The organism is Streptomyces sp. NPDC031474 (genome assembly GCF_055581185.1).
In genome coordinates this window covers 340,694-397,812 of the sequence record NZ_JBVIJX010000005.1, presented here as the reverse complement: position 1 = coordinate 397,812, position 57,119 = coordinate 340,694, and the positions used below count along the sequence as shown (strand labels likewise).

The window sequence follows — 57,119 nt, the reverse complement described above, 5'->3', positions numbered from 1 at the left end:
TTCTGTTCGCGTGGGTGCCGTTGGGCGGGGCGCTGCTGCTGGCGTCGGTGGTGGTGGCGGACGGTCTGGGGCGGACCCGGGCGGGGTGGGTGCTGGCGGGGTCGGGGGTGGCGTTGTTGACGGCGGCGTTCGTGACGATTTGATCGTGTTCGGCGTTCCGTTTTGCTGTACGGCGATCACATGTTGCCCGTTCGTGATTGACCGAGGGTCAGTGTTGGCAGGAAGCTGAGCCGCCCCCTCCACATCTTCCGTTTCATCACTCGAAGATGGACTGCCTCATGCGTACCTCCTCCCGCGTCGGCGCCCTGGCCGCCGTCGCTGCTGTCGCGGTGTTCGCCGCGCCCGTCGCCGCCCATGCCGCCCCGCCGGGGGACAACGGCGATGTGAAGATCCACAAGTCGACGACGAACGAGTTCGACGAGCGGAACGAGCCGCATGTCTGCTCGTTCTATCTGGACGCCTTCCACTTCGACGGTCTGGCGAAGGTGGACTGGCACATCGAGGCCTGGGCGCCGGACGCCGACTCCAAGGGCGAGACGGTCAAGACCGGCTCGATCACCCTGGACGGCAAGGGCCACGGCCGTACCGAGGACCTGTCGTTGGCGGACGGGCACTTCAAGCTGTTCTGGAACTTCGAGGGCGAGAAGGGGGCCGCGAAGCCCAAGGTGTTCTGGACGGAGTGCGGGGACGAGGAGGGCGGCGGCAGCTCGTCGTCCCCGTCTGCTTCCGCGTCTGCGTCTCCGTCCGCATCTCCGTCCGCGTCTGCATCGCCGTCGGGTTCGGCGTCCTCGTCCGTGTCTGCTTCGCCGGGCTCTTCGGTGTCGGCGTCGGCGGAGCCGTCGGGTTCGGCGGCGTCGACTCCGTCGTCGGCGGCCGGCCCGCAGGGCGGCGGCAAGCTCGCCGAGACGGGCAACGGTGCGCCTGTCGGCGCGCTGGCCGGTGTCGCGGCCGCGCTGCTCGGCGCGGGCGGTTACCTGGTGGTCCGGCGGCGCCGGACCGCCTGACGTACGGGATGGACATGAGGGCGCCCCCGAGCTGGTTCGATGCTCGGGGGCGCCCTCATGGCCGTTGTGGCCGGGTCAGCCGGTGTTGCGCAGGCCTGCCGCGACTCCGTTGACGGTGAGGAGCAGGGCGCGGGCGAGGAGCGGGTCGGGTTCGGCGCCGGCGGCTGCGGCGTCGCGCTGGCGCTTGAGGAGGGTGACCTGGAGGTAGGAGATGGGGTCGAGGTAGGCGTCGCGGATGGTGAAGGTCTGCTTGAGGACGGGGGTGGCGTCGAGCAGGTCCTTCTCGCCGGTGATCTTGAGGACTTCGGCGACGGTGCGGGCGTGTTCGGCCTTGATGGCGTCGAAGACGTGGCGGAGCTCGTCGGGGACGAGGGTGTCGACGTAGTGCTGGGCGATCCGCAGGTCGGTCTTGGCGAGGGTCATCTCGACGTTGGAGATGAAGTTCTGGAAGAAGTGCCACTGTTCGTGCATTTCGTCCAGGACGGTGTCGAGGCCGGCGTCGCGCAGTGCCTTGAGGCCGGAGCCGACGCCGTACCAGCCGGGGACGATCTGGCGGGACTGGGTCCAGCCGAAGACCCAGGGGATGGCGCGCAGGCCGTCGAGTCCGGCGCCGGAGTCGGGGCGGCGGGAGGGGCGGGAGCCGAGGTGGAGGTCGGCGAGCTGGTCGACGGGGGTGGAGGCGAAGAAGTAGGGCGGGAGGTCGGGGTCCTCGACGAGGGTGCGGTAGGCGGCGTGGGCTGCGTCGGAGACGACGTCCATGGCGGCGTCCCAGCGGGCGAGGGCCTCGTCGGACTGGCGGGGGGCGGTGTGCAGGGCGGAGGCCTGGAGGGTGGCGGCGACCGTGAGTTCCAGGTTCTCCCTGGCCAGGGAGGGGATGAGGTACTTGTCGGAGATGACCTCGCCCTGTTCGGTGACCTTGATCTCGCCTTCCAGGGTGCCCCAGGGCTGGGCGAGGATGGCGTCGTGGGAGGGGCCGCCGCCGCGGCCGACGGTGCCGCCGCGGCCGTGGAAGAGCCTGAGGCGTACTCCGTAGCGGTGGGCCACGTCGCGCAGGCGTCGCTGGGCTCGGTGGATCTCCCACTGCGAGGTGGTGATGCCGCCGAACTTCGAGGAGTCGGAGTAGCCGAGCATGACCTCCTGGACGTCTCCGCGCAGCGCCACGAGGCGGCGGTAGGAGGGGTCGGAGAGCATGTCTTCGAGGATGGTGTCGGCGGCCTTGAGTTCGTCGGTGGTCTCCAGGAGCGGCACGATGCCGATCTTGGCCCAGCCGGCGTGGAGGTCGATGAGTCCGGCCTCGCGGGCGAGTACGGCTGCGGCGAAGACGTCGTCCGCGCCCTGGCACATCGAAATGATGTACGACTCGATGACCTCGGGTCCGAAGACGGCGAGGGCTCGCTTGATGGTGCCGAACACGCCGAGGGTCTTCTCGCCGGCCGCGTCGACGGGCGCGGGGGTGGGGGCGAGGGGCCTGCGTGACCTGAGTTCCTTGGCGAGGAGCTTGGTGCGGTACTCGCGGGGCATGTCGGTGTAGCGCCAGGATTCCTCGCCGAGGCGGTCGAAGAGCTGGCCGAGGGCGTGGTGGTGGGCGTCGGCGTGTTCGCGGACGTCCATGGTGGCGAGCTGGAGGCCGAAGGCGGCGAGGGTGCGGATGGTGCGGTTCATGCGGCCGTCGGCGAACAGGGCTCCCTTGTGCTCGCGCAGGGAGGTCTGGATGAGGGTGAGGTCGCTCAGGAGTTCGCTGGTGCCGAGGTAGTCGTGGCCGGGGTTGTGGGGGGTGCCCTTGGCGAGGCGCTGCTTGGTGTTCTCCAGCTTCTGGCGGATGCAGGTGGCCTTGAGGCGGTAGGGCTCCTCGGCGTTGAGGCGCTTGTAGCGGGGGCTGATCTCGGGGAGTCGCTCCAGGTCGCCCTTGAGGGATTCGAGGAGTTCCTCGGTGGCTCCGGTGTAGCGGATGGAGTTGGAGAGGAAGCCGCGGAGTTCGTCGATCGTCTCCAGGGCGTCGTTGATGCCGTGTTCGTGCTGGAGGATGAGGACGTCCCAGGTCACAGCGGGGGTGACGTTGGGGTTGCCGTCGCGGTCGCCGCCGATCCAGGTGCCGAAGGTGAGGGGGCGGGTGTCGTCGGGGACCTTGACGCCGACGCGTTCCAGTTCCGCGGTCAGGTCCTCCAGGACGTCACCGACGGCGTTCGCGTGGAGTTCGTCGAGGTAGTAGATGGCGTTGCGGGCCTCGTCGGCGGGCTCGGGGCGGACGACGCGGAGTTCGTCCGTCTGCCAGACGAGGTCGATGTTCTCGGCGAGCCGGGTGTCGTGGCGGCGGCGGTCGGCCTCGATGACGGGGGTCTCCAGGAGCGCGGCGATGCGCCGGAGCTTGTTGAGTACCGAGCGGCGTGCGGCTTCGGTGGGGTGTGCCGTGAACACGGGGCGGACGTTGAGGTGGCGGACCGTCTGGTGGACGTGTTCGGGGTCGGCGTCCTTGAGGCGGTCGGCGGTGCGGGCGAGGAGTCCGCCCTCGGCGGCGCGGCGTTCGCGCAGTTCGCGGCCTCGGTGGACCTGTTCGGTGACGTTGGCGAGGTGGAAGTAGGTGGAGAAGGCGCGGACCAGCTTGGCCGCGGTCTCCAGTTCGATTCCACGCAGCAGTTCGGCGGCGGCTTCGCCGTCCTCTCGGGTGAGGCGGCGGACCTTTTCGACCAGATCGAGGAGCTCGGGGCCCTCTTGCCGGACGAGGGTCTCGCCGAGGAGGTCACCCAGTCGGCGGATGTCGGCGCGCAACTCGGTGCTGGTTGGTGTGGTGGCCGTGTCGGCCTGGCCAAGGTCGTCGGCACTGCTCACAGGTGCGGCTCCTTGCAGTGTTGAAGCTCGTCCGGGAGGGAACTAAACAGAGCGGACGGCGCTGTCCGACCGTCTCCAAGGATAGTTCCCGCAAGGACGCGCAGGTTGGCGGGCTCTTGCCGCCGGGCAGTGCACTGCCATACTTACGATGCCGTAGGTTACGGAACCGTAGGAAACGGCCTTGGTTCCGTCGGTGCGGCATCTCCCTCAATCCCAGACCCCCCAGGGGACGCGCATGACCACAGGCTCCAACGTGATCGAAGACCCTTCCCAGGCCCCCGACGGCAGCTCTACCCCCTCGGCCACGCTGGGTGGCGAGCAGAAGCGTTCGATCGAGCAGATCACGCTGCTGATCTTCATCATCGTCCCGTTCCTGGCGGTGCTGGCGGCGGTGCCGCTGGCGTGGGGCTGGGGGGTGAGCTGGCTGGACATCGGCCTGCTGGTCTTCATGTACTTCCTGGGGTGCCACGGCATCACGATCGGTTTCCACCGGTACTTCACGCATGGTTCGTTCAAGGCGAAGCGGCCGCTGCGGATCGCGCTGGCGGTCATGGGGTCGATGGCGGTGGAGGGGCCGCTGGTGCGCTGGGTGGCGGATCACCGCAAGCACCACAAGTTCTCCGACGCGGAGGGTGACCCGCATTCGCCGTGGCGGTTCGGGGAGACGGTGCCGGCCCTGATGAAGGGCCTGTGGTGGGCCCACATCGCATGGATGTTCGACGAGGAGCAGACGCCGCAGGAGAAGTACGCGCCGGATCTGATCAAGGACCCGGCGATCCGTGCGGTCTCGCGGCAGTTCGTGTTCTGGACGATGCTGTCGCTGGCGCTGCCGCCGCTGGTGGGCGGACTGGTGACGATGTCCTGGTGGGGCGCGTTCACGGCGTTCTTCTGGGGTTCGCTGGTGCGGGTGGCGCTGCTGCACCACGTCACCTGGTCGATCAACTCGATCTGTCACGCGGTCGGCAAGCGGCCGTTCAAGTCGCGGGACCGGTCGGGCAATGTGTGGTGGCTGGCGGTGCTGTCGTGCGGCGAGTCCTGGCACAACCTGCACCACGCCGATCCGACGTCGGCGCGGCACGGCGTGATGCGCGGGCAGGTGGACTCCTCCGCCCGCTTCATCCGGTGGTTCGAGATGCTCGGGTGGGCATACGACGTGCGCTGGCCGTCACGCTCGCGTATCGATTCACGTCGTAACACCGATGAGGACGGCTCTCGGCGGGGGAAGGCGACCGTCGAGGCGGCATGATTGACGGTGTGGCGACCGACTCCAGCAGTACCTCCAGTCCCAGCAGTGACACGAAGCCGCGGCGCGCGCGACGCACCCGGATGACGGGGGCGGAGCGTCGGCAGCAGTTGCTGGAGATCGGTCGCACCCTGTTCGCGGCGAAGGGCTTCGAAGGCACGTCGGTGGAGGAGATCGCGGCGAAGGCCGGGGTGTCCAAGCCGGTGGTGTACGAGCACTTCGGCGGCAAGGAGGGGCTGTACGCGGTCGTGGTGGACCGGGAGATGCGCCGTCTGCTGGACATGGTGACGTCGTCGTTGACGGCGGGCCATCCGCGCGAGCTCCTCGAACAGGCGGCGTTCGCACTCCTGGACTACATCGAGGAGTACACGGACGGTTTCCGCATCCTGGTCCGTGACTCGCCCATCCCCCAGTCCACCGGCTCTTTCGCGTCGCTGATCTCGGACATCGCCACCCAGGTGGAGGACATCCTGGGCCGCGAGTTCAAGAACCGCGGCTTCGACCCGAAGCTGGCTCCCCTCTACGCCCAGGCCCTGGTCGGCATGGTCGCCCTGACCGGGCAGTGGTGGCTGGACGTGCGCCGCCCGAAGAAGGCGGAGGTGGCGGCCCACCTGGTCAACCTGTCCTGGCACGGCCTGGACGGCCTGGAGGCCAAGCCGCACCTGATAGGACGCCGCAAGGCGTAACACGCACCGCCCGCACAGCCGAGAGACGCAAACACCTGAGAGACACAGGCCTGAGAGACGCAGGCCTGAGAGACGCACAACACCGCGAGACCGTCGCCCTGCCGACGACGGTCTCGCAGCGTCCTTACTGTTGTTCAGCGCTGTCAGTGCTGCTCTCAGCGGGGCTGTCAGTGCTTGAAGACGTCCTTGCCCTTCTCCTTCGCCTGGCGGGCGTCGCCCTTCGACTGGCCGGCGCGGCCCTTGGCCTCCGCCCTCATGTCGCCCGTCGCGCGGCCGACGACCTCCTTGGCCTTGCCCTTGATCTGTTCCTTCTTGGCCTTGGCCTTCTGGTCCTTCGCCACCGTGGATCACTTCCAGCCGCATCCGAGTTCAATCGCGTTCGATGCCACTCCGAGTGACCGTCAGCGCACGACTCAAACAGTTCGATCTTCGTCGGGCTCCAGGAACTCCAGCCGGTTGCCCACCGGGTCCCACGCGTAGAAGCGCCGGTGTCCCGGCAGGCCGGTGTCCCAGGCCAGGCGCGTGGCGTGGGCCTCCAGCCGGGTCGCGTACGCCTCGATGTCCGTGACCCGCAGCCCGGGGTGGGCCTTTCGGGACGGGCGGAAGTCGTCCTCGATGCCGAGGTGCAGCTGTACCGCGCCCGCCCGGAACCAGCAGCCGCCGCGCGCCGCGAGGGCGGGCGGCTTGGGGATCTCCGTCATACCGAGGGCGTCGACGTAGAAGGGGCGCAGGAGGTCTTCGGTGCCGGGTGGGGCGGCGAGCTGGACGTGGTCGACGGCAGCGAGCACCTCACGCCCCCTTCGTGGCCACCGCGAACAGGCGGCGGAACGGCAGGACCGTGCCGTACTCGGCGCTGGGGTAGGCCGTGCGGAGCAGGTCGCGGTATTCGGTGACGAAGGCGTCCTGGGCCTCGGGGTCGTCGGCGAGGGCGTCGAGGGCGGGGCGCAGGCCGGTGCCCTTCACCCAGTCGAGGACGGGGTCGTCGCCGGTGAGGACGTGGAAGTACGTGGTCGTCCAGACGTCGGTCTCGCAGCCGAGGCGGGCGAGGCGGTCGAGGTAGACGCCGGGTGCGTGGACGGAGTCCTCGTGGCGCAGCACGTCGCCGAGGCGGTTCTTCCAACGGGGGGTGTCGCCGAGTTCGCGCATGAGGGCGTGCAGGGGTGCGTCGATGTTGTGGGGGACCTGGAAGGCGAACGTGCCGCCGGGGGCGAGGCCGTCCAGCCAGCCGGCGAAGGCGTCGAGGTGACCGGGCACCCAGTGCAGGGCGGCGTTGGACACGAGCAGGTCGTACGTCTCCTGCGGCGTCCAGACAGCGAGGTCGGCGTACGCGAAGTCGAGGCCCGCGCCGGCGTGCGCTGCCGCGTCGGCGAGCATCTGGGGCGAGTTGTCGTAGCCGGTGATGCGGGCGGTGGGCCAGCGGCCGGCGAGGACGGCGGTGACATTGCCGGGGCCGCAGCCGAGGTCCCCGATGCGGGGCGGGTCGCCGGGCAGGTCGGGGACGCGAGCGAGGAGGTCGGCGAAGGGGCGGGCGCGGTGGCCGGCGTGACGCAGGTACTGGGCGGGGTCCCAGGAGGGGTTGGTCGTCGTCATGCCTCATACCTTCCCTCCCAATCTCTCTTGATGTCAAGAGACTTGATCTCAAGGGACTTACCATCAAGAGACTCGACATCAAGAGACTTCATGTCGACACAACCACTACACTGATCGACATGGAGGACGAGGTCGATCGGCTGGTCGCAGCGTGGCGCCGGGAGCGCCCGGACCTCGACGTGGAGCCGCTGGAAGTACTCAGCCGGGTGAGCAGACTGGCCCGGCATCTGGATCGTGCCCGGCGGCTGGCGTTCGCCGAGCACCAGCTGGAGCCCTGGGAGTTCGACGTCCTGACGGCGCTGAGGCGCGCGGGTGCGCCGTATCAGCTCTCGCCGGGGCAGTTGCTCACGCAGACCCTCGTCACGTCGGGCACGATGACGAACCGCATCGACCGGCTCACGAAGAAGGGCCTGGTGGAGCGGCTGCCCGACCCGAGCGACCGGCGCGGTGTGCTGGTCCGCCTCACGGACGACGGCAAGGAGCGCGCCGATCAGGCGCTCGCCGGACTGCTCGACCAGGAGCGGGCGATCCTGGCCGAGCTCTCGCATGCACAGCGCGGCGAACTGGCCGCCCTGCTACGCCAGTTGACCGCCCCGTTCGACAACATCCCCGGCTAGGTCCACGGGTCCGACGCCCGCCCGGCGGGCAAGGGCGACCGCGGCGAGGGTGGAGTGGACGCCGAGTTTGCCGAGGACGTTCTGCATATGGGTGCGGACGGTGTGCGGGGACAGGAACAGGCGGTCGGCGACGGCCTTGCGGCCCAGTCCGGCGACCATGCAGCGCAGCACTTCGCGCTCCCTCGGCGTGAGGGACTCGACCAGGCGTTCGCTCTCGGTGCGGTGCTTGCGGGCGGCCGTCAACTCGCGCAGGACGCCGGTGAGCAGGGCGGGCGGGAGGTGGGTCTCCTCGCGCAGCACGCCCCGGATGACCGTCAGCAGCCGCGACAGCGAGCAGTCCTTGGCCACCCAGCCGGACGCCCCGGCCTGCAGCGCGAGGGCCGCGCGGCGCGCGTCGTCCTTCTCGGCGAGGACGACGATCCGGATGAGCGGCTGGGCGGCGCGCACGCCCGCGACCAGCGAGATCCCGTCGACGAGCCCGTCCTCGCCCACCTCCTGCACGGGCACCGCGGGCCGTATGCCGGGCAGCGCGCCGCCCAGATCGGCGTCGACGAGCAGCACGTCGTACCGGCGCCCTTCGGCGGCCGCGCGCTCCAGGCTGCGCAGCGCCGCCGGGCCGCTGCCGGCCGCGGACACGTCCACGTCGGGCTCGGCCGCCAGCGCCGCGGCGAGCGACTCGGCGAAGATACGGTGGTCGTCGACGACCAGGACTCGGATGCGAACCACGAAACCCCCTTCCCCAAGCTCCTTGACAGAGCAGGGGATACCCCAAGGTCCGGAGACGGAGAACGGAGACCTGCGCGGGTACGACGCCCGAAGGGGGCGTCAGAACCGCACGGCCGCCGCCGTGCAGAGACTGCTACCCCCACCGCGGGCGTCGTACCCGACTGTCTCGCCCCCTGATCGGCACCGGCCCCCACCGGTGCTGTTCACAGGGTAGGGCCGTGGGCTGACAGGGGAAGGAAAATTGCAGAACTGATTGGCCGGGGCGTTTATGGTGAGCCGCATGTTTCGTCTTGAGACAGAAGTCGACAGGACCCGACGCGATCTTCTTCGTTCGCGGCTCCTGGAGACCAACACCGAGGCCTCCCCCACACTGCGCGCCCTGCGCGGCACGCCCGCCGAGCGCGAGTCGCCGCTCCATGTGTGGGCCACCGGCCCCGGGGGTGATCTCGCCGGCGGTCTGGTCGGCCACACCTGGACGACGTGGCTGCACGTCACCTATCTGTGGGTCGACGCCCCGCACCGGGGCACGGGCCTGGGCAGCCGCCTCCTCGCGCAGGCGGAACGCGTCGCCGCCGAGGAACGCGGCTGCGACCGCGTACGCCTGGAGACCTGGGACTTCCAGGCGCCGGAGTTCTACAAACGGCAGGGCTACGACGTGGTGTGCGTGATCGAGGACTACCCGCCGGGCATCACGGAGTACACGCTGACGAAGCGACTGGGATGAGCGACTCGGGTGTGGGCACCCCGGGAGGGGCGCCCACACCCGTCAGCTCACGCGTCGTGTCAGCTCACGCGTCGTGCCCCCGCCGCGGGCACCGCCTCGAACACCCTCGGCGCCTTGAAGTCCGCGGCGGCGAAGGCCTCTTCGACGGCCTTGGTGAGGGTCTCGACGTCGGTCGCCTCGGCCAGGACGATCGCCGAGCCGCCGAAGCCGCCGCCCGTCATGCGCGCGCCGAGGGCGCCGTTCGCGAGGGCGGTGTCGACGACGAGGTCCAGCTCGGGGCAGGACACCTGGAAGTCGTCCCGCAGGGAGGCGTGGCCGGCCGTCAGGACCGGGCCGACGGCGCGGGTGTCGGCGCCCGACTCCAGGAGGGCGACGACCTGTTCCACCCGCTGGTCCTCGGTCACCACGTGCCGGACCAGGCGGCGGACCTCCTCCTCGTCGCCGAGCCGGGCCAGGGCCGCGTCCAGGTCGGCGTAGGGGATGTCCCGCAGGGCGTCGACGCCGAGCAGCGCGGTGCCCTTCTCGCAGCCCGCCCGGCGCTTGCCGTACTCGCCGCCGCTGTGGGCGTGCGTGACCTGGGTGTCGACCACGAGCAGCCGCAGTCCTTCGGCGGCCAGGTCGAGGGGGATCTGCTTCTGGGAGAGGTCGCGGGTGTCGAGGAACAGCGCGTGGCCGGCCTCGCAGCACGCGGACGCCGTCTGGTCCATGATGCCGGTGGGGGCGCCGACGTAGACGTTCTCGGCGCGCTGGCACAGGCGGGCCAGCTGCCAGCGCTGCAGCCCGAGCTCGTACAGGTCGTTGAGCGCGAGGGCGACGACGACCTCCAGGGCCGCCGAGGACGACAGGCCCGCGCCCGACGGGACCGTCGAGGACAGGTGGATGTCGGCGCCGGTGACCGGGTGGCCGGCTTCGCGCAGCGCCCAGACGACGCCGGCCGGGTACGCCGTCCAGGCGTCGTCGGACTCGGGCGTCAGCTCGTCCAGGCGGAGTTCGGCGACGCCGGTGTCGAGGTCGGCCGAGTGCAGGCGCAGCAGGCCGTCCTCGCGCCGTGAGACCGCCGCGACGGCGATGTGCGGCAGCGCGAAGGGCATCACGAAGCCGTCGTTGTAGTCGGTGTGCTCACCGATGAGGTTGACGCGGCCGGGCGCCGCCCAGACGCCCTCGGGCTCGGCCCCGTACAGCCGGACGAACCCCTCGCGCACTTCCTGTGCCCCCACTACTGCTCCCTTGCCGCACTGCTTGCGATGTGCTGCGCGAACTCCCACGCGTCCGCGACGATACCCGCGAGATCCGCGCGGGACGGGTTCCAGCCCAGCTGCTCGCGGGCGGTGGCCGCCGAGGCGACCAGGGCGGCCGGGTCGCCGCCGCGGCGCGGGGCCATGACCTCGGGGATCGGGTGGCCGGTGACCTGGCGGACGGTCTCGATGACCTCGCGGACGGAGAAGCCGTTGCCGTTGCCGAGGTTGCAGATGAGGTGTTCGCCCGGCTTGGCGGCGGCGACGGCGAGGAGGTGGGCCTCGGCGAGGTCGGCGACGTGGATGTAGTCGCGGATGCAGGTGCCGTCGGGGGTCGGGTAGTCGTCGCCGAAGACGGAGATGGCCTCGCGGCGGCCCTGCGCGACCTGGAGGACGAGCGGGATGAGGTGCGACTCGGGGTCGTGCCGCTCGCCCTGCGCGCCGTAGGCGCCGGCCACGTTGAAGTACCGGAGGGAGACGGCGCCGAGCCCGTGGGCGGCGGCCTCGCCGGTGATCATGTGGTCGACGGCGAGCTTGGAGGCGCCGTAGGGGTTGGTCGGCTTCGTGGGCGCGGTCTCGACGATCGGGACCTGCTCCGGCTCGCCGTAGGTGGCGGCCGTGGAGGAGAAGACGAGCTTGCGCACGCCCGCCTCGCGCATGGCGCCGAGCAGGGCCATGGTGCCGCCGACGTTGTTGTCCCAGTACTTCTCGGGCTTGACGACGGACTCGCCGACCTGCGAGAACGCGGCGAAGTGGAGGACGGCGTCGAAGGAGGGGTCGAGGTGCTTGCGGGCGTCGCGGATGTCGCCCTCGATGAACGAGGCGTCCGCCGGGACGCCCTCACGGAAGCCGGTGGAGAGGTTGTCGAGGACGACGACCTCGTGGCCGGCCTCCAGCAGGTGCTGGGCGACGACACTGCCGACGTACCCCGCGCCGCCGGTGACCAGGTACTTCCCGCTCATGAACTCGCTACCTCCCGCAGTCGCTGTGCCGCGGCCTCCGGCCGGATGTCGTTGATGAAGACGTTCATCCCGGATTCGGAGCCCGCGAGGAACTTCAGCTTGCCGGAAGTGCGGCGGATGGTGAAAAGCTCCAGGTGGAGCCCGAAGTCGTCCCGGTTGACGCCCTCGAACTCCTCCAGCGCGCCGAACGGCGCCTGGTGCCAGGCGGAGATGTACGGCGTGGACGGTTCACCTTCGCCGAAGATCCGGTCGAAGCGCCTCAACAGTTCCAGATACACCTTGGGGAACTCTGTGCGCGCGTCCTCGTCGAGGGCGAGCAGGTCGGGCACCCGGCGCTTGGGGTAGAGGTGCACCTCGTACGGCCAGTGGGCGGCGTACGGCACGAAGGCGACCCAGTGTTCGCCCTCCAGGACGACCCGCTCGTCGGCGAGTTCGCGCTCCAGGACGGCGTCGAAGAGGTTCTCCCCGCCGGTGGCCTCCTTGTGCGCGGCGACCGAACGCAGCATCAGGGCGGTGCGGGGGGTGGTGAACGGGTAGGCGTAGATCTGCCCGTGCGGGTGACCCAGGGTCACACCGATCTCGGCGCCACGGTTCTCGAAGCAGAACACCTGTTCCACGGAGGGCAGATGCGACAGCTCGGACGTCCGGTCCGTCCACGCGTCGAGGACGAGCCGTGCCTGCTCCTCGGTGAGGTCGGCGAAGGACGCGTTGTGGTCGGAGGTGAAGCAGACCACCTCGCAGCGCCCGGAGTCGCCGGCCAGGGAGGGGAAACGGTTCTCGAAGACGACGACGTCGTACGACGAGTCCGGGATCTCGCTCAGCCGGTCGCCCTGCGAGGGGCAGAGCGGGCACTCGTCGGCCGGCGGGTGGTACGTGCGCCCCTGCCGGTGGGAGGCCACGGCGATGGAATCGCCGAGGAGCGGATCCCGCCGTACCTCCGAAGTGGTGACCGTGCGGTCCAGCGGCCGCTTGTCCACCGCGTCGCGCACCGAGTCGTCCCGCTGGTCGTAGTAGATCAGCTCACGACCGTCGGCCAAGCGGGTCGAGGTCTTCTTCACCGCGACTCTCCATCCGTACCTCAGGCCCGCGGGCCTGGCTCAGTACACCTAGCGAAGCTTCAAACAGAATCAAACACATAAAACCATAAACCCCCACGCCTGTCACCACCACAACCAAACAAAGAACACCAAGCGAAGTGAGCAGTGCATGCGAACCCCCACAGAAACGGTATACGCGGCAACGACACCCCAGCTGGCGGCAGAGCTGCGGCTGCCTACGAACTGGCTCGACTACACGATCCTCGGCATCTACTTCGTCGTGGTCCTGGGCATCGGCTTCGCCGCCCGCCGCTCGGTGAAGACCAGTCTCGACTTCTTCCTCTCCGGCCGCTCCCTGCCCGCCTGGATCACGGGCCTCGCGTTCATCTCGGCCAACCTGGCCGCCACCGAGATCCTGGGCATGGCCGCGAACAGCGCACAGTACGGGGCGTACACCGTCCACTGGTACTGGATCGGCGCGATCCCGGCGATGGTGTTCCTGGGCCTGGTGATGATGCCGTTCTACTACGGCAGCAAGGTCCGCTCGGTCCCGGAGATGCTGCTGCTGCGCTTCGACAAGGGGGCCCATCTGCTGAGCTCGGCCCTGTTCGCGTTCGCCGCGATCCTCATCGCCGGGGTGAACCTGTACGCGCTGGCGATCGTCGTCGAGGCGCTGCTGGGCTGGCCGCAGTGGGTGGCGATCGTGGTGGCGGGCTTCTTCGTCCTGGCGTACATCACCCTCGGCGGCCTGTCCTCGGCGATCTACAACGAGGTGCTCCAGTTCTTCGTGATCCTGGCGGCCCTCATCCCGCTGTCGGTGCTGGGCCTGAAGAGGGTGGGCGGCTGGGGCGGCCTGAGCGACAAGCTGACCGCGACCCACGGCGACAACTTCGTCAGCGCGTGGGGCGGCACGGGCATCGGCAGCGCCAACCCGCTGGGCGCGAACTGGCTGACGATCGTGCTGGGGCTGGGTTTCGTCCTGTCGTTCGGCTACTGGACGACGAACTTCGCGGAGGTCCAGCGGGCCCTGTCGGCGAGGAACCTGTCGGCGGCGCAGCGCACTCCGCTCATCGCCGCGTACCCGAAGATCTTCATCGTGTTCCTGGTGATGATCCCGGGGCTGGTGGCGGCGGTGCTGGTGCCGAAGATCGGCACGGCGGGCTCCGACCTCCAGTACAACGACGCGATCCCCTACCTGATGTCACAGCTCCTGCCGAACGGCGTGCTGGGCATCGCGGTGACGGGTCTGCTGGCGGCGTTCATGGCGGGCATGGCGGCGAACGTGTCGTCGTTCAACACGGTGTTCACCAACGACATCTGGGCGAAGTACGTGGTGGTCGGGAGGGAGGACGCGTACTACGTCCGTTTCGGCCGTCTGATCACGGCGATCGGCGTGGCGGCGTCGGTGGGCACGGCGTTCCTGGCGTCGTCCTTCTCGAACATCATGAGCTACCTGCAGACGCTGTTCAGCTTCTTCAACGTCCCGATGTTCGTCGTCTTCATCGTCGGCATGTTCTGGAAGCGGGCGTCGAAGAAATCGGGGTTCTGGGGCCTGCTGGCCGGCACGACGGCGGCGATGGTCAACTACTTCGTCCTCTACAAGCAGGACGTCATCGGCATCCCCACCGACCAGGGCGCGAACTTCGTGTCGGCGATCGCGGGGTTCGTGGCGGGCGCGGTGGTGATGGTGGCGGTGTCGCTGTTCACCGCCCCGAAGCCGGACGAGGAACTGCAGGGCCTGGTCTACGGCACCGTCTCGCCCGGCATGGCCGAGCCGCCGGCGGCGGGCGACGACGCGTGGTACCGGCGGCCCGCGCTGCTGGGCTGGGGCGCGGTGATCCTGGCTGCCGCCTGCTACATCCCGTTCTCGTTCTGAGCCCCGTCGTCCGAGCCCGTCACGACTACTGCGGGAGAATGGAAGGACCATGTCCGAGCAATTCGAACCCGACGAGCAGGCGGCGCGTGCGGAGCGCGCGGAGCGGCTGCGGCATGCCGGGTACTCCGAGGCCGACGTCCAGCGGGAGGTCACGGAACTCGAGGAGAAGTCCGCGACCGCGGCCCGCATCTTCGACCTGCGCCGCATCATCGGCGGCCTGTTCGTCGTCTACGGCGTGATCGTCACGATCGCCGGCCTCACGGACGGCGACGCGGAGATCGACAAGGCGCAGGGGATCAACATCAACCTGTGGACGGGGCTGGGGATGCTGGCGCTGGGCGTCTTCTTCCTGGCCTGGCTGAAGCTGCGCCCCGCGGCGCCGGTCACCCCGACGCTGCCGCCGGAGGCAGTGCAGGGGGAAGGGGAGCCCCCGCGGGGCGAGTGAGCGTGCGGTGACCTTTGGGGCCGGGTCGCGAGCGGGTCCGGCCCCTGTGGGTCAGCCCGTGGCCTCGTTGAGCTTCGCGGCGTAGCCCGCCATGTAGCCCTTCAGGTTGGGGTGGAAGACCGAGGCCGCGTCGGTCAGGTCGTTGATCCAGGGGTCGGAGCCGCACGCCCCGTGGCCCGTGAACGTGTCGCGCATGTCGATGAAGGAGGTCGGCTCCTTGGCCGCCGCGGCCTGGGCGCCCTCGGCCAGCGCGTCGGCGAGCCCGTTCATGGCGGTGCGCTTGGCGGGGCTGAGGTCGATCACGGGGCAGGCGCCGGTCGAGGAGACGGTCCGCGGGTAGCCGAGCACGACGATCGCGGCGCCCGGCGCCTTGGCCTTGACGTCCTTGTAGAGCCCGGCGAGTTCCGTCACCAGCTGGTTCTTCGCGTACGACGACATCCAGTCGGTGGCCGTCTTGCAGTAGCTGTCGCTCTGGGTGAGGCAGGCCTGGACCACGCTGGAGAACTGGGCGTCGTTGCCGCCCACCGTGAGGGTGACGAGGTCGGTTTCGGCGCTCAGCGCGGACAGCTGGTTGGTGCGCACGTCCGCGATGGTCGCCCCGCTGCAGGAGACGTCCTTCAGCGTGAAGTCCGAGTGCGCGGCCGCCCACTGGGCCGGGTAGCCGAGCGTGCTGCGCTTGCAGTCGCCGCTGGAGCTGTCGTAGTAGCCGGCACCGACCCCGGACGCGTACGAATCCCCGAGAGCCACGTACTCCAGCTCCCCCGCCGCCTGGGCGGGCGCGGTCATCATGCCGACCGTTCCGGCGAACGCCATCAGGCCGGTTACGACAGTAGACGTCAACTTACGCATGAGTTCCTTCTGGTCCGATCAGTGAGGCGTGTGCATGGAAGCTGAAGTTCATCAGCCACGCCGGTCGGAACGGCAGAAAAAGGTGACGATCTGCCCCCGTTCCTGCCCTCCGAGCCCCCGGGACAGGGCCTGGGCGACAGACGGTTCGCACCGGACGAACTTGCCCCGGTGGCCCCTGCGGGACAGCGGCTGCGGCTGCGGGCAGGGATGCGCGCCGGGGTTCAGGGACGGTCAGCGCTCGGTGCCGTAGCCGGTGATGTCGCCGCTGCGGGCTGCCGCCACGAAGGCGATCGTCAGCGTCGCGGCCCAGGTGAGGAGGTGGATCGAGGGTGGGTAGTCGGCGAGCGTGTAGCCGTCGCCGGTCAGGGCCGCGACGGCGAGCAGTGCTACGGGGAGGGCCGCGGTGACTCCTGCGAGGAGGCCTCGCAGCAGAGGGCGTGCCAGGAGCCGGCGGGGGGCCAGTGCCAGGGTGAGGCCGGTGGCCGTGCCCAGGGTGAGGCCCACCGCCATGCTGCCGAGGACGGCGTAGGCGGCCGTGACGAGCAGCGCCCGCGCTGTTCCCTGCTGGCCGCCCGTCAGGAAGACGAACGACGCTATGAGGCACAGGATGCCGCCGATGCCCGCGGGCCACGCGCCGATGAGGGCGCCGAGGCGTATGCCGCGGCCGACGACCGTACGGGGCGTCATGAGGGGCCCCCTGTTCTGTCCGCCGAGGCGGGAAGGGGGCCTGCGCGGTCCAGCAGGCCCGTCCGCGCCGTCAGGGCCACCGCTTCCGGGCGGCTGCCCTCGCCCTCGGTGACCCGGGCGAGGACCTCGACCGCTCCCGGGGTGAGCGTCTGCCGCAGCCACCGGCTCTTCGTCGTCGGCCTGGGCCATCGTGTTGAGCAATTCTCCATCGCGTCGACCTCCTGGCCCGGAGGCCGATGCTCGCACTGACCGGCGGCACCGCCGAGGGGAACCGGAACGGCTCCGCTTCCGGATGCCCTGCGCCGCGGGCAACTCGTGAACACCAGCCGCCCCCATTGTCTCCCCGCGCCTGCCCGATGGCCCTGGAAGCACGTCATCACCCGCGCGATGATCGCACAACACGGAATCGCCGTCAGCCAAAATTGGATATCGGTATCACGCCGAGAGCGGACACCTTTTCGTGGAAAGGCTCAGTCGCGTCATCGATCACGCCCATCCCATTCCCTGCAGGATCGCGAAATCAACGTGAAAATCAAATGGCAGATCACCGCGAGGAAGCCGCGAAGCACTGCCGGAGATGTCGCGCGATGGTGGCGACACTCGGCGGGTCGATGAGGGAGAGGTGGTCGCCCTCGACCGGGACGACTTCGAGTGACGGGCACAAGGGGGCCCAGCCGAGGTCGGCTTCCTGCCTCAGGTAGCGCGGGTCGAGCGCCGTGGTGAGCGGTTGCGCCTGCTGGGCGCGGTAGAGGACCACGTGACCGTCGTAGGGGCGGGGCGTGTAGCGCTCGCCCACCCTGGCGTCGATGTACGAGGTTCGCTGGTGCTCCATGATGCCCGGACTCATGTCGAGGCCTGCTTCGGACACCAGGCGCATGACCACGTCGATCTGCTGGTCGTCGGGGGTGGCGGCGAGTTCGTCGTAGTCCAGGTCCAGGCGGTGTCCGTACGTCTTCTCGATGTATTCGGCGAACCGGCCGAAGCGTCGCAGCAGCAGGTCGGAGGAGTCCAGGTCCGGAAGGGCGGCGGCCAGGATGGTGTCGATGAGTCCGAGGAAGTCGACGGCTTCGCCGGCGTCCGTCAGCTGTTGCGCCGTCTCGTAGGCCAGGCAGCCGCCGAAGGACCAGCCGAGGAGCCGGTAGGGGCCTTGCGGCTGGATCTCCCTGATGAGGGTGACATAGTGCGCGGCCTTCTCCTCCATCGTGCCCACACCGTCCAGCCGTTCCATTCCGTACACGGCCTGGTCAGCGGGCAGTAGTTGAGTGAGGGGCTGATAGACCGAGGTGGGCCCCCCGGCGGGGTGGAAGGTGAACAGGGGGGGCTGGGAGGAGCCCGGCAGGGGCGGGCGCAGGGCGTTGACCGGTGACTCACCGGTCGGGTTGACCGTCGGCCGGATCAGTTCCGCGATGGCGGCGACGGTCCGTTGCCCGAGCACGGTCTCGGTGGTGAGGTTCGGGCGGGCGTCCCCCAGACGGCGGCGGATCGCATCGACGAGTGCTCCGGCCGAGCGCTGGTTCCCGCCTGCCTCGACGAAGTCGGCGTGGACGTCGGCGGGGCGCTCCCGCAGGACTTCCGCCCAGGCGCCGGCCACCAGGCGCTCGGCGGCGTCACGGGGTTGGATCGTGCGCGGCAGCTCGGGCGGCACCACGCTTGACGATGCCGTGGCGTCCTGGTGTGCGTCCGCCCCTGCCGGTGAGGCCGCCCCGTCTTCCGTGTCACGTCCACGTTCGAACTCCAGTCCGAGCCCTTCGAGCACGTTCTCACCGATTTCGCGCAGCGTTGCTCCGCGCAGCAGGAGGTCCGAGGGAACTTCGACGGCGAAGTCCTGCCGGGCGGCGTTTCGGATGCGCACCGCCATCAGGGAGTCCAGGCCCAGTTCCGTGAGCGGAACCGCGTCGTTCAGATTGGCCGGGCTGAAGCCCATGATGGCCGCTGTACGTCTGACCAGGCGCGAGTACACCGTGCCCGCCGCGGCGTCACCGAGGCCTTCGATCCGAGCGGGGCCGCCCCAGTCCTCCATGGCTGTCGCGTCGGTGCGGAGACTGTCCGCGAAGAAGGGGAGGGCGGACAGGCTCGGGAAGGCCTCCAGCAGGCGTTGGGCGTCGAAGTGGACCACGCCGGTGTGCGTGCGGTTGTGGACGACGAGCGTCTGCAGGGCGTCCAGTCCTTCGGGCACCGTGAGGTAGTCCATCGCGAGGGCCCGGTGCGTGGGCGCGGCTCCGGCGCCGCTCCAGGGGCCCCAGGCGATCGAGACGGCGGGCCTGCCTTCCGCTCTCCGGCGATGCGCGATCGCGTCCAGCCAGGCGTTGGCGGCCGCGTAGGCGGCTTGCCCGGGGGAGCCGAGAAGCGCGGCCACTGAGCTGTACGACACCCACCAGTCGATGTCGTGCGAGGCGAGGGCGGCCTCGAGGTTGAGCGCGCCGGTCACTTTGGGCCGCAGAACGGTGTCGATGTCGGCGGGCTCGAGGTCGGTGATCATGCGGTCGTGCAGGACGGCGGCGCAGTGGGCGACTCCACGCAGCGTGTGTCCCTCACTGACGGCTGCCTGCACCAGGCGGGGCGCCACGTCCGGATCGGCGATGTCTCCTTGCACCACGGCGACGGACGTGCCGCGAGCGCGTAGTTCGGCGATGACTCCCTGGCTTTCGGGGGTGGCGGACCGCCTTCCGTTGAGGACCAGGCGGCCGGCTCCCTGTTCGGCGAGGCGACGGGCCGTTTCCAGGCCGAGGCCGGTGAGGCCGCCGGTGACGAGGTAGGCGCCGTCCCGGCGGGCGAAAGGCACCTCGTACTGCTGCTCCGTCAGATCCGCGCGGGCAAGGCGGGCGACCAGACGGGTACCGGCTCTCCAGACCACCTCGTCTTCGGGACTGTTGCCGAGCAGTTCCCTTGCGAGGTCGTCGACGCCCTCGGGCTGGGTGTCGATGTCCACCAGGCTCGCCCGCAGGGTGGGTTCCTCGATGGCCAGCGCGCGAACGAGACCGCGCAGGCAGGCCAGGTGCGGCTCACCGGCTTCGCCCGGTGTCGCGGCTCGGGCCTGCACGGTGACGAGCCAGAGCCGGGGCGGTTGCGGTGTGCGAGAGCCGTGGGAGGCAAGGCGTCGTGCAATCTGCGCGGCTCTGTGCAGGGCGGCGGTGGCATCGGCTTCGGTCCGTCCGGTCAGCAGCAGCACCACGGCGCCCGGATCGCCCTGGCCGGTGCTTCTCAGCCAGTCCTCGACCGGCTGCCCGTCGTCCACCGCTCGACCGGCCTGGATCGTCGTCCGCACGCTTCTCGCTTCGAGCGCTGCGCTCAGGGCCGCGGTCAGGGCGCCGTCGCCGTCCGGGAGATCGTCGGCCAGCAGCAGGGCGCTGCCGAGTGGCCCGGGGAGCGGAACGGAGGCCTTCTGCCACTGGATCTCGTAGGCGAGCGCGTGCAGGTGCTGGGGCACCTCGTCGCGTCGGGTCGGACGCAGTTCCAGGCCCTGTGCCGTGATCCGTCTCTGTGATCCGACCGCCACGACGTTCCAGCGGGAACCGGGTTCCGTGCTCTCCGCGGCTGTACCGGGCGCCGGTTCGGTGGTCGTCCCAGGGTCCGGGAAGCACTGGACGTCGTAGGTCGAGCCGTCCGGAGCAAGCCCCTGGACGTGCAGGCAGCGCAGAGCGGCCGGGATGATCTCGGCGGAAGCGAAGTCGACGTGGGAGGCGTCGTGCCCGACGCCGGTGGTGGCGGTTGCGACCGGCGCGTACAACACTGCCCCGAGGAGCTCTTCATCGGCGGAATGCGGGTTGGGTTCCTCCCCTGCAGTGAACGTCGAATGGCTGACGGCTGAGGGTGGTGGGGCGGAAACGTCGGCAGGTGGCGGAACGGGGTCGGTGTGCAGCCGGGCCGAGGCATGGCAGTGCCATGCGCCGTCTGTGGCACGGGAGTTGACGGTGACCCTCGCGTAAGGGCCGGTCGGCTCCCAGACGATGGTGGCCGGTGTGCTGCCGGACAGGGGGAGCCAGCGGTGGATGGCCAGTTCCTCGATGCGAAGGTCGTCGATGCGGTCGCGCCCGTGGATCTCCTGCGCTGCCGCGATCAAAAGTGCGGCAGCCGCGGCCAGGTCGAGGACGGGGCGGCCGTGGATGCGGCGACGGGGGGCGTGGGCGGTGTCCGTACCGACGTCTGCCTGCCACAGAACGGCTCCCGTGCGGGGGTCGTCGACGCGAAGCCCCAGCAAGGGGTGGCCCGCGACAGGTGACGTGGTGACGGAGCCTCGGCGGCCGAACCAGTGGCGTTCGTGGTGCCAGGCGGGAGTCGGAAGCGCTACCTGCGTGCCCCGGGGCCAGACGTGGTCCTGGTCCAACCGCACCCCGGCCAGGTGCAGTCGGGCCAGTGCCGTGCGCAGGTCGACCGCCTCGTCGCGGCGCCGGTGCAGTGTGGGGATGACCTCTGCCTCGGAGTCGTCCTGGGCTGCCTGCAGCGCTTCGCTCAACGGGATGACGGCGACGGCGTGCGGTGAGATCTCCAGGAACAGATCGTGTCCGGCAGCGGCGGCGGCCCGCACGGCCTGTTGCTGGCGTACCGGACTGCGGACATTGGCGCACCAGTAGGCGGCGTCCGCATGCACCTCGGCGCCGGGGTCGTCGAGCACGGTGCTGTACCAGGGGACTTCCGGCTTGCGGGGACGTAGCCCAGCCAGGGCTTCCCGCAGCTTCGGCACGGCGGTATCCACCGCTGGCGAGTGGGCCGCCGCGCCGATCTCCAGAATCCGGGCGAATCTGCCTTCGGCGGTCAGTTCGTCGACCAGGTGTTGCACGGTGTCGGGCGGCCCGGTGACGGTACATCTGCGGGGTGACGCGTACACGGCGATCTCGATCCCCGGAAATCGCGACAGGACCCGCGCGCGCTCCTGTTCGGACAGTTCCACGGCGGCCATGGCGCCGGCCCGCTCGATGCCGATGGCGGCGAGCTCCGCCGACCGGCGCAGGATGACACGCAGGCCGTCGGCCGGGTCGAGGGCTCCGGCGGTGACGGCGGCGCCGATTTCTCCCATCGAGTGGCCCATGACGGCGGCGGGGTGCACACCGTAGGACTGCAAGGTCCGGGACAGGGCGATCTGCATCCCGAACACCAAGGGCTGGACGCGGTCGACGCCGGCCCAGTACTCGGGCAGGGAGAGCATGTCCGTCAGGGACGCTCCTGCCTGGGCCTCGTACAGGGGGTCCAACTCGCGGACGGCGTCGGCGAACAGGGAGTCCTCTCGCATGAGGCGCAGTCCCATCCCCGGCCAGTGGGAGCCGTGCCCGGAGAAGACGAAGACCGGGTGGCGGGTGCCGGACGACCGCCCGGCGGAGTCGTCGGTGCGGGCGGACACGAGGCCGGTGACTTCCTCTCCGCGTGCCAGAGCCGCGAGCCGGCCGGTCGCCTCCTGATGAGTGCGTGCGACGACAGCGGCACACACCGGACCCCTGCGAAAGCGGGCGAGTGTGTGCGAGAGGTCCCTGAGTGTGGGCGCGCCGTCAGCGGCCAGCCTTCGGGCGAGGCCCTCCGCCGCGTCGCCGATCCGGTCCCCGGACCTGGCCGAGACGATGAGGACATGCGGAGTGCCCGTGTGGTCGTCGTCGGCGTCGAGGGCCTGCGGTGGGCGGATCTCTCTGCTCGGGGAGTGCGCGGGCGCCCGTTCGAGAATAACGTGCGCGTTGGTGCCTCCGAAGCCGAAGGCGGATACGCCGGCCCGAGCCGGGCCGTATCTTCCTTCCGGCCAGGCGACAGGCTCCGTCACGACGCGCAGCCGCAGTCCGGTGAAGTCGATGTGCGGGTTGGGCGTGCGGAAGTGCAGGGTGTGCGGAATCCGGTCGTGATGGAGCGCCAGTACCGTCTTGATGAAGCCGACGATGCCGGCGGCGCCTTCCAGATGGCCCAGGTTGCTCTTCACGGAACCGATGAGCAGCGGCTGGTCGGCCGTCCTGGCGCCGCCGAGAACGGCGCCCATCGAGCCGGCCTCCATGGGGTCTCCCAGCATGGTGCCGGTGCCGTGTGCCTCGACGTAGTCGATGCTGTCGGCTTCCACCTGCGCGTCGCGGAGGGCGCTGCGCAGAAGGTCCTTCTGAGCTGCGGGGTTGGGCGCCATCAGCCCCGCCGAGCGGCCGTCGGAGTTGACCGCCGAGCCCTTGACGACGGCGAGGATCCGGTCGCCGTCGCGCTGTGCGTCGGCCAGTCGCTTCAGGACGACGACCCCGCAGCCCTCGCCCCGGATGATGCCGTTGGCCGCGGCGTCGAACGGTTTGCAGCGGCCGTCCGCCGCCAGCACGCCGGCGTGTTCCAGGGAAGAGGTGACGGTGGGGGACAGAAGAACGTTGACGCCCGCTGCCAGTGCCGTGTCGCACTCGCCGTCGCGCAGGCTCCGGCATGCCTGGTGCACCGCCACCAGCGACGATGAGCAGGCCGTGTCCACGGTCAAGCTCGGACCGTGCAGGTCGAACAGGTACGACAGCCGGTTGGCGACGATGCTTCCCGCGGCTCCGGTGCTGGTCCAGGGGGTGAGTCGGGTGGGGTCCGCCGTGGTCAGATGCCCGTACTCAAGGGCGCTGAGGCCGACGAACACGCCGGTGTCGGTGCCCTCGAGAGTGTGGGCGGGCCGTCCCGCGTGGTCGAGGGCTTCGCAGGCGACTTCCAGCAGGAGGCGCTGTTGTGGGTCCATGACTTCGGCTTCGCGCGGGGTGATGCCGAAGTGGTCCGCGTCGAAGGTCTCGATGTCGTCGAGGAAGGCGCCTTGACGGGGGGTGCGTTCCAGCAGGGCGGCGGCGCCGGGGCCGGTCACGAAGTCCCGCCAGCGTTTGGCCGGGACGTGACCGGTGAGGTCGCTTCCCGCCAGCAGGTGCTGCCACAGCGCGTCCGGTCCGTCAACGCGGCCGGGAAGGCGGCAGCCGATGCCGATGACGGCGATGGGGCAGGCCCGCGGGGGCGTCTCGGCCGCGTTGCGGGCCGGGCGGGCGTCGGCCGCGGCCGGGCGGCTCTCGTGGGACTCGGCCGGGTTTCCCGCGACCGGCTCGGGCCGCTGGACGGTGGCCAGATGCCGTACCAGCCGCTCCACGGTCGGGTTCTCCCACAGCAGCGTGGCCCGCAGCGGCCTGTCCAGTGCCTGTTCCAGGTGTCCGGTGAGTGCGACGGCGGCCCGGGACGTCAGACCGTATTCGGCCAAGGGCCGGGTGTCGTCGAGTTCAGCCGGTGGGATACCGCAGGTCTCGGAGATGAGCCGACGCAGGGTGGCCCGTAGCCCGGCCTCGGTCACCGACTTCTGCCCGGACGCTACGGCCGGTTCCCTGTCTGGTTCCATCGCTCTCTCCCTGTGTGCACTCTCGTGTGGTACGGGTCGATGGCGCGCTCAGGCGTCCGGGATCGTCGGCCAGTCCCCTGCCAGATACCGTTCGCGGCATGCGCTGCGGGCGACTTTTCCGCTGGTGGTGTGCGGGACCGTGCCGGGTGGCACCAGGACGAAATCGTGGACGGCCACACCGTGGCGCGTGGCGACCGCCGCCCGTACGGCTCGCGTCGCCTCCTCCGCGACGGTGAGCGGATCGCTGACGTCCCGGCCGTGTTCGGCGACGACGACCAGGCTCTCCCCGTCTCCGCCGGCCACGGCGAACGCGGCGATGTGGTGCGGGCGAAGGGCCGGATGCGCGTCCTGGACCGTTGCCTCGATGTCGTGCGGATAATGGTTGGTCCCATCGATGATCACGAGGTCTTTCAGGCGCCCGGTGATATAGAGCTGCTTGTCGTGCCACACCCCCAGATCCCCTGTGCGCAGCCAGTACGTGCGCGAGTCGTCGCCGTGCGGCGTCGCGCGGAAGAGCGTCTCGCTCTGGTCGGGACGGTGCCAGTAGCCGCGCCCGATGTTGGGGCCGCGCAGCCAGATCTCACCGATGTGGCCGTCTTCCAGGAGCTGGCAGGTCGCGGGATCGGCGATGGCGATCTCCTGGCCGGTGGGCCGCCCGCACGCCACGAGTTCGGCCACGGCCTGGTCGTCGGTGGTGATGACGGTGCGGGCGACTCCCTGCCCGATGGCCTCGCGGTCGAAGGGGGTGACGGTCGGCTCCTCCCCCGCCGGCGAAGCGCTGACGAACACGGTTGCCTCCGCCAGCCCGTAGGAGGGGCGCATGATGGTCCGCATCATGCCGACGGAGGAGAAGGCCGCCTGGAAGCGTTCGAGGGTGCGCGGTCCGATGGGCTCGCTCCCATTGACCATCGCGGCGACCTGTCCCAGGGACAGTTCGGCGCGTTCTTCTGCCGTCACACGCTGAACGCAGTAGTCGTAGGCGAAGTTGGGGGCGGCGGTGATGGCTCCGGGGTGCAGGCTCAGCAGACGCAGCCAGCGCGCCGGCTGCTGGATGAACGCCAGTGAGTCCATGAGGACGGAGGGCATGTGGCCGACGATCGGCAGGGCGATGGCCAGCACGAGTCCCATGTCGTGGTAGAGCGGCAGCCATCCCACGGCGCAGTTGCGGCCTCGTCGGAGGTCATACGCCTCGAGCGCCTGGCGAGCGTTGGCACAGACGTTGGCATGCGTGATCTCCACACCGGTCGGGATGCGGGTGGAGCCTGATGTGTACTGCAGGTAGGCCACGTCGTCGCTCTGGGGGTGGCGCAGTTCGTGGGAGGGCTGTACGGCGGCCTCCCCCAGCTCCTGCTCCGTGATGACGCGGCAGCCGGAGGGCACGCCGTGTTTCGCGCAGAAGTCCGTCAGGGCCGTGCGCCCGCCTTCGACGGTCAGCGCGAATGCGGGGGCCGCGTCCTTGAGGATCGCTGCGAGCTTCTCCTCATGCCCTGGCAGGGACGGGGGGAAAAGGGGAACGGCAATGGCTCCGGCGCAGGCAGCCGCGAGGAATCCCACGACGTATTCAAGGCTTTGCGGGGCCACGATCGCCACTCTCTCGCCCACGGCGCCGAGGTGGCGCAGGCCGGTGGCGAGGCCGCGTACCCGGTCCTCGACCTGCCTCCAGGTCAGCGAGGTGGGAACTCCTGCAATATCGGTGCTGTGGTCGACGAACGTGAAGGCGGTTTCGTCCGGCGTGAGTGCGGCAACATGGGCAAGATAGTGGCTGAGTGTGTCTCTGACCGAAGATGGCATGACTCACCGAACCTTAAGGTAAGTGGGCGAAAGCGGCCCCTCGGCCATGACGGATTGGCTGGAGCCTTTGTCAGGCATAGCGGGCGGCGGGCGTACGTCACCGATTGCGCTGTTCCGGATGCAAGCAGCGGACAATCAGCTAAACATAGGACTGTCTGCTCTCACTTGTGACACGCCGACAGAGAACGGGGCGGTGCGACATGAGCCGACTGCGCATCCTGAGCGTCGTCGCAACCGTCATTCTCTGCACATTCCTCACGGCTCTCGACAACACCGTGGTGAATGTCGCCCTGCCTCGAATGCGTGCAGAACTCGCCCTGTCCGAAAGCGATGTGAAGTGGGTGGCTACGGGGTATCCACTGACATTGGCCAGCTTTCTGCTTCTGGGCGGGCAGCTGACCGACACGAGGGGCCGACGCTGGACCCTGCTGACGGGGCTGACGGTGTTCACCGCCTCCTCCGCGGGCTGTGCGGTGTCGGCCACAGCGGCGATGCTGGTCTGCTTCCGCTGTCTGCAGGGGGCCGGCGCCGCCCTGATCCTGCCCGCCTGCCTGGCCCTGATGTCGCACGAGCTGCCGCGCCGCGTGCGTGCCGCCGGCTTCGCTGCCACAACGGCCACGCTGGCTTCCGCGCTGGCGCTCGGGCCGGTGATCTCCGGTGTCGTGACGCAACATCTGGGGTGGGAATGGCTCTTCGTCATGAATGTTCCCCTGGGGTTCGCCGGCCTTCTCGTCGGCGCCCTGGCCGTATCCGCCTCCTCCCTGCCCGAGAGGGGTTCGCCTGCGCGGAGCCTGGCCGGCCTCCCGTCCCGGGTGATCGCCCTGGCATGCGTCTCCCTGGCAGCAATCGTCTATTGCCTGATCCAGGGGCCGAGCTACGGGTTCACCGACCCACTCGTGGTCATCTCCGGTATCGCTGCCGTGACGGGTGCGCTCACACTCTGCTGCGGGAAGAAATTCCGCGGCGGTCCGGAGCTGGGAGAACTGTTTCGACAGCGGCCTTTCAAGGGCGGGCTCATTTCCCAGCTGTTGTGGGGCCTCGGAGTGAGCGGCGTGTACTTCTATACCTCTCAGTTCCTGCAGAACGGTTTGCGGCTGAGTCCGACGGAGGCGGGACTGACGTTCACTCCGGTGGCCTCCGCTCTTGTCCTCACGGCTCCGTTCGTCACCGTCCTGGCCAGACGATGGGGGGACGGCCGGGTCTCCGCCGCCGGTCTGCTCCTGGTCGCCCTGGGCCTGCTGCTGGTGGCGCTGGGCAGTGTGCGGGGTGCTCTCGTCGGCCTGCTGCCAGGGCTGGCCTCGGTCGGTGTGGGCTCCGCGCTGGCCATCCCGCTGACGACCCGGGCGCTGGAGTCGTCGCCTCGTCACCTGTCCGGCGTCGCAGCCGGCTTGTTCAGCGCCACGCGAGAGATGTCCGGTGTGTTCGGCATCGCGCTCATGGGTGCGGTGGTGACCTTCGTGCAGCACTGGACCCTGTCCGCGGGAACCTCGCGCAACGCGGCCTTCCTGGTGGCGTATCAGGCCGGACTGTGCATCGCCGCGGCTTTGGTCGGAGCGGCGGCACCGGTCGCGGTGTGGGCTCTGCGTCACCCCCGTGAACCTGCACGAGAAGGACACGGCCTGTCGAAGCCGGCGACGGACGAGAAGGTGTAGGCGCGGCAATGACGCTGCCCGTCCCACCGCCGAACCATGAGGCCGGCTACAGGAGCCGGTTCAGGACGCGACAGGCATGCGCGACTCCGTCCTCGGCCGTCAGGGCACGGCCCAGCCGACGGGCCGCCTCGGCATGGCTGCCGTCCTCGGTGACGGCTCGCAGGCGGTCGGCGAGGGCGGAGACGGTGAGCTGCCGGAACGGCAAGGGCTTGGGGCCGACTCCAAGGCTGTGCGCCCGAGAGGCCCAGTAGGGCTGGTCGCCGAAGAACGGGCAGCCCAGGGACGGCACTCCGGAACGCAGTGCCGCGGCGGTGGTGCCCGCGCCGCCGTGGTGGATCACCGCAGCCATACGAGGGAAAAGCCAGCTGTGGGGGGTATCCCCGACGACGAGCACGTCGTCGCAGCTCGTGGCCGGATCCCCGGCCAGTACCCCACGCAGTCCCGCACGCCGCAGTGCGGTTCGTACGACGCGGTCGGTGGCCTCGGGGTCGCTGGATCTCATGCTGCCGAAGCCCACGTACACGGGCGGGGGCCCGGCGTCGAGGAAGTCGAGCAGGCGACGCGGCGGTTCCCACAGGGGCTGTTCGTGGTGCCAGAAACCGGTCAGGTGGACGTTGGGTCCCCAGTCGGCCGGCCGGGGTACGACGACAGGGCTGAACGCACACAGCACGGGGGCCCGGCGGACTCGGCGGAGAGGGCCGAGCGGGGAGAGAGCGGGAAGACCGAGTCCCTCCCTGCGCCACATGTTGACGAACCGTCGGCACACCAGCCACGATCCCAGGTCGACCGCTTCGAAGCTGAGGCGGTTTCCGGGAGATCCGAGGAAGCTCGCGGCCGGCGCGAACGGGTGAGGGAACTCTCCCGTGGGCTGGCTCGGCTGATAGTGAATGATCGCGTGCGGGACGTTGAGGTACTGGCTCAGGTGGACGCCGAGGAAGCTGAACGTAGGGGCCAGGACGAGATCGGCTCCCTCGGCGCCGGCCTGGGTCGCCGCGAACAGGCGAGAGAACAGTGGCCGCAGGATCCGGTTCATGCCGCGGATGAACGTGACCGGGTTACGTCCGCCGGACAGCAGTTCCTGTCCTTGGGACGATTCGATGATCTCGGTGGGATCCACCGGAACCGAGTGGAACTGCAGTCCTGCCGCGGTGATCAGCTCCCGGTAGCGGGGGCTGGCGAGCAGCCGGACGGTATCGCCCTGGCGCGTCAGCGCCCCGCCCAGTGCCAGGCACGGCTGAACGTCCCCACGGGACCCTGCCGCGAACATCACCACTGTTCGGCCCATTGGCCCGCCTCGCTAGTCGAGTTCCTTCATCATGGTGGGCCAGATGCTGTGCAGTTCACGCTGCCAGTAGGGCCAGGAATGCGTCCCGGGCCGGTAGAAGTGCGTCGTGACCTCGACGCCCGCGGAGCGGAGCGATCCGGCGAATTTCTTCACCGACTGTGAGGACAGCGCCATTTCACCCACCGCGCCCGCCAGGATCACACCGATCGAATGACCGGTGTCCAGGGGTCCGGGCTCTCCGCTTCCCATGGACAGGTGAACCTTCGTTCCACGGAAGGCGCGTGGCATGGCGGCCGGGTTGTGGGCCTGCCAGTTGCCGCGTTGTGCCGTCGGGTCGCCCCAGACGTCTTTGACGTCGGTGCCGTCCTGCTTGGAGCTCAAGTCGATGAAGAGCCGCACCGCGGGGTCGTTGAGGTCGACGTATGTGCTCAGGGCGGCCGTGTACCGGAACATTCCCGGGTGGCGCGCCGCATAGTTGAGCGCGCCGAAGCCCCCCATCGACAGGCCCATGACGGCCCTGGAGGAGTTGGCGCGGAAACTCTTCTCCATGAGCCGGACCAGTTCGGTGGTGTGGAAGGTCTCCCAGCGGGGCGTGCCGGCGTACCAGTCGGAGTAGTAACCGTGCTTCCCGCCGTCGGGCATCACGACAACGACGTCGGAGTTCTTCGCCAGTGCCTCGACGTCCGTCTCGCGCGTCCAGGAGGTGTAGTCGTCGGCGCCGCCGTGCAGCATGTAGAGCACGGGGAACCTGCGTTTCTTGTCGCTGCCCCAGCTCCTGGGGAGGATGACGCGGACCGGCACAGACCTTCCCATGGCCGGTGACTGGACGGTCAGGTCCAGGGTCCGGGCGTCGAGTCTCCTGACGGCTGCGATCCGGGCCTCGGTGGCGGCCGACCGGGATGCGTGGTCGGCGCCGTGTGCGGCCGCAGCTGTCCCGGCGCCGTACAGCGGTGTGAGCAGCAGGAGGCAGGCCAGAAGTGAGCAGCCGACGAGTCGTGTCCGGCCGGCGGGCAACGTGCGGGCGGATGGCATGGGCTGTGGGACTCCTTGGGGGGGAAAACCCGGAAAGGGACGCGGCACTGCTGCAGCCACGAGGACTCGGCCCGATTCCACGCACTGTCGGCCCAGGCGTGCCGTCAAGCAGGCAGTCGGCCAGGACAGGCGTTTCGTCCGACCGCGCGAGAGGGCGGCGACGGAACTCTCCACCCCGGCGGACATTTACCTACAAGGCGGACATTCATCGGGTAGACCATGCCGAAATGCGCCCGTCGAGCACCAGCCGACACACCGGTTTCCGGGGGAAATGATCAGCTCGGTGACGTCACGCCGGGCGCCGGGGCATGCCGGGGGATCAGGATTGCGACCCCACGTCCGTGTGCCGAGGAGAATGCGGAAGGGGCCCCGCACGGTCCAGCAGGCCCGTGCGTGCCGCGAGTGCCGCCGCCTCCAGGCGGGAGCCCACGCCCAGCTTCATCAGGACGCGTTGGACGTGGGTGCGGGCCGTGGACGGGGCGATGCCCATGCCGGCGGCGATCAGGCGGGTGTCCTCGCCGTCCGCCACCCGGACCAGGACCTCCACCTCCCTCGGGGTGAGCATCTGAAGGAGGCGCTGACCCTCGTCGTCCGGCTGGGCCGCCGGGTTGAGAAGCTCACTGAACGCGCCTTGCAGCAGTTGGGGAGCCACCGCCGCCTCGCCCGACCTCGCCTTCATGATGGCGCGTTCCACGCCCTCTATGCGTTCGTCGTGGCGCACATAGCCGGAGGCGCCCGCCGCGAAGGCCGCCGCGATGCCGCGCGGGCTCGGCACCGGCCCGAGGACCAGGACCGCGACCTGCGGACGCTCCCGCTTGATGCGGACGACGGGGTCGAAGATGCCCGGCTCGGCCGGGGTCGCGGTGCCCAGCAGGCACACCTCCGGGGCGCGGGTGATCACCAGCTCGGCCGCGCCCGCGGCCGGCGCCGCCGCGGCGAGCACCCGGTGCCCCCGCAGCTTGAGTGCCGAGGCCAACGCCTCGGCGAGCAGTCGGTGGTCGTCGACCACCATCAGCCGCACTCCCATCGAGCAACCCCCCAGTCCCTGTATGGATGCCCACACGGACCCACACGGACCAACCCGGAACAAAGCCGGACCAAACCCGGACCAACAAAGGGGTGCCCCCCGGCACCCCGTCCTTCATGCCCCCGGAAGCTACACGCTTGTTCGACGTTGCGCTCCCCCTACCGGTGAGAAGTGCCCCGGATCGCCGAAATTCCTCGCATTCGAGGGTCATGCACGGTACGTGAACGGCCCCGCCCCTGAGCAGGGACGGGGCCGTCACGGCGATTAAGACGATCAGCTGCCCGCGCCGCCGAACGCGACCGCCAGATACTGCGGGTCGCCGCCCGAGGTCGCGCCGTCGTCGGCGTACACCTCCGACATGAACAGACGCCCCTGGGAGAACAGGACTTCGGAGTACTCCGGGGACATGCTGGTCTCCAGGTCGTGCACCGAGTCCGTGGCCGGGTTCACCATCAGCTTGGTCTCCTTGAAGGAGCCGCCGTCGATGCTGACGACCTCGCCGCCCTTGTCGTACGGCGGCCGCTTGTACGCGATCAGGTTGGTGCCGTCCATGCGCAGCGGGTAGATCGTGTAGCCGTCGCCGGCGTCGGCGCGCTGGCCGGTCTGCTTGCCGGTGGCCAGGTCGAAGGCGATGACCTCGTTGGTGCGGCTGTAGTCGCCGCCGCCGTCGTGCTCCTCGGTCGGGATGTAGACCTTGCCGTTGCCGACGGCCAGTCCGATGCAGGCCTCGATCCTGGTGATGCCTTCGCAGTCGGCCGCGTAGTCGTCGCCCGGCACGGAGATGCGGGTGCGCAGTTTGCCGGTCTTGTTGTCGATGGAGAAGAGGTCCGAGATGCCGCTGCCGTCACCGGCGCTGTCGCCGACGTCGGCGGCCACCACCAGGGGGTCGGTCGACACGACGGACGCGTATTCGATGCCCGCGGCGAGCTTGTACTCGGAGAGCACCTTCCCGGAGGCCGGGTCGATGGTCTGGATGCCCAGCTGAGGGTTGTCGTAGTCGCCGCACTTGCGCACCGCCACCAGCTTCGGGCCGCCGCCGTAGCCGGAGTCGTAGCAGGTGTCGGCCGGCTTCGGCGACCACAGCACCTTGCCGGAGCCGATGTCGAAGGCGGCGCCGCCCTGGGTGCTGCCCAGGGCGACCGTGTTCGCGCTGACCGTGACGTTGTCGAAGTCGATCGCGTAGTCACCGGAGGAGACCGTCTTCTTCCACAGCTGCTTGCCCGCGGCGAGGTCGATCGCGGCGACCTGGTCACAGCGGGCCGTCTCGGCGCTGCTCGCCTGGAAGACGATCGCCGTGCGGTAGTCGGCGGTGGCGAACTTGCTGGCCTCGCACACCGGGCCGGGCAGCTTCACCGTCCACAGCTTCGTGCCCTTGTCGAGGTCGTAGCCGCCGATCTCGCTGGCGCCGGTCTTCACATACGCCTTGTCGGTCACCCAGGATCCCCGGACGCCGACATGGGCGTCCTTCTTGACCGCGGGCATCGGGACCTTGAAGAGGACGTCGGAGGCGGGGTTCGCGGGCACCTTCTCGCTGCCGCCGGAGGACGTTCCGCCCGTGCCGCCGGTGCCTCCCGTGCCGCCCTTGTCGCCGCCGCCGGTCGGACCGGCGGTGCTCTTCTCCTTGTCCTTGCCGCTGTCACCGGACTGCGAGTACCAGACCCCGCCGCCGATGATCAGCGCGACCGCTGCGACGGCGGCGACGATGATCGCCATCTGCGCGTTGAACTTCCTGCCGGCCCCGCCGCCACCCGGCTGGGGCTGCATGGGCATGGTGGGCGGCGCGGGGTAGCCGTAGCCCGGCTGGGGGGACGGGTATCCCGGTTGACCCGGTTGGCCGGGCTGCCCCGGGTAGCCGTACCCGGGCTGCTGACCGTACGGGGCGCTCGGCTGACCGTAGGGGCCCGGCTGCTGGGGCGGCTGACCGTACGCGCCGGGACCGGCGGGAGCGCCGGGCACGGGGGCGCCCGGCTGGGCCGGGTAGCCGTAGCCGGGAGCGGCGGCCGGGGGCTGCGGGGGCGCGACCGGCTGGCCCGACGGCTGACCCGTCGGCTGGCCCGGGGTCTGCGGGTAGCCGTAGCCCGGCTGGGGCTGCGGGGGCCCGGCCGGGGCCGGGGCTGCCGGCGGCGGGGGCGTCTGCGGCGCCTGACCCGGGGCCTGGGGCGCCTGGGGGTAGCCGTAGCCCGGCTCCGGGGCCTTAGCCAGGTTCGGGGCGGGGGGGTGCGGCGGGGCGTCCTGCGGGACCGCGTCCTGCGGCGGCGGGGGCGGGCCGAAACCGCCCTGCTGAGGCTGCTGCGGCTGCTGAGGGGGCTGGTTCGGGGGCGGGGGCGGCGGCTGGGTCATGGTGTGGGTACCTCGGAAGGGCGACGGACGACGGACGGAGGGCGACAGAGCGTCGAGAAGGTGGCAGGCCGCCTTACTTGCCGTAGGCGAGCATCAGCTTCTCCTTGTCGTCGTCGTTGCCCGTCAGCCGGGTCGAGGAGAGGTAGAAGCGTCCGTCGACCCAGTCGACGTCGCGCGAGTAGAAGCCGTCCTCGATCTTGGCCGTGCTCTGGGGCAGCTGCATCAGCGTCTTCGGCGTGTGGGCGGAGCCGGCCGTCGGAATGCCCACCACCCGGCCGGCCGTGTCGTACGACGGCTCGACGTACGCGACGAGGTTGCCGCCCTCGACCTTCACCGGCACCATCGCCTCGTCGGTCGGGGACTTCACGCGCCACTTCTCCTTGCCGGTGGAGAGGTCGATCGCCACGATCGCGTTGGGGCCGCTCTTCGCCTCGGTCGGCAGGTACAGCGTGTTGGCGTCGGCGGCCGTGCCCCCACAGCCGGTCAGGTCGCGCTGCAGGAACCCTGAACCGCACTCGGGGGCGAAGTCCTCGTCGAAGCCGACCTGCGAGCGGTAGGTGCCGTCCGGCTTGAACGTCGCGATGTTCCAGGTGTTCTTGTCCTCGTTGGTGCTGTAGACGACCAACGGGTCCACGGAGTACGTCTTCGAGACCGTCCAGCCCTTGTCGAACTTCTGGGTCCACTTGACCTTGCCGGTCGCCGGGTCCAGTTCCTGGATCTCGTCGTGCTCGTTCGCCTCGGTCGCGTTGCAGGACGCCACCGCGAACAGCTTGGTCCCGCCCGCGAACGCCGACGGGAAGCACGCGTCGCCGTACTTCTGCTTGTCGTACAGCTTCTTGCCGGTGCGCACGTCGTACGCCGTCCCGGACTGCGAGCGGCCCACCATCAGGGTGTTGCCCGTGAGCGACAACTCGATGTCGATCGCGCTGTCGAACAGCGCGCCGTCCGCGACGACCCCGGTCCAGCCCTTGGCGCCGGTCCTGAGGTCGATCTGCTGGAGCTGGTTGCACTTGGCGCGTTCGCTGGTGCCGCTCATGTAGGCGACGACGACCTTGTCGTCCGCCGTCTTCTGCGGGGTGACCGCGCAGATCTTCTGCGGGAAGGCGATGGTGGCCCAGGTCGGCCTGCCGTCGCCGACGTTGTACGCGACGACCTCCTTGTACGCCGCTTTCACGGCCGCCTTGGAGGTGATCCACATGCCGGGGGCGTCGGCGCCGGAGGCGGGAGCGTCGGGCGCCTCCTTGTACCAGAGCACCTTCGCCTCACCGGCCTTGCGGTCGGCGTTGAAGTCCTCGCCGTCCTTACCGCCGTCGCCGCTGCCGTCACCGGGGTTGACCGGGCCCCCGCTGGACGTCGCCGTGGCCTTGTCGTCGTCGCTCGGCCCGGCGACCGGCTTCTTGTCGCCCTTGTCGTCGCCGCTCGTGACCGCGAACACCAGCCCGCCGATCACCAGCAGCGCCGCCACCGCGGCCCCGACGGCCAGCGCGGGCCGCCCCTTGAAGGGGTTACGGCCGCCCGGGGGCGGGGTGCCGGGGGCGCCCGGAGCGCCCGGGAACTGGGGCGGCTGGGCCGGGTAGCCGTAGCCGGGCTGCTGCCCGTAGGGGCCGCTCGGCTGGCCGTACGGACCCTGCTGCTGGCCGTAGGCGCCGGGCTGCTGGCCGTACGGGCCGGGCTGCTGGCCGTACGGGCCGGGCTGCTGCCCGTAGGGGCCGGGCTGGCCGTAAGGCCCTGCCTGGCCTGCCTGGCCCGGCTGTTGCGGGTAGCCGTAGCCGGGCTGCGCCGGCTGCTGGGCGGGCGGGCCCGGGGGCGTCTGGGGCGCTTGGGGTGGCTGGGGCGGCATCTGGGGTGCGCCGAAGCCGCCTTGCTGCGACTGCTGCGCCTGCTGGTGCGGTTGTGGCGGCTGTTGGTGCGGCTGGTCCTGTGGTGCTCCGAAACCACCCTGCTGCGGCGGCTGATTGGGCGGCTGAGCCATCAGCGTGTTCCCCCTATGTCACTGATTTTTAGCCACGCCCCCAGGTCAGTGACCACCCGGAGCCGTCTTCAGAAAGTTCTCAGACGGCTCTTTCTATCACCCGTGTCCGACAGCTCCCGGGGCCGATCCACCCCTGTTCCCAAGGGAGGACCGGCCTGTGATGCCGTCGTTATGCGCCTTCACGCACCCTTCACGCGTCCTCGGCGAGTTCCAGCCACCGCAGCTCCAGTTCCTCGCGCTCGCCGGCCAACTCGCGCAGCTCCGCGTCGAGTTTGGCGACCTTCTCGAAGTCGGTGGCGTTGTCGGCGATCTGGGTGTGCAGCCGGGCCTCGTTCTCGGTGACCTTGTCCAACTGCCGCTCGATCTTCTGGAGTTCCTTCTTGGCGGCGCGCTGCTCGGCGGCGCTCTTCTCCGTCGCGGGCTTCTGCGCGACCGCCGGGGCGGAGGCGGCGGCCGCGGCCTCCTCCATGCGCAGCCTGCGCTCGATGTACTCGTCGATGCCGCGCGGAAGCATCCGCAGGGTGGTGTCGCCGAGGAGCGCGAACACGCGGTCCGTCGTGCGCTCGACGAAGAAGCGGTCGTGGGAGATGACGATCATCGAGCCGGGCCAGCCGTCGAGGAGGTCCTCCAGCTGCGTGAGGGTCTCGATGTCGAGGTCGTTGGTGGGCTCGTCGAGGAAGAGGACGTTGGGCTCGTCCATGAGGAGGCGCAGGATCTGCAGGCGGCGGCGCTCACCGCCGGACAGGTCGCCGACCGGCGTCCACTGCTTGTCCTTGTTGAAGCCGAACGTCTCGCACAGCTGGCCGGCGGTCATCTCGCGGCCCTTGCCGAGGTCGACGCGCTCGCGCACCTGCTGGACGGCCTCCAGGACACGCAGGCCGGGATCGAGTTCGGCGACCTCCTGGGAGAGGTAGGCGAGCTTGACCGTCCTGCCGACGACGACCTTGCCGGCCACGGGCTGCTTCTCGCCCTCGCTGCGCGCGGCGTCGGCCAGGGCACGCAGCAGGGACGTCTTGCCGGCGCCGTTCACGCCGACCAGGCCGATGCGGTCGCCGGGGCCGAGGTGCCAGGTGATGTGCTTGAGCAGCACCTTCGGACCGGCCTGGACGGTGACGTCCTCGAGGTCGAAGACCGTCCTGCCGAGCCGGGACGACGCGAACTTCATCAGCTCGCTGCTGTCGCGGGGCGGCGGCACGTCCTTGATCAGCTCGTTGGCGGCCTCGACGCGGAAGCGCGGCTTGGACGTCCGCGCGGGGGCGCCGCGGCGCAGCCAGGCCAGCTCCTTGCGGACCAGGTTCTGCCGCTTGGTCTCCTCCGTCGCGGCGATGCGCTCACGCTCCGCGCGCGCGAAGACGTAGTCGGAGTAGCCGCCCTCGTACTCGTGGACGGCGCCGCGCTGGACGTCCCACATGCGGGTGCAGACCTGGTCGAGGAACCAGCGGTCGTGGGTGACGCAGACGAGCGCGGAGCGACGCTCGCGCAGGTGCCGGGCGAGCCAGGAGATGCCCTCGACGTCGAGGTGGTTCGTCGGCTCGTCGAGCACGATGAGGTCCTGCTCCTCGATGAGGAGCTTCGCGAGTGCGATACGGCGGCGCTCGCCACCGGAGAGCGGGCCGATGACGGTGTCCAGGCCCTGCGGGAAGCCAGGCAGGTCGAGCCCGCCGAAGAGGCCGGTCAGGACGTCGCGGATCTTGGCGTTGCCCGCCCACTCGTGGTCGGCGAGGTCGCGGATGACCTCGTGCCGGACGGTCGCGGCGGGGTCCAGGGAGTCGTGCTGCGTGAGCACGCCCATGCGCAGCCCGCCGGAGTGCGTGACCCGCCCGGTGTCGGCCTCCTCCAGCCTGGCGAGCATCCGGATCAGCGTGGTCTTGCCGTCGCCGTTACGGCCGACGACACCGATCCGGTCCCCTTCGGACACGCCGAGCGAGATGCCGTCAAGGAGCGCACGGGTCCCGTACACCTTGCTGACGTTCTCGACATTGACCAGATTGACGGCCATTTCTCTCCTGCCCGGGGGGATCGATCGACCCTCCAGGGTAGTCCGGACGGGCGCATCGCCTGCCAGGCGTTCACTGACAGGGACCGGTCACGGCGTTTCGGCCCGTCCGGCAGAGGTGCACACCGGAGGCGCACGGGCCCGGGGTGGGGTGTGCGGGGGCGGCCTGCGGTGTCCCGGAGGGCGCGTGATCGCCATGCGCGCTGTTCATGCACGGCGCGTGCGCGAGCCGCTCGCGCCGCCTGGGTCCCGGCGGGCCGCCGGGCAGCTCACACCGGACGGCGGCCGGGTGCACGTACGGGCGGGCGACTCCTCGCGCACGCCCGGCTCTCACGCCGGACGGCCCCTGGACGAGCCCTGGACGTCGTCGCCTTTCTCGTACGCCCACATCGCCCGCACCAGGTGTGAATCCGGCCATCCGTCGGGATCGAGGGGAAGCAGCCGCCGCCTGGCCTCCACACAGCGCGGATCACCGCGCTTCGCGAGCCCGTAGGCGGCGTGCACCCGGGTCTCCCGCAGTTCGTCGTCGAGGAGTGCGGCCAGGACGTCGATGATGCCGGGCGCCTCCGCGCCGCAGGAGGCCAGCCAGTACGCCGCCCGTTCGCGGACCCCGGCGTCGGGATCGCGGGTGAGCGTGTACAGGGCGTCGAGCTTCTCCGCCGGGACGCGCTCGGCTGCGCTTCTCAAAGTCTCGGGCACCTCCAGGCGCACCCGCGGATCGGGATGCCCGACATACGACAGGCCGACGGCGTCGATCTCGTCGGCCCGGGCGCCGTCCGCGCCGTCCCCGCCGCCCTCGCTCAGCCCGGACAGCACCACCGCGAGCACCTCCGGGTCCTGTTCCTGCACGGCCCAGGGGAGGAACACCTCGGTCGCCGGCTTGTCGACGACGGTTCCCGGCCGCGCGAAGAGACCGCCGAATCCGATGACGAGGCACCGCAGCACGTCCGCGGCGAAGAGACGGCGGAGCCGGTCGGGGTGGTCGCGCAGCGCCTCGGCCGCGGTCCAGGTCTCGTCGTCCTGACGGGTGGCCAGGTGGACGACGACGTCGGTCCAGACGGCGTGGTCCCGGTCCGGGCGGGTGAGCGCCCGCGCGAGGAGTTCGTCGAACGGCGTCCGGATGCGGAAGCGTTCCTCCAGGGCGGTGAGCACGCCGAGGTGGCCGTCCCACACGGTCTGGCCGGCGAGCGTGTACCGCTCGTGGTGGCAGCTCCAGTCGTCGACCCGCACGGTTCGCCGCTCGACCGGGCCGGCCGCTCCCGTCCGGCGGCGCAGCTCGGCCTCGATGTCCGCGTCGGCCCAGTGCCGGGCGCGGGCCAGGAGATCGGCGCGGGCCTCGGCGTCGAGGTGTACGGGCTCGGGAAGCAGCCTGGTGGTCATCCAGGAGCAGCCGCTGTCCACGGCCCGGGTCAGCGGGGTGTCGCCGCCGGGGAGGCCGGGGTCGCCGCCGGGCACGCCGTCCAGTGGGCGCAGGGGGTCGGCGCCGGCGTTGAGCAGCTCCTCGGCGAGGGGCTCGTCGTATGCGGCGACGGCGAGGCAGAGCGGTGGGACTCCGTCGGTCGGGTCGGCGCCGTCGGCATCCGCCCCGCCGCCCGACAACTCCCGTCCGCCCCGGTGACCGCCCCCCGGGGCTCCGCCCCCAGACCCCCGACCCATGCCAACCCGCCACCCGTCTCGCTTGGGAAAAGACGAACCCGGCGACACCCGCCGCCGGAGGCCGGAGCATAGACGGCCCCGCCACTCGGCGCAGCGGAATAACCGCCAGCTATCGCCGGCCCTCGACAAGCGTCGCGCCCGCCGCCGGTCCCGACGCCACTCGGACGCTCTTGCAGGTGCCCGAGGTTCGTAGTTTCTCTGCGATTTCTGCTGCCGAGGCGGGGTCGCGGGCCAGGTGGGCCGTGGTGGGGCCCGAGCCTGACACCAGGGTGGCGAGGGCGCCTGCAGTGCGGCCCGCGGCGAGGGTGTCGGCCAACTCGGGGAAGAGGGACAGCGCGGCGGGCTGGAGGTCGTTGGAGAGGGTGGCCGCGAGCGCGTCGGGGTCGCCCTTCGCGAGGGCGGCCAGGAGGTCGCGTGAAGCGAGCGGTTCCGGAACGTTCCGGCCCTCCGCCAGGCGGTCGAACTCGCGGAACACCGCCGGGGTCGACAGCCCCCGCTCGGCCATCGCGAACACCCAGTGGAACGTGCCGCCGACCTCCAGGGCCGTCAGCTTCTCGCCCCGTCCGGTGCCGAGTGCCGCCCCGCCGACCAGGCTGAAGGGCACGTCGCTGCCCAACTCGGCGCAGATGTCGAGGAGTTCGTCACGGGAGGCGCCCGTGCCCCACAGTGCGTCGCAGGCCAGCAGCGCGCCCGCGCCGTCCGCACTGCCGCCCGCCATGCCCCCGGCGACGGGGATGGCCTTGGCGATGTGGAGGTGCACGTCGGCATCACGGCCGTACCGCTCGGCGAGGGCGATCGCCGCCTTCGCCGCGAGGTTGGTGCGGTCCAGGGGGACCCGGTCCGCGTCCGGGCCCTCGCAGGTGACGCGCAGTTCGTCGGCCGGGGTCACCGTGACCTCGTCGTACAGGCCGACCGCCAGGAAGACGTTCGCCAGGTCATGGAAGCCGTCCGCCCGGGCCGCGCCCACCGCGAGCTGCACGTTGACCTTGGCCGGCACCCGCACGGTGACACTCACTTCTGCCCCGACTCCTTGTTCTCGCCCTTGTTCTCGCCCTTGCTGTCGTCCTTGTTCTCGTCCTTGTTCTCGTCCTTGTTCTCGGCGATCCTCGCGAACTCCTCGACCGTGATGGCCTCTCCGCGCGCCTGGGGCGAGACGCCGGCCGCGACGAGGGCCGCCTCCGCCTGCGCCGCGGAGCCCGCCCATCCGGCGAGCGCGGCCCGCAGGGTCTTGCGGCGCTGGGCGAACGCCGCGTCGACGACGGCGAAGACCTCGCGGCGCGACGCCGTCGTCCTGACCGGCTCGCCGCGGCGGACGAGTGAGACCAGTCCGCTGTCGACGTTCGGCGCGGGCCAGAACACGTTGCGACCGATGGCGCCGGCCCGCTTGACCTCGGCATACCAGTTGGCCTTGACGGAGGGAACGCCGTACACCTTCGAACCTGGGCCGGCGGCGAGCCGGTCGGCGACCTCCGACTGGACCATGACGAGCGTGCGCTCGATGCTCGGGAACATCTCCAGCATGTGCAGCAGCACGGGCACGGCCACGTTGTACGGCAGGTTGGCGACCAGCGCGGTCGGGGCGGGGCCGGGCAGCTCGGTCACCTGCATCGCGTCGGAGTGCACGAGCGCGAAGCGGTCCGCGCGCTCCGGCATGCGTGCCGCGATCGTCGCGGGGAGGGCGCCGGCCAGGACGTCGTCGATCTCGACGGCCGTGACCCGGTCAGCGGCCTCCAGCAAAGCGAGGGTGAGGGAGCCTAGGCCCGGGCCGACCTCGACGACGACGTCGTCGGGCCGGACCCCCGCGGTGCGGACGATGCGGCGGACCGTGTTCGCGTCGATCACGAAGTTCTGGCCGCGCTGTTTGGTGGGACGCACGCCGAGGACCGCCGCCAGCTCACGGATGTCGGCGGGGCCCAGAAGGGCGTCGGGGGTGGGGCTGGTACTCACGGGACAAGGGTACGGGGACGCACCGACACCCCTCGCCGCCGCATCTCACCCCCGAGTCACCCCGAGTCACCGCCGCGCCAACCCCCGAGTCACCGCCACCCCGCCGCCGCGCCGCCGCCGAGTCGCCCTCGCGTCGCCCCCGCGTTCTCTTGCCCAGCGGGGGCGCACCTCAGCCGTGCAGCCGTCTCCCGCAGTGCGGCCAGGGGCTCGCCCCACGGCGCACGTACAGCTTCTTCGCGCGGAAGGTCTGTTCCGTCGCCGGGGCGTCCTGGGGCCGTCCGCTGCCGCCGAGGCTGTGCCAGGTGTGGGTGTCGAACTGGTACAGCCCGCCGTAGTTGCCCGAGGGGTCGACGGCGCCCGGCCGGCCGCCCGACTCGCAGGCCGCGAGGCTCTGCCAGTCCAGGCCGTCGGCGCCCCGCACGGACGGCGGCAGCGGCTTCGTCCCGACCTTCACCACCTGCTCGCGCGGCTCGCGCACGATCTCGCTGCGCATCCGCCTGGGCTTCTGTTTCACGCCGTTGACGATGCGCAGGGAGTACGTGTCGCGCCGCAGTCCGGGCTGTCCGATCTGCTCCACGACCTCCGTGCCCGTGAACACCGAGGGGTCGTCGGTGCGGCGCACGGCGAACGGGATCGCCTCCTCGCGCACCTCCTTGGCGCCGGTGATCCGCAGCACGGTGATCGTCTGCCCGTCGCGCGGGAAGCTGCCGGGCGCGACGGACGTGGTGTCCTGGCCGCGCAGAACGATCCCGGCGGCCTCGACCGCCTCGCGCACGGTCGCCGCGTTGGTGCGGACGGTGCGGGCCCGGCCGTCGGCCATGACGGTGACGGCGCGCTCGGTGCGCACGTCCAGCGCGAGTCCCGCGCGCCCGATGCGCTGGGCGCGCGAGACGGACATGTACGCGCCCTCCGCACGCACCCCGAGCTGCTGGAGCGCCTCCTCGACCGTCTGTGCCGTCGTCCACAGGTCGTGGCGCTGTCCGTCCAGGGTGAGGCGGACGGGGCGGCCGTAGCGGACTGCGATCTCGTCGCCGTCGGTGAGCTCGGCGCCGGGGGCGGGCGCCACCCGGTCGTGCGCCCCTACCTGCACGCCCTCCTCCGCGAGGAGTTCGCCCACGTCGTCGGCGAAGGTGTGCAGGGTGCGCGGCTTGCCGTCGACGGTCAGCTCGACCGCCTTGTCCTCGGCGACGAAGGCGGTGGTGCCGCCGGCCAGGAAGGCGACGACGAGGGCCTGCGGGAGCAGGCGGCGCATCGTGGATTCCGGGCGCTCGCCGGGGCGCGTCCTGCGCCGGCGCCCGGCCCGCCCCGCGCTCTGCCGGGGAAACGGCGGCTCGGCCGCGAGCTGGACCGGCTCCGGCAGCACGAGGGTCTCGGTAGGCGTGGGCGGCGCCTCGTACGCCTCGTACGTCTCGTGCTCCCCGTAGGCCTCGTGGGTCTCGTACGCCTCGTATGCGGGCCGGTAGGTGTCGTCGTACGTTCCGGGGGCCGCGTACACGCCGTACGCGATCGTCTCCGCGTTGTGCAGGTCGACGTACGATCCGCCACCGCCGTAGGGGTCGTACTCGAGGTGCTGCGAGTTGCTCACGCCGACACTCCAGGGGGGTGGGGTCCGGATCGGGCCCCCAGAACCTAGCGGAGCGACCGTCACTCTCCAAAGCGACCCGGCTACTGAGAGTTGTGTTCGACGTCTCCGGAGGCGCTCAGTAATCGAACGCGCGTGCCGTGTTGGCGGCGAGGGCGGCGGCCAGGGCGTCCTCGTCGATGTCCCGTACGGCGGCCATGGCGCGCACCGTGACGGGGATGAGGTACGGCGCGTTGGGCCGGCCCCGGTAGGGCGCCGGGGTCAGGAAGGGGGCGTCGGTCTCCACCAGGAGCAGGTCCAGCGGGGCCACGGCGACGGCGTCCCGCAGCTGCTGGGCGTTCTTGAAGGTGACGTTGCCGGCGAAGGACATGAAGTACCCGGCGCGGGCGCAGATCGCGGCCATCTCGGCGTCGCCGGAGTAGCAGTGGAAGACGGTGCGCTCGGGGGCGCCCTCCTCCTTCAGGACCCGCAGGACGTCGGCGTGGGCGTCGCGGTCGTGGATGACCAGGGCCTTGCCGTGCCGCTTGGCGATCTCGATGTGGGCGCGGAAGGAGTTCTCCTGCGCTTCCTTGCCCTCGGGGCCGGTGCGGAAGTAGTCGAGTCCCGTCTCTCCGACGCCCTTGACGTGCGCGAGCGCGGCCAGGCGGTCGATCTCGGCGAGCGCCTCGTCGAGCGCCCCGGAGCCGCCCGGCTCGCGCGCACCCTGCCGGGACCAGCCGTCGGGGTCGCCGTGCACGATGCGCGGCGCCTCGTTCGGGTGCAGGGCGACGGCGGCGTGGACGCTGTCGTACGCCGCCGCCGTCTCGGCCGCCCACCGGGAGCCTCGTACGTCGCAGCCGACCTGGACGACGGTCGTCACGCCGACCGACGCGGCTTTCGCGAGGGCCTCCTCCACCGTGCCCGACTGCATGTCGAGGTGGGTGTGGGAGTCGGCGACCGGCGCCCCGAGGGGGGCCGGAAGCGGCGGCGCGGCGCTCTTGTCGGCGTTCTTGCCGGCGTTCGAAGACATGCCCCGATCCTACGGAAGGGGCACGCCCTGCCCTGCTAGCCGGCCTTGCGGAAGGGGTGCAGGAGATCGGACAGGTGCCAGTGGTGGTGCTCCTCGGGCCGTTCCCCGGCCCGCTGCCCGGCTTCCTCCTCGGCGGCCGTCACCGGCGCCTCGACCGGTCCCGCCGGGGGCGACGTGCGCTGCCGCGCCGCACTGAGCACCGACGAGACCTGCCCCGCCGCCATGATGCGCACGACGTGCCCGTCGCAGTTCTGGCACGCGGGGCGGCTCAGCGGGGACGGCACGACCTGGCCGTTCGCCACGTAGAGGACGAACTCGTGGCCGTCGGCGTCGGTGTGGTGCTCTATCTCGTACGACTGTTCCCAGCCGTGCCCGCAGCGCATGCAGGCGAAGGAGTACGACTCGTTGACGACGGCGCTCGCGCCGCCCCGGAGGCCGGTCTGCCCTGTGATCTCACTCATGCCAGCTCCTGCTGTCCGCTGGACAAGCGCTCCCGGCGCGGGCGTTCCCCCCGGAACGTCCTTGGGAGCGAGGGACGGGTGCGTCCCTGTCACCAGTGGACGCCTCGACCGGACCGAATGCATCAGGCCTGTGCACTGTTGGAGCCGATTTGGACTTTCCTTGCCAAAGCGGCCTCACGAACGGGGGTGGGCTTTGCCTTCGGCGACTGCCCTTTGCCCGCACATGGGGCGCACGCTCAGACGGCATGCGCCCTGCTCAGAGGGGGTGTGAGCCCCTTCACAGGGCCCCTGTGCCCCCCGCGTTCTTCGCCGCCACGACGGCGTCGAACACCTCCCGCTTGGGCAGATTGGCCTCCGCCGCCACCGCCGCGATGGCCTCCTTGCGGCGCTCGCCGGCCTCCTCGCGCACCCGCACCCGCCGCACCAGTTCCGCCGCGTCGAGCTCCTCCGGCCCGCGCTCGGGCGCGCCGGTGACGACGACGGTGATCTCGCCGCGCACGCCCTCGGCCGCCCACTCCGCCAGCTCGCCGAGCGGGCCGCGCCTGACCTCCTCGTACGTCTTGGTCAGCTCACGGCACACGGCCGCCCGCCGGTCGGCGCCGAAGACCTCGGCCATCGCGGCGAGGGTGTCGTCGAGCCGGTGGGGGGCCTCGAAGTAGACGAGCGTGCGGCGCTCCGACGCGACCTCCCGCAGCCGCGACAGCCGCTCCCCCGCCTTCCTCGGCAGGAATCCCTCGAAGCAGAACCGGTCGACGGGCAGCCCGGACAGGGCCAGCGCGGTGAGCACCGCGGACGGGCCGGGGACGGCGGTGACCCGGACGTCCCGCTCGACGGCCGCGGCGACCAGCCGGTAGCCGGGGTCGGAGACCGAGGGCATCCCGGCGTCGGTGACGAGCAGCACGCGCGCGCCGCCCGCGAGTTCCTCGACCAGCTCAGGCGTACGGGCGGACTCGTTGCCCTCGAAGTAGGACACGACGCGCCCCTTGGGCGTCACCCCGAGCGCCTGCGTCAGCCGCCGCAGCCGCCGGGTGTCCTCGGCGGCGATGACATCGGCGCCGGCCAGCTCCGCGGCGAGCCTGGGCGGGGCGTCGGAGACGTCGCCGATGGGCGTACCGGCGAGCACGAGGATTCCGGGCGTGGTCGCGGAGGGGGATGCGGGCGAGGCTGCGGACGTGCTTCGGGGTGCGGCTGTCACGTTTCCATCCTCGCAGGGCCCAGGGAGGCCCCAAGCACGGGACTCACACAGACCTGTTCCCTACGATGGCGCGGTGACCAGTACCGCGTCCTCCATGGACTCCACGGACTACCGGCCCGACCGGCCGCCGCACGATCAGCGGCCCGCGTGGCAGCAGCGGCTGCGCCGATTCGGATACACGGCGGAGCCCGCCGCCGACGTCCGTGAGCGGCTGGTGCCGCCGTTCGCGAAGCCCGGCCCGCGGGTGTGGCAGGCGCTCGGCGTCCCGCACCGGTGGGCGCAGCGGCTTGTGCGCTGGTCGTCCTGGGGCGGCCCGCTGTTGGTCACGCTGATGGCGGGGGTGATGCGTTTTTGGCATCTGGGCAGCCCCAAGGCGGTGATATTCGACGAGACGTACTACGCCAAGGACGCGTGGGCGGTCGTCCACCGCGGGTTTGAGGTCAACTGGGACAAGCACGCCAACGACGTCATCCTCTCCTCGGGCGGACATGTCCCGATCCCGACGGACGCGGCGTACGTCGTGCATCCGCCGGTCGGCAAGTACGTGATCGGGCTGGGCGAACTGATCTTCGGGTTCGATCCGTACGGCTGGCGGTTCATGACCGCCCTACTCGGGACGCTCTCCGTCTTCCTGCTGTGCCGGATCGGCCGCCGTATCTTCCGCTCCACGTTCCTGGGCTGCCTGGCGGGCGCCCTGATGGCCGTGGACGGGCTGCACTTCGTGATGAGCCGCGCCGCGCTGCTCGACGGCGTGCTGATGTTCTTCGTGCTGGCGGCGTTCGGCGCTCTGGTGGCCGACCGGGAGTGGGCCCGCGCGAAACTCGCCGCCGCGCTCCAGCCGGACGAGGACGGCCGTTACCGCCCGAACGCGCACATCGCCGAGACCACCCGCATCGGATTCCGCCCCTGGCGCTTGGGTGCGGGCCTGCTGCTGGGCCTGGCCATCGGCACGAAGTGGAACGGCCTGTACATCCTGGCCGCGTTCTGTGTGATGACGGTGTTGTGGGACGCCGGTTCGCGCAAGGTGGCGGGCGCCCGCCACCCGTACCTGGCGGCGCTGAAGCGCGACACGGGCTTCGCGTTCCTGTCGACGGTCCCGATCGCGCTGGTCACCTATGTGGCGTCGTGGACGGGCTGGATCCTGTCCGCCACCGACGGCTCGGGCGGCTACTACCGCAACTGGGCGGCCACCGACGGCAGGGGCGGCAACTGGACGTGGCTGTTCCCCGACTGGTGGCGCAGCCTGTGGCACTACGAGCACGAGGTGTACGAGTTCCACACCCACCTCACCTCGCCGCACCCGTACCAGTCGAACCCGTGGAGCTGGCTGGTCCTGGGCCGTCCGGTGTCGTACTTCTACGAGTCCCCCGCGGCCGGCAAGGACGGCTGTCCGTCCGACGCGGGCGAGAAGTGCGCCCGTGAGGTTCTCGCGATCGGCACGCCGGTGCTGTGGTGGGCGGGCTGTTTCGCCCTCGCCTACGTCCTGTGGCGCTGGCTCTTGCGCCGCGACTGGCGCGCGGGCGCGATCGCCTGCGGCATCGCGGCCGGCTACCTGCCGTGGTTCATGTACCAGGAACGCACGATCTTCCTCTTCTACGCCGTCGTCTTCCTGCCGTTCCTCTGTCTGGCGGTGGCGATGATGATCGGTGCGATCATCGGCCCACCAGGTTCGAGCGACACCCGCCGCGTGGCGGGAGCGACGGGAGCGGGCGTCCTGGTCCTGCTCATCGCCTGGAACTTCATCTATTTCTGGCCTTTGTACACGGGGACGTCGATCCCGATCGACAACTGGCGTTCACGTATGTGGTTGGACACCTGGGTCTAACGATTCCGAAAACTGTCGCCCCCTGCGTCACCCTTTCCGCTTACTGTGACCCTGAGAAGAACTTTCTGAACACGTTCAGAATGCGCCCGTGAGGCGGGGGCGGGTTCGGGGGATCTGTCGGTCCGGCGGGTCCGGCGGGGTCAACGGGGAGGGTGCACAGCATGCACAAGGGGGCCAAGGCGGCCATTGTCGGGTCGGTGTTCGCCGTGATGGTGGGCGGGGCCGGGTATGGCGCCTTCAATATCGTGAACGCGCTCAACGGGGACGGCGGCGGTGCGCCGGGGTCGTCCGAGCCGGTGGCCGTGAAGACCGGGCCGCCCAGCGGCTCCGAGGTGAAGGACACGAGCGGCAAGTTCTTCGCGGCCTGGGAGAAGGGGCAGGCCGCGGTGGCCGCCCAGCTCACCAACAACGCGGCGAAGGCCGGGCCGTTGCTGACCTCGTACGGCCAGGCCGCGCACATCACCGGGGTGAAGATCACACCGGGCGCGGCAGTCGGGGACAGCGTGCCGTTCAGCGTCAGGGCGACGGTGTCGTACGACGGGAAGTCCAAGCCGCTGGCGTACCAGAGCCGGCTCACCGTCGTACGCGGGCTCACCACCGGCAAGGCGCTGGTGGACTGGCAGCCGTCGGTCGTGCATCCCGAGCTGAAGAAGATGGACGACACGCTGGTCACGGGCGCGTCGGCGGCACCGCCGATCGAGGCCGTGGACCGGGACGGCAACGTCCTGACGAAGGAGAAGTACCCCTCCCTGGGGCCGATCCTGGACCAGCTGCGCGCCAAGTACGGGAAGAAGGCGGGCGGCACGGCAAGCGTCGAGCTCGCGATCCACCACGCCGCCCCGGACACCGCCGACACCCCGCTGCTGACCCTCGCCGAGGGCAAGGCGGGCAAGCTGCCCACCACGCTCAGCGCGAGCGTGCAGGCGGCGGCGGAGCGGGCGGTGCAGAAGTACGCCCAGTCGTCGGTGGTGGCCGTCAAGCCGAGCACCGGCGAGGTGCTGGCCGTCGCCAACCACCGCACGGACGGCTGGAACGCCGCGTTCCTCGGGGAGGTCGCGCCCGGCTCCACCATGAAGATCATCAGCGCGGCCACCCTCATCGACACCGGGCTCACCACCGCGAACGGCCCCGCGCCCTGTCCGCCGTCGGCCGTCTCGGAGAGCCAGACCTTCCAGAACATCAAGGGCATGAAGCCGAACGAGAACGCGACGCTCTCGGAGAGCTTCGCCCGCTCCTGCAACACGGCGTTCGTGAAGTTCGCGGACTCGGTGAAGGTCGACTCGCTCACCAACGAGGCCCGCGACCGCTTCGGGATCGGCCTCGACTGGCAGACCGGCATCCCGTCCTTCGACGGCTCCGTCCCCGCCGCCGGCGGCCCGGACACCGCGGCCGGGCTGATCGGCCAGGGCAAGGTCCAGATGAACCCGCTGAACATGGCCTCGGTGACGTCGACCGCGATGACGGGCACGTTCCGGCAGCCGGTGATCGTGCCGCTCAGCCTCGACGACCGTGAACCGGCACACGCGCGTGGACTGTCGTCCGGCACCGTGCAGCAGCTGCGCTCCATGATGAACCGCACCGCGACCAGCGGCACCGCGGCCGAGGTGATGGCCGGGCTCAGGGGCCAGATCGGCGCCAAGACCGGCTCCGCCGAGGTCGACGGCCAGACGAAGTCCGACAGCTGGTTCACCGGCTACCGGGGCGACGTCGCCGCCGCGGCGATGACCCAGGACGGCGGCCACGGCGTCGACGCGTCCGGCCCGATCGTGGTGGAGGTACTGCGGGCGGGCTGAACCGGCCACTGCCGCACCGGCCTGCCGCACCGGGCCAAGCGCACCGGCTCAGAGGTGGCTGACGTCACATATGACGTCACTCCCACAGCACGGGACTCTAGTGTGGTTGCCGTCGTTGGGGTCAATGAGGGCAACGAGGGCAGTGGGGCTGGGGGAAAGTCCCTGAGGATCCGGAGGATCTGGGCAGTGGGCAAGAGAAGGCGTGTCGACGAGCGGAGCAGCACGAGCAAGCGGCGTCCCGCCGTCGTCGGCGGCATGATCGCCGTCGTGGTCGGCGGGGCGGGGTTCGGCGTCTACGCGCTGTACGGCGGCGGCGCGGCGGCCGACGAGGGCTCGGCTGCGGCCGCCAACGGCAAGCAGATCCCGCGGGTCAGGGCCGACGCACCCTCGGCGGCCGAGACCAAGACCCTGGCCGCGACGTTCCTGACGGCCTGGCAGCAGGGCAAGGTGGACCGGGCCGCCGCCACCACGGACGACTCCGCCGCCGCCACCGCCCTGTTGACCGGCTACACCAAGGACGCCCACGTCACGGGCGTCACCCTGACCGCCGGCGCGCCCTCCGGCACCAAGGTCCCGTTCTCCGTGACGGGCACGGTGAAGTACAAGGACGTCAGCAAGCCGCTGACGTACTCCAGCGCGCTCACCGTCGTCCGCAACCCGAAGAACGGCAAGGCGCAGGTCGACTGGCACGCGTCCGTCGTCCACCCGGACCTGCAGGACGGCGACACGCTCGTCACCGGCGAGTCCGGTACGCCGCCGGTGAAGGCCGTCGACCGGGACGGCGGCGAGCTGACGGCGGCCAAGTACCCGTCCCTGGGCACGGTGTTGGACGGCCTGCGGGAGAAGTACGGCAAGAAGGCGGGCGGCAAGGCGGGCGTCGAGCTCCAGGTCGTCCGCGGGAAGGCGTCGAAGGCGAAGAAGGCCTCCGACAAGACGCTGCTGGAGCTCAGCAAGGGCACCCCGGGCACGGTGAGGACGACGCTGAGCCCGACCCTGCAGGCCGCCGCCGAGCAGCAGGTGGCGAAGACGGCGCGCTCGTCGGTCGTCGTGATGCGCCCCTCCACGGGCGAGATCCTCGCGGTGGCCAACGCGAGCCCCGGCTTCAACACCGCCTTCAACGGCTCGCTCGCGCCCGGCTCCACGATGAAGGTCATCACGTCGTCGCTGCTCATCGAGAAGGGCCTGGCGTCGGCGGACAAGACGCACCCCTGCCCGAAGACGTTCACCTATGGCGGCTGGAAGTTCCACAACGACGACGACTTCGAGATCAAGGGCGGCTCGTTCAAGGCGAGCTTCGCGCGCTCCTGCAACACCGCCTTCATCAGCCAGGCCCCCGAACTGGACAACAACAGTCTGACCAAGCAGGCGCAGCAGGTCTTCGGCCTGTCGATGGACAACTGGGCCATCGGCGTCCCGTCCTTCGACGGCTCGGTGCCGGTGCAGTCCGCGGCCCAGATGGCGGCCTCGCTGATCGGTCAGGGCGGGGTGCGGATGAACCCGCTGAACATGGCGTCGGTCGCCGCCACGGTGAAGGCGGGCACGTTCCACCAGCCGTACCTGGTCGCCCCGTCGGTGGACGACCGCACGCTCGCGACGGCCTCGCGCACGATGTCGTCGTCCACGCTGTCGCAGCTGCGGGAGCTGATGAACTACACCGCCGCGGCCGGCACGGCCGCCGAGGCGATGTCGGGCCTCGGCCCGGACTACGGCGCGAAGACGGGCTCGGCGGAGGTCGACAACCAGGACAAGCCCAACGGCTGGTTCACCGCCTACCACGGCGACCTGGCGGCCGCGGGCGTCGTCCAGGCGGGCGGCCACGGCGGCGACACGGCGGGCCCGATCGTGGCGTCCCTGCTGCGGATGGGCGGCTGAGACCCGACCGCAGGGCCAGTCACACGCCCTAGTGAGTGACCGGCTGCGCCGTCGCCATGTAGGTGCGGCGCAGGAAGCGCAGCAGCGTCTTCGACTCGAACTGGACGACCGAGACGCCGTGCGCGGAGTGGAACTCGACGACGGCCTGGACGCGCCCCAGCGGCCACACCCGCACCTCGCCGGTGCCGGCCGGGGCGCGCAGCCCATGTTCCAGGAGGCTGCGGGAGAACGTCCACTCGCGCCGGTCGGGGAGTCCGACGCGTACCGAGCGGGGGTCGTCCTCGGGGTCGTAGCGCAGAACGACGGGGACGGCCGTGCGTTCCTCCTCGACCTGGTCCGCGTCCGTGACGATGTGGGCTCGCGCGTACTGCTCGACTACAGACATCGGTCGACCCTCTCACGCAGCGTAACCTGTGCGGAAACTGTGAATCCGCTTTCGCTCATCCCAATGTCCCATATTTTCTGGAATACGCGCCTCCGTCCCGACCTATCTCACATCTGCGATAGACAAGTCCCTCGCTCTTGCGAACCATTCGCATTAAGCCACTATCATCAACGGGTGCACGTACCCGACGGATTCATCAACGCCCCGACCTCCGCCGTGACCGGAGTCGTCGCCGCGGGCGCCATCGCCGTGAGCCTGCGCGGCGCGCGCCGTGAACTCGACGACCGGACCGCGCCGCTGGCCGGCCTGGTGGCCGCGTTCATCTTCGCCGTGCAGATGCTGAACTTCCCCGTCGCTGCGGGAACCAGCGGCCATCTGCTGGGCGGTGCGCTCGCCGCGATACTCGTGGGCCCCTACACGGGGATCCTGTGTGTGTCCGTGGTCCTGCTGATGCAGGGCATCCTCTTCGCCGACGGCGGCCTGACCGCGCTCGGCGTGAACATCACCGACATGGCGATCGTGACGACCGTCGTGTCCTACGCCGTCTTCCGCGCCCTGGTGAAGGTGCTGCCGCGCAGCCGCCGGTCCATCACCACCGCCTCCTTCGTCGCCGCCCTGCTGTCCGTGCCCGCCGCCGCCGTGGCGTTCACGCTCCTGTACTGGATCGGCGGCACCACCGACGTGGCGATCGGCAAGGTGGCCACCGCGATGATCGGCGTGCATGTGCTGATCGGCGTCGGCGAGGCCGTCATCACCGCGCTGACCGTGGGCGCCGTCGTCGCCGTACGGCCGGATCTCGTGCACGGCGCGCGCGATCTGCGGCAGAGGCTCCAGTTGCGGGTGAACGGCGAACTGGTCGACGCGCCCGCCGCCGAGGGGGCGCGCACGGCGCCCGTCGCGGCGCGCACCTCCCGGCGCACGCTGTGGGTGACCGGTCTGGTCACCTCCCTCGTCCTGGCCGGCTTCGTCAGCTTCTACGCCTCCGCCAACCCCGACGGCCTGGAGAAGGTCGCCATCGACAAGGGCATCGACAAGCGGACCCAGAAGCACGCGTCCTCCGACTCCCCGCTCGCCCACTACGGCGTCAAGGACATCACCAACGCCCGCCTCTCCGGCGGTCTCGCGGGCGTGATCGGCGTCGGCACGACCGTCGTCGCGGGCAGCACGCTGTTCTGGGCGCTACGCAGGCGCCGTACGGACGACGTGTCCCCGACGTCGACGAGCGCGTCGACGAGCGCCTCCACGAGCGGCGTCTGACGTCGTGGGAGCGGGACACGCGCACCGGCTCTACCGGCACGGGCACTCGCCCGTGCACGCCCTGCCGCCGCACACCAAGCTCGCCGCCACGTTCGCCTTCGTGGTCGTCGTCGTGTCGACGCCACGGGAGGCGATGTGGGCGTTCGCCCTGTACGCCGTCCTGCTGGCGTTCGTCGCGTACCACGCGCGCGTGCCGGCCGGTTTCCTGCTGAAGCGGCTGCTGATCGAGGTGCCGTTCGTCGCGTTCGCCGTGCTGATGCCGTTCGTGGCACAGGGCGAGCGCGTGGACGTCCTCGGACTGTCCCTGAGCGTCAACGGGCTGTGGGGCGCCTGGAACGTCCTCGCGAAGGGCACCCTGGGCGTCGCCGCCTCCGTGCTCCTGGCGTCCACCACGGAGCTGCGCGCACTGCTTCTCGGCCTGCAACGCCTGAAGCTGCCCCCGCTGCTCGTGCAGATCGCCTCCTTCATGATCCGCTACGGCGACGTCATCACCGACGAGATGCGGCGCATGCGGATCGCCCGGGAGTCGCGCGGCTTCGAGGCGCGGGGCGTGCGGCACTGGGGGGTGCTCGCGAAGTCGGCGGGCGCGCTGTTCATCCGCTCCTACGAGCGCGGGGAGCGCGTGCACCTGGCCATGGTCAGCCGCGGGTACGCCGGTTCGATGCCGGTGATCGACGAGGTGACCGCGTCCCGGGCGCAGTGGTCGTACGCCTTGACCCTCCCGTTCGCCGCCCTCGTCGTCTGCGTGTTGGGATGGTCCTTGTGAGTGATGTGACGGCTTCCGACGTGACGGTTCCCGGTGTGACTGCTTCCCTCGAGGTCTGCGGCCTCGCCTTCGCCTACCCCGACGGCCACCAGGCCCTGTTCGGCGTCGACTTCTCGGTCGCGCGCGGGGAACGGGTCGCGCTGCTCGGCCCGAACGGCGCCGGCAAGACGACCCTGGTGCTGCACCTCAACGGCATTCTGACCGGCGGCGCGGGCACGGTGACGGTGGCCGGGCTGCCCGTCGGCAAGCAGCACATGGCCGAGATCCGGCGCAGGGTCGGCATCGTCTTCCAGGACCCCGACGACCAGCTGTTCATGCCGACGGTCCGCGAGGACGTCGCGTTCGGACCGGCGGCCGCCGGGCTGAAGGGCGCGGAGCTGGAGGCACGCGTCGACCACGCGCTCGCGCAGGTCGGCATGGCGGAGTTCAAGGACCGTCCGCCGCACCACCTGTCCTTCGGCCAGCGGCGCCGGGTGGCCGTCGCGACGGTGCTCGCCATGGAGCCGGAGATCCTCGTCCTGGACGAGCCGTCCTCCAACCTCGACCCCGCCTCGCGCCGCGAACTGGCCGACATCCTGCGCTCGTTGGACGTCACGGTGCTCATGGTCACGCACGATCTGCCCTACGCCCTGGAGCTGTGCCCACGCGCCCTGATCCTCAGCGAGGGCGTGATCGCGGCGGACGGCCGGACCGGCGATCTGCTCGCCGACGACACGCTCATGCGCGCGCACCGCCTGGAGCTGCCCTTCGGGTTCGACCCGCGCTCGGCCACAATGGGCGCGTGACGAACGAGGCACCCACCGCCGACGGCACGCTGCTCCTCGACGAGCAGCTGTGCTTCGCGCTGTACGCGGCCCAGCGCGCGGTGACCGCCGCGTACCGCCCGCTCCTGGACGAGCTGGGCCTCACCTACCCCCAGTACCTCGTGCTGCTGGTCCTGTGGGAGCGCGGTGAGACCACCGTCAAGGAGCTGGCCTCGGCGCTGCGGCTGGACTACGGCACGATGTCGCCGCTGTTGAAGCGGCTGGAGGCGGCGGGGCTGGTGCGCCGGGAGCGCTCGGCGCGGGACGAGCGCACGGTGCTCGTCGCGTGCACCGTGCGCGGCGAGGAACTGAAGGGCCGCGCGGAGCGCGTGCCCGGCGCGCTGCTCGCGTCGACGGGGCTCATGGCGGCGGAGGTCGCACGGTTGCGCGAGGAGTTGTGGGGGCTCGCGGAACGGGCCCAGAGCGCGGCGGACCGCGCGCGGTAGGCGCGGTGGACGCGGTGGGCCCTGCGCGGTGGACGCGGTGGGCCTGAGCTGAAGTTACCCACGGTTACTACCCCCTGGTAAGCATCCGCCTCCCTACTGGCCGGTACCTTGTGCACGATGTAATCGGGGAAGATTCCGGGGGAGGTCCCGCATGACCGAAGGCGCCGCCGACGACGCTGTCGCCGCCGTCGACACCGTCGACACCCGTCCAACGAAGATCATGTACGTCGCCGAGGCGACCGCGCACGGCGGGCGGGACGGCTATGTCACCAGCCAGGACGGCCAGATCGAGCTGAAGGTGGCGATGCCGCCGCAGCTGGGCGGCGACGGCAACGGCACCAACCCGGAACAGCTCTTCGCCGCCGGTTACAGCTCCTGCTTCCACAACGCGTTGATCCTCGTCGGCAACCGGGCGGGCTACGACCTCGCCGGGTCGACGGTGGCGGCGAAGGTCGGGATCGGCCCGAACCAGAGCAAGGGCTACGGGCTGGCGGTCGCGCTGAGCGTCTCGCTGCCCATCCTGGACGCCGACCTCGCCGCGAAGCTGGTGGACGCGGCGCACCAGGTGTGCCCGTACTCGAACGCCACCCGCGGCAACATCGACGTAACGATCCTTCTCGGCTAGCGAGACGCAGGAATCGCAGGCCCGGCGGGGGTGTTCCCCGGAGAGTCGAAGGCGAGACCTCGGCGGGTCGAGCGAGGCGGGTCGAGAGGGCGTGCGGGCGTGGGCGTGAACGTGAACGGTGCGGTGGCCGAGGGCTTCGAGCCGGTCCGGGAGGCGTTCGCGGCGAACTTCGAGACGCTCGGTGACCGGGGCGCGGCGGTCGCCGTCTACCGGGACGGGCACAAGGTCGTCGACCTGTGGGCCGGCACGAAGGACGTGGACGGTGCGGCCCCCTGGGAGCACGGCACCGCGCAGATCGTGCGGTCGGCGACCAAGGGCGTCGCCGCCGCCGTCCTCCTGCTGCTGCACCAGCGCGGCGAGCTGGACCTGGACGCGCCCGTGGGGGCGTACTGGCCGCAGTACAAGGCCGCGGGCAAGGACCGGACGCTCGTACGGCACCTGCTCGCGCACCGCGCGGGCGTGCCCGTGCTGGACCGGCCGCTGACGCCCGCCGAGGCCGCGGACCCCGAGCGGGGCGCGGCGGCGGTCGCCGCGCAGGCGCCGGTCTGGGAGCCGGGGACCGACCACGGCTACCACGCGCAGACGTTCAGCTGGCTGACGGGCGAGCTGGTGCGGCGGATCACCGGCCGGCCCGTCGGGGAGTGGATCGCCGACGAGATCGCCGGGCCGCTGGGGGCAGACCTGTGGCTCGGGCTGCCTGCGGCGCAGAGCGCGCGGGTGGGGCGCGTGGGGCAGGTGGATGTGCCCGCGCAAGCGGGAGCGCTGAAGACCCGGCCCAAGCCCGCCGTCACCGCCGCCTACGCCGACCCCGGCTCCCTCACCCGCCGCGCGTTCGCCGCGATCACCCCGCTCCCCGACGAGAACGACCCGGCCTACCGGGCCGCCGCCCTCCCCGCCTCCAACGGCATCGCCACCGCCGACGGCCTGGCCCGCTTCTACGCGTCACTGATCGGCGAGGTGGACGGCGGCGTACGGCTGCTGCGCCCGGAGACGGTGGCACTGGCCCGCGGCGAGCAGTCGTCGGGCCCGGACCGGGTGCTCGTGGTGAACACCCGGTTCGGCCTCGGCTACATGCTGCACGGACCCGCGTCCCCGCTGCTGTCCCCCACCTCCTTCGGCCACCCGGGCCGCGGCGGCGCCCTCGGCCTCGGCGACCCGGAGTCGGGCATCGCCTTCGGCTACGTCACCAACGGCTTCAGGTCGAGCGTGACGGCGGACCCGCGCGCGCAGGCGCTGCTACGAGCACTGCGCACGGCGATGACGACGACGTCGTGACGTCAAGTCGTCGAACCGTTGCCTGGTCGCGCTGTTGACTCGCTGACTGGTTGACCCGTCGAATCGTTGACTCGTTCCCTGGTTGGATCGTTGACTCGTCGGATCGTTCACACGTTGATCGAGTGGGACGTCCGCCCCGACGCATCGTCGATCTCCGTGTGAGCCTTGGTCAGCAGCTGCATGGCGATCTCGTTGAGGGCCCGGGCGCCGGCGATCTCCTCTCCGACCCGGGGCTGGTTGGCGTCCACGTTGTGCCGGCTGGCGTGCCCCGTGGCCTTCACCTCGCTCCCGTCGGGCAAACGCACCAGCGCGACTGCGCGCGTGTGCCGATCGTCCTCCTCGAACTCCAGCTCGACATGCCATCCGACAGCGGTGTGCATAGCGGTCATGACGATCACCTCCGAAACTCCTGTTTCCAGGGTGCTCCTGACAGCGGGCGGACGCACCCAGTCGGCTCAGGGCAACAGACGCGTCCTGTCCGGTACGGCGATGCCGAACTGCTCGTCGAGGATCCGGCGCGCCTCCGTCTCGCCCGTGAGCTCGCGCTGCTTGACGGTGCCGTCGGCGTGGGTCTCGGTCAGGAGCGGGCCGTCGAGGAGGAGCTGCCGGTCGGGGGTGACACGCTGAACGTAGGCGCGGCTGCTGAACGGGGAGCGGGGGTTGGTGGCGATGTGCCAGTTGATCACCTCGAAGTCGGGCCGCTCGAAGGGGTCGAGAGTGAAGGCGTACTGGGCCTGCCACCCGTCCCCCTCGTTCCTCGCGGCCCCTTCGGACGCCCTGTGCACCTGCGCCTCCAGCACCCACAGCTCCAGCGGGCCGCGGTGCGGCGCGTGGACCAGGCGGTGACGGCGGCCCGCGCCGTGGAACTGAACGCCCGCGGTGAGCGGGACGGGTTCGAGCAGGGCTCCCGTGGCGCCGAAGCCGACGTCGGCGAGATACGGCCGCGAGTCGCCGGGAACCTCGACGAGGAGTGCCATGTGGGTGCGGGGCCGGTCCTCGAAGCGCCGCGCGCCCAGGACGACCCGCGCGGTCAGCAGGGTCACCCGGAAGCCCAGCGCCTCCAGGACCGCCGCGAAGAGGGTGTTGTGCTCGTAGCAGTAGCCGCCGCGTCGCCCGTCACGGACCAGCTTGGCCATCAGGTCGGCCAGGTCGAGCGAAGGGGCCGTGCCGCGCAGCGGGTCCAGGTTCTCGAAGGGGATGGCAAGGCTGTGGGCGAAATGCACGCCCCGCAGGGTCGCCGCGTCGGCGCGACGGTCCCCGTCCCAGCCGATCCGGCGACAGTACGCGTCGAGTTCGTCGGGGGTGAGGGCCGGGGCGAACAGC

46 protein-coding genes and 1 pseudogene (2 of these 47 running past the window's edge) are annotated in these 57,119 nt (G+C 70.7%); 18 read left to right on the top strand and 29 right to left on the bottom strand.

Annotated elements, in window-relative coordinates:
- Window positions 1-143, top strand: partial view of a hypothetical protein gene (locus tag ACZ5SK_RS12495; RefSeq protein WP_468575929.1) — the 3' end only. The gene continues 430 nt to the left of window position 1, outside the view; only the last 143 of its 573 coding nucleotides appear in the window; the start codon falls outside the window, past its left edge; the stop codon is at window positions 141-143.
- Window positions 144-278: 135 nt separating this feature from the next.
- Entirely contained in the window at window positions 279-1,004 is a 726-nt protein-coding gene (locus tag ACZ5SK_RS12490) for an LPXTG cell wall anchor domain-containing protein (RefSeq protein ID WP_468575928.1), read from the top strand.
- 75 nt (window positions 1,005-1,079) lie between these two features.
- Here ACZ5SK_RS12490 and ppc read toward each other — a convergent pair whose 3' ends face one another.
- Window positions 1,080-3,830 (bottom strand): phosphoenolpyruvate carboxylase, encoded by a 2,751-nt coding sequence (ppc, locus tag ACZ5SK_RS12485; RefSeq protein ID WP_361705872.1) that lies wholly within the window; start codon window positions 3,828-3,830, stop codon window positions 1,080-1,082.
- Window positions 3,831-4,065: 235 nt separating this feature from the next.
- Between ppc and ACZ5SK_RS12480 the strand changes: the two genes are divergently transcribed.
- Together ACZ5SK_RS12480 and ACZ5SK_RS12475 are read left to right on the top strand one after the other, a co-directional pair.
- Window positions 4,066-5,076 (top strand): acyl-CoA desaturase, encoded by a 1,011-nt coding sequence (locus tag ACZ5SK_RS12480; protein WP_334579347.1) that lies wholly within the window; start codon window positions 4,066-4,068, stop codon window positions 5,074-5,076.
- Window positions 5,073-5,759 (top strand): TetR/AcrR family transcriptional regulator, encoded by a 687-nt coding sequence (locus ACZ5SK_RS12475; protein WP_334579346.1) that lies wholly within the window; start codon window positions 5,073-5,075, stop codon window positions 5,757-5,759. Before ACZ5SK_RS12480 ends, ACZ5SK_RS12475 begins: the two co-directional genes overlap by 4 nt.
- Before the next feature lie 167 nt (window positions 5,760-5,926).
- Here the strand turns inward: ACZ5SK_RS12475 and ACZ5SK_RS12470 are convergent, their stop codons facing one another.
- From ACZ5SK_RS12470 to ACZ5SK_RS12460, 3 genes are all read right to left on the bottom strand, one after another.
- Window positions 5,927-6,100 (bottom strand): CsbD family protein, encoded by a 174-nt coding sequence (locus ACZ5SK_RS12470; RefSeq protein WP_334579345.1) that lies wholly within the window; start codon window positions 6,098-6,100, stop codon window positions 5,927-5,929.
- A 72-nt stretch (window positions 6,101-6,172) separates the two neighbouring features.
- Entirely contained in the window at window positions 6,173-6,547 is a 375-nt protein-coding gene (locus ACZ5SK_RS12465; protein WP_361705876.1) for a VOC family protein, read from the bottom strand.
- 1 nt (window position 6,548) lies between these two features.
- Window positions 6,549-7,349 (bottom strand): trans-aconitate 2-methyltransferase, encoded by an 801-nt coding sequence (locus ACZ5SK_RS12460; protein WP_361705879.1) that lies wholly within the window; start codon window positions 7,347-7,349, stop codon window positions 6,549-6,551.
- 119 nt (window positions 7,350-7,468) lie between these two features.
- Here ACZ5SK_RS12460 and ACZ5SK_RS12455 point away from each other — a divergent pair, with 119 nt between their 5' ends.
- Complete coding sequence (locus tag ACZ5SK_RS12455; RefSeq protein ID WP_334579342.1) at window positions 7,469-7,966, top strand: MarR family winged helix-turn-helix transcriptional regulator; 498 nt, start codon at window positions 7,469-7,471, stop codon at window positions 7,964-7,966.
- On the opposite strand, the gene ACZ5SK_RS12450 is transcribed toward ACZ5SK_RS12455, so the two are convergent.
- Entirely contained in the window at window positions 7,925-8,692 is a 768-nt protein-coding gene (locus ACZ5SK_RS12450) for a LuxR C-terminal-related transcriptional regulator (protein WP_468575927.1), read from the bottom strand. The genes ACZ5SK_RS12455 and ACZ5SK_RS12450 overlap by 42 nt on opposite strands.
- A gap of 268 nt (window positions 8,693-8,960) precedes the next feature.
- Here ACZ5SK_RS12450 and ACZ5SK_RS12445 point away from each other — a divergent pair, with 268 nt between their 5' ends.
- Complete coding sequence (locus ACZ5SK_RS12445) at window positions 8,961-9,416, top strand: GNAT family N-acetyltransferase (RefSeq protein ID WP_319673189.1); 456 nt, start codon at window positions 8,961-8,963, stop codon at window positions 9,414-9,416.
- 59 nt (window positions 9,417-9,475) lie between these two features.
- Here ACZ5SK_RS12445 and galK read toward each other — a convergent pair whose 3' ends face one another.
- From galK to galT, 3 genes are read right to left on the bottom strand one after another with little or no spacing between them, the layout of a single operon-like run.
- Entirely contained in the window at window positions 9,476-10,633 is a 1,158-nt protein-coding gene (gene galK / locus ACZ5SK_RS12440; protein WP_468575926.1) for a galactokinase, read from the bottom strand.
- On the bottom strand, window positions 10,633-11,613 hold the full coding sequence (gene galE / locus ACZ5SK_RS12435; RefSeq protein ID WP_334579338.1) for a UDP-glucose 4-epimerase GalE: 981 nt from the start codon (window positions 11,611-11,613) through the stop codon (window positions 10,633-10,635). The genes galK and galE overlap by 1 nt, the downstream gene beginning before the upstream one ends.
- On the bottom strand, window positions 11,610-12,671 hold the full coding sequence (galT, locus tag ACZ5SK_RS12430; RefSeq protein ID WP_361705890.1) for a galactose-1-phosphate uridylyltransferase: 1,062 nt from the start codon (window positions 12,669-12,671) through the stop codon (window positions 11,610-11,612). Before galT ends, galE begins: the two co-directional genes overlap by 4 nt.
- A 148-nt stretch (window positions 12,672-12,819) precedes the next feature.
- Between galT and ACZ5SK_RS12425 the strand changes: the two genes are divergently transcribed.
- Window positions 12,820-14,526, top strand: a complete 1,707-nt coding sequence (locus tag ACZ5SK_RS12425) for a sodium:solute symporter family protein (protein ID WP_334579336.1) — start codon at window positions 12,820-12,822, stop codon at window positions 14,524-14,526.
- Window positions 14,527-14,575: 49 nt separating this feature from the next.
- On the top strand, window positions 14,576-14,971 hold the full coding sequence (locus ACZ5SK_RS12420) for a hypothetical protein (RefSeq protein ID WP_334579335.1): 396 nt from the start codon (window positions 14,576-14,578) through the stop codon (window positions 14,969-14,971).
- 51 nt (window positions 14,972-15,022) lie between these two features.
- Here the strand turns inward: ACZ5SK_RS12420 and ACZ5SK_RS12415 are convergent, their stop codons facing one another.
- The 5 genes and pseudogenes from ACZ5SK_RS12415 to ACZ5SK_RS12395 all read right to left on the bottom strand — a co-directional run bounded on the left by ACZ5SK_RS12415 (window position 15,023) and on the right by ACZ5SK_RS12395 (window position 25,595).
- On the bottom strand, window positions 15,023-15,784 hold the full coding sequence (locus ACZ5SK_RS12415; protein WP_334579334.1) for an SGNH/GDSL hydrolase family protein: 762 nt from the start codon (window positions 15,782-15,784) through the stop codon (window positions 15,023-15,025).
- Between the two features lie 267 nt (window positions 15,785-16,051).
- Complete coding sequence (locus ACZ5SK_RS12410; RefSeq protein ID WP_468575925.1) at window positions 16,052-16,507, bottom strand: hypothetical protein; 456 nt, start codon at window positions 16,505-16,507, stop codon at window positions 16,052-16,054.
- A pseudogene (locus tag ACZ5SK_RS12405) lies at window positions 16,504-16,711 on the bottom strand (DNA-binding response regulator); the annotation flags it as partial. The gene ACZ5SK_RS12410 and the pseudogene ACZ5SK_RS12405, both read right to left, overlap by 4 nt.
- A 340-nt stretch (window positions 16,712-17,051) precedes the next feature.
- The gene (locus ACZ5SK_RS12400; protein WP_468575924.1) at window positions 17,052-23,804 is read right to left on the bottom strand and encodes an SDR family NAD(P)-dependent oxidoreductase; all 6,753 of its coding nucleotides are present in this window, start codon (window positions 23,802-23,804) and stop codon (window positions 17,052-17,054) included.
- 48 nt (window positions 23,805-23,852) lie between these two features.
- Window positions 23,853-25,595 carry a fatty acyl-AMP ligase gene (locus tag ACZ5SK_RS12395; protein WP_334579330.1) on the bottom strand — a complete coding sequence of 581 codons (1,743 nt, stop codon included), beginning with the start codon at window positions 25,593-25,595 and terminating at the stop codon, window positions 23,853-23,855.
- Window positions 25,596-25,795: 200 nt separating this feature from the next.
- Here ACZ5SK_RS12395 and ACZ5SK_RS12390 point away from each other — a divergent pair, with 200 nt between their 5' ends.
- The gene (locus tag ACZ5SK_RS12390) at window positions 25,796-27,247 is read left to right on the top strand and encodes an MFS transporter (protein ID WP_334579329.1); all 1,452 of its coding nucleotides are present in this window, start codon (window positions 25,796-25,798) and stop codon (window positions 27,245-27,247) included.
- 46 nt (window positions 27,248-27,293) lie between these two features.
- Here the strand turns inward: ACZ5SK_RS12390 and ACZ5SK_RS12385 are convergent, their stop codons facing one another.
- The 13 genes from ACZ5SK_RS12385 to rsmI form a co-directional block, all read right to left on the bottom strand.
- Complete coding sequence (locus tag ACZ5SK_RS12385; protein WP_361705900.1) at window positions 27,294-28,532, bottom strand: glycosyltransferase; 1,239 nt, start codon at window positions 28,530-28,532, stop codon at window positions 27,294-27,296.
- Window positions 28,533-28,544: 12 nt separating this feature from the next.
- Window positions 28,545-29,564: an alpha/beta hydrolase gene (locus ACZ5SK_RS12380; protein WP_361705902.1), complete on the bottom strand. Its 1,020-nt coding sequence runs from the start codon at window positions 29,562-29,564 to the stop codon at window positions 28,545-28,547.
- 319 nt (window positions 29,565-29,883) lie between these two features.
- Window positions 29,884-30,591, bottom strand: coding sequence for a helix-turn-helix transcriptional regulator (locus ACZ5SK_RS12375; RefSeq protein ID WP_334579326.1), 708 nt, complete (start codon window positions 30,589-30,591; stop codon window positions 29,884-29,886).
- A 273-nt stretch (window positions 30,592-30,864) separates the two neighbouring features.
- Window positions 30,865-32,931, bottom strand: a complete 2,067-nt coding sequence (locus tag ACZ5SK_RS12370; RefSeq protein WP_468575921.1) for an outer membrane protein assembly factor BamB family protein — start codon at window positions 32,929-32,931, stop codon at window positions 30,865-30,867.
- Window positions 32,932-33,004: 73 nt separating this feature from the next.
- The gene (locus ACZ5SK_RS12365) at window positions 33,005-34,903 is read right to left on the bottom strand and encodes an outer membrane protein assembly factor BamB family protein (RefSeq protein ID WP_361705909.1); all 1,899 of its coding nucleotides are present in this window, start codon (window positions 34,901-34,903) and stop codon (window positions 33,005-33,007) included.
- Between the two features lie 190 nt (window positions 34,904-35,093).
- On the bottom strand, window positions 35,094-36,902 hold the full coding sequence (locus ACZ5SK_RS12360) for an ABC-F family ATP-binding cassette domain-containing protein (protein WP_334579323.1): 1,809 nt from the start codon (window positions 36,900-36,902) through the stop codon (window positions 35,094-35,096).
- A 327-nt stretch (window positions 36,903-37,229) separates the two neighbouring features.
- Window positions 37,230-38,498: a HEAT repeat domain-containing protein gene (locus ACZ5SK_RS12355; protein ID WP_334579322.1), complete on the bottom strand. Its 1,269-nt coding sequence runs from the start codon at window positions 38,496-38,498 to the stop codon at window positions 37,230-37,232.
- A 166-nt stretch (window positions 38,499-38,664) separates the two neighbouring features.
- A complete protein-coding gene (locus ACZ5SK_RS12350; RefSeq protein WP_468575917.1) occupies window positions 38,665-39,570 on the bottom strand; it encodes a 4-(cytidine 5'-diphospho)-2-C-methyl-D-erythritol kinase in 906 nt (301 codons plus the stop codon).
- Window positions 39,567-40,502, bottom strand: coding sequence for a 16S rRNA (adenine(1518)-N(6)/adenine(1519)-N(6))-dimethyltransferase RsmA (gene rsmA / locus ACZ5SK_RS12345; protein ID WP_334579320.1), 936 nt, complete (start codon window positions 40,500-40,502; stop codon window positions 39,567-39,569). The genes ACZ5SK_RS12350 and rsmA overlap by 4 nt, the downstream gene beginning before the upstream one ends.
- 169 nt (window positions 40,503-40,671) lie before the next feature.
- On the bottom strand, window positions 40,672-42,087 hold the full coding sequence (locus tag ACZ5SK_RS12340) for a ubiquitin-like domain-containing protein (protein WP_457494496.1): 1,416 nt from the start codon (window positions 42,085-42,087) through the stop codon (window positions 40,672-40,674).
- Between the two features lie 115 nt (window positions 42,088-42,202).
- Entirely contained in the window at window positions 42,203-43,093 is an 891-nt protein-coding gene (locus ACZ5SK_RS12335; protein ID WP_334579318.1) for a TatD family hydrolase, read from the bottom strand.
- 35 nt (window positions 43,094-43,128) lie between these two features.
- Window positions 43,129-43,554 (bottom strand): hypothetical protein, encoded by a 426-nt coding sequence (locus ACZ5SK_RS12330; RefSeq protein ID WP_468575916.1) that lies wholly within the window; start codon window positions 43,552-43,554, stop codon window positions 43,129-43,131.
- Between the two features lie 277 nt (window positions 43,555-43,831).
- Window positions 43,832-44,683 carry a 16S rRNA (cytidine(1402)-2'-O)-methyltransferase gene (gene rsmI, locus ACZ5SK_RS12325; RefSeq protein WP_334581308.1) on the bottom strand — a complete coding sequence of 284 codons (852 nt, stop codon included), beginning with the start codon at window positions 44,681-44,683 and terminating at the stop codon, window positions 43,832-43,834.
- A 139-nt stretch (window positions 44,684-44,822) separates the two neighbouring features.
- Between rsmI and ACZ5SK_RS12320 the strand changes: the two genes are divergently transcribed.
- From ACZ5SK_RS12320 to ACZ5SK_RS12310, 3 genes are all read left to right on the top strand, one after another.
- Window positions 44,823-46,574 (top strand): dolichyl-phosphate-mannose--protein mannosyltransferase, encoded by a 1,752-nt coding sequence (locus tag ACZ5SK_RS12320; protein ID WP_334579316.1) that lies wholly within the window; start codon window positions 44,823-44,825, stop codon window positions 46,572-46,574.
- Between the two features lie 161 nt (window positions 46,575-46,735).
- On the top strand, window positions 46,736-48,367 hold the full coding sequence (locus ACZ5SK_RS12315) for a penicillin-binding transpeptidase domain-containing protein (RefSeq protein ID WP_334579315.1): 1,632 nt from the start codon (window positions 46,736-46,738) through the stop codon (window positions 48,365-48,367).
- A gap of 186 nt (window positions 48,368-48,553) precedes the next feature.
- A complete protein-coding gene (locus ACZ5SK_RS12310) occupies window positions 48,554-50,239 on the top strand; it encodes a penicillin-binding transpeptidase domain-containing protein (RefSeq protein ID WP_468156391.1) in 1,686 nt (561 codons plus the stop codon).
- A gap of 28 nt (window positions 50,240-50,267) precedes the next feature.
- On the opposite strand, the gene ACZ5SK_RS12305 is transcribed toward ACZ5SK_RS12310, so the two are convergent.
- Complete coding sequence (locus ACZ5SK_RS12305) at window positions 50,268-50,624, bottom strand: SsgA family sporulation/cell division regulator (protein WP_468575913.1); 357 nt, start codon at window positions 50,622-50,624, stop codon at window positions 50,268-50,270.
- A 174-nt stretch (window positions 50,625-50,798) separates the two neighbouring features.
- On the opposite strand from ACZ5SK_RS12305, the gene ACZ5SK_RS12300 reads away from it, so the two are divergent.
- The 6 genes from ACZ5SK_RS12300 (at window position 50,799) to ACZ5SK_RS12275 (ending at window position 55,796) form a co-directional block, all read left to right on the top strand.
- Window positions 50,799-51,881, top strand: coding sequence for an energy-coupling factor ABC transporter permease (locus ACZ5SK_RS12300; protein WP_457494497.1), 1,083 nt, complete (start codon window positions 50,799-50,801; stop codon window positions 51,879-51,881).
- Between the two features lie 4 nt (window positions 51,882-51,885).
- The gene (gene cbiQ, locus ACZ5SK_RS12295; protein ID WP_334579311.1) at window positions 51,886-52,647 is read left to right on the top strand and encodes a cobalt ECF transporter T component CbiQ; all 762 of its coding nucleotides are present in this window, start codon (window positions 51,886-51,888) and stop codon (window positions 52,645-52,647) included.
- Window positions 52,635-53,432 (top strand): energy-coupling factor ABC transporter ATP-binding protein, encoded by a 798-nt coding sequence (locus ACZ5SK_RS12290; RefSeq protein ID WP_334579310.1) that lies wholly within the window; start codon window positions 52,635-52,637, stop codon window positions 53,430-53,432. Before cbiQ ends, ACZ5SK_RS12290 begins: the two co-directional genes overlap by 13 nt.
- Window positions 53,429-53,896 (top strand): MarR family winged helix-turn-helix transcriptional regulator, encoded by a 468-nt coding sequence (locus tag ACZ5SK_RS12285; RefSeq protein ID WP_468416527.1) that lies wholly within the window; start codon window positions 53,429-53,431, stop codon window positions 53,894-53,896. The genes ACZ5SK_RS12290 and ACZ5SK_RS12285 overlap by 4 nt, the downstream gene beginning before the upstream one ends.
- 151 nt (window positions 53,897-54,047) lie before the next feature.
- Complete coding sequence (locus tag ACZ5SK_RS12280) at window positions 54,048-54,521, top strand: organic hydroperoxide resistance protein (RefSeq protein ID WP_361705930.1); 474 nt, start codon at window positions 54,048-54,050, stop codon at window positions 54,519-54,521.
- Between the two features lie 105 nt (window positions 54,522-54,626).
- On the top strand, window positions 54,627-55,796 hold the full coding sequence (locus ACZ5SK_RS12275) for a serine hydrolase domain-containing protein (RefSeq protein ID WP_468156458.1): 1,170 nt from the start codon (window positions 54,627-54,629) through the stop codon (window positions 55,794-55,796).
- 107 nt (window positions 55,797-55,903) lie between these two features.
- Here the strand turns inward: ACZ5SK_RS12275 and ACZ5SK_RS12270 are convergent, their stop codons facing one another.
- Together ACZ5SK_RS12270 and ACZ5SK_RS12265 are read right to left on the bottom strand one after the other, a co-directional pair.
- Window positions 55,904-56,176, bottom strand: coding sequence for a DUF1876 domain-containing protein (locus ACZ5SK_RS12270; protein ID WP_334581306.1), 273 nt, complete (start codon window positions 56,174-56,176; stop codon window positions 55,904-55,906).
- A gap of 75 nt (window positions 56,177-56,251) precedes the next feature.
- Window positions 56,252-57,119: the 3' portion of an arylamine N-acetyltransferase family protein gene (locus ACZ5SK_RS12265; RefSeq protein WP_457494499.1), read on the bottom strand. 14 nt of this gene lie beyond the right edge of the window; only the last 868 of its 882 coding nucleotides appear in the window; its start codon lies beyond the right edge, outside the window — the gene reads right to left on this strand; the stop codon is at window positions 56,252-56,254.

What these genes read in the sequence shown, in the direction of transcription:
- ACZ5SK_RS12335 (WP_334579318.1), bottom strand. Translation starts at nt 43,093, where the DNA reads ATGTCTTCGAACGCCGGCAAGAACGCCGACAAGAGCGCCGCGCCGCCG.
- ACZ5SK_RS12480 (WP_334579347.1), top strand. Translation starts at nt 4,066, where the DNA reads ATGACCACAGGCTCCAACGTGATCGAAGACCCTTCCCAGGCCCCCGAC.
- ACZ5SK_RS12490 (WP_468575928.1), top strand. Translation starts at nt 279, where the DNA reads ATGCGTACCTCCTCCCGCGTCGGCGCCCTGGCCGCCGTCGCTGCTGTC.
- ACZ5SK_RS12365 (WP_361705909.1), bottom strand. Translation starts at nt 34,903, where the DNA reads ATGGCTCAGCCGCCCAATCAGCCGCCGCAGCAGGGTGGTTTCGGAGCA.
- ACZ5SK_RS12445 (WP_319673189.1), top strand. Translation starts at nt 8,961, where the DNA reads ATGGTGAGCCGCATGTTTCGTCTTGAGACAGAAGTCGACAGGACCCGA.
- galE (WP_334579338.1), bottom strand. Translation starts at nt 11,613, where the DNA reads ATGAGCGGGAAGTACCTGGTCACCGGCGGCGCGGGGTACGTCGGCAGT.
- ACZ5SK_RS12420 (WP_334579335.1), top strand. Translation starts at nt 14,576, where the DNA reads ATGTCCGAGCAATTCGAACCCGACGAGCAGGCGGCGCGTGCGGAGCGC.
- ACZ5SK_RS12370 (WP_468575921.1), bottom strand. Translation starts at nt 32,931, where the DNA reads ATGACCCAGCCGCCGCCCCCGCCCCCGAACCAGCCCCCTCAGCAGCCG.
- ACZ5SK_RS12400 (WP_468575924.1), bottom strand. Translation starts at nt 23,804, where the DNA reads ATGGAACCAGACAGGGAACCGGCCGTAGCGTCCGGGCAGAAGTCGGTG.
- ACZ5SK_RS12280 (WP_361705930.1), top strand. Translation starts at nt 54,048, where the DNA reads ATGACCGAAGGCGCCGCCGACGACGCTGTCGCCGCCGTCGACACCGTC.
- ACZ5SK_RS12460 (WP_361705879.1), bottom strand. Translation starts at nt 7,349, where the DNA reads ATGACGACGACCAACCCCTCCTGGGACCCCGCCCAGTACCTGCGTCAC.
- ACZ5SK_RS12455 (WP_334579342.1), top strand. Translation starts at nt 7,469, where the DNA reads ATGGAGGACGAGGTCGATCGGCTGGTCGCAGCGTGGCGCCGGGAGCGC.
- ACZ5SK_RS12330 (WP_468575916.1), bottom strand. Translation starts at nt 43,554, where the DNA reads ATGAGTGAGATCACAGGGCAGACCGGCCTCCGGGGCGGCGCGAGCGCC.
- ACZ5SK_RS12410 (WP_468575925.1), bottom strand. Translation starts at nt 16,507, where the DNA reads ATGACGCCCCGTACGGTCGTCGGCCGCGGCATACGCCTCGGCGCCCTC.
- ACZ5SK_RS12425 (WP_334579336.1), top strand. Translation starts at nt 12,820, where the DNA reads ATGCGAACCCCCACAGAAACGGTATACGCGGCAACGACACCCCAGCTG.
- ACZ5SK_RS12305 (WP_468575913.1), bottom strand. Translation starts at nt 50,624, where the DNA reads ATGTCTGTAGTCGAGCAGTACGCGCGAGCCCACATCGTCACGGACGCG.
- ACZ5SK_RS12290 (WP_334579310.1), top strand. Translation starts at nt 52,635, where the DNA reads ATGGTCCTTGTGAGTGATGTGACGGCTTCCGACGTGACGGTTCCCGGT.
- ACZ5SK_RS12395 (WP_334579330.1), bottom strand. Translation starts at nt 25,595, where the DNA reads ATGCCATCTTCGGTCAGAGACACACTCAGCCACTATCTTGCCCATGTT.
- ACZ5SK_RS12390 (WP_334579329.1), top strand. Translation starts at nt 25,796, where the DNA reads ATGAGCCGACTGCGCATCCTGAGCGTCGTCGCAACCGTCATTCTCTGC.
- ACZ5SK_RS12385 (WP_361705900.1), bottom strand. Translation starts at nt 28,532, where the DNA reads ATGGGCCGAACAGTGGTGATGTTCGCGGCAGGGTCCCGTGGGGACGTT.
- ACZ5SK_RS12375 (WP_334579326.1), bottom strand. Translation starts at nt 30,591, where the DNA reads ATGGGAGTGCGGCTGATGGTGGTCGACGACCACCGACTGCTCGCCGAG.
- ACZ5SK_RS12415 (WP_334579334.1), bottom strand. Translation starts at nt 15,784, where the DNA reads ATGGCGTTCGCCGGAACGGTCGGCATGATGACCGCGCCCGCCCAGGCG.
- ACZ5SK_RS12270 (WP_334581306.1), bottom strand. Translation starts at nt 56,176, where the DNA reads ATGCACACCGCTGTCGGATGGCATGTCGAGCTGGAGTTCGAGGAGGAC.
- ACZ5SK_RS12475 (WP_334579346.1), top strand. Translation starts at nt 5,073, where the DNA reads ATGATTGACGGTGTGGCGACCGACTCCAGCAGTACCTCCAGTCCCAGC.
- ACZ5SK_RS12380 (WP_361705902.1), bottom strand. Translation starts at nt 29,564, where the DNA reads ATGCCATCCGCCCGCACGTTGCCCGCCGGCCGGACACGACTCGTCGGC.
- ACZ5SK_RS12315 (WP_334579315.1), top strand. Translation starts at nt 46,736, where the DNA reads ATGCACAAGGGGGCCAAGGCGGCCATTGTCGGGTCGGTGTTCGCCGTG.
- ACZ5SK_RS12360 (WP_334579323.1), bottom strand. Translation starts at nt 36,902, where the DNA reads ATGGCCGTCAATCTGGTCAATGTCGAGAACGTCAGCAAGGTGTACGGG.